The following is a 54,656-nucleotide window of genomic DNA, read 5'->3' on the forward strand; positions in this document are numbered from 1 at the left end:
GGAGGGGCTGGCCGGTGCCCGGTCCCTGGCGGGCGACGGCGCCGCCGCGGCCGGGCTGCTCGCCGAGGCGGGCGGGCTCCGCGCGGCGGCGGGAGCCGCGCTGCCGCCCGGCGAGCGGCGCGACGTCGACCGGATCGCCGGGAGGATCCGGGACGCCTCCGGTGTTGTCGCCAAGACCGGTGGTCCGGCGTCACCGGGACGATCGGCACCGGCGGGCTGATCGGTTCGGGCCCGGGGGAAAGGGAGACATGAGCGAGGATCTCGGCTACGGATGGCAGGGCGAGCTGCTCGACCTGCCCGGCTACCTGAAGCGGGTCGGCCACGACGGCGGCCTGGCCCCCACGGCCGCGACGCTGCGGGCCCTGCACCGCGCGCACGTCACGTCCATCCCGTTCGAGAACCTGGAGATCATGCTCGGGCGGCCGGTCGACCTGTCGCTGGACGCCGTCCAGGCGAAGCTCGTCGAGAGTCCGCGCGGCGGCTACTGCTTCGAGCACAACCGGCTGTTCGCGGCGGTGCTGGAGAGGCTCGGGTACGAGGTCGCGGCGGTGGCGGGGCGGGTCACGATGGGGGCGGCGAAGGTCCTTCCGGCCACGCACGCGCTCCTGCACGTCCGCCCGCCGGACGCGTCGCGGGACGAGCCGGCGTGGCTGTGCGACGTGGGGTTCGGCGCCGGTCCGCTGGAGCCGCTGCGGCTCGTGGACGGCGAGGAGGCCGTCCAGGACGGCTGGGGCTTCCGGCTCCGCCGAGGCCGCACCGTCACCGCCTGGACGCCGGAGACGGCGGAATGGGAGCTGCACCAGCGCGGCCCGGACGGCTGGGTCCGGCGCCACACGTTCGTGCTGAACGAGGTGTTCCGCATCGACTTCGAGGTGGGCAGCCACTACGTCTCGACGAGCCCGCGCTCCCCGTTCACGACCCGCCCCTTCGTGCAGAGGTTCTCGTCCGACTCCCTCCGCGTGCTGGACGGCACGAAGCTGACCACCACCCGTCCGGGCGGGAGCGTCGAGGCCCGCGCGCTCGCCCCCGAGGAGCTGCCGGCGACGCTGGCCGAGGACTTCGGGATCGTCCTGGAGAAGGAGGACGCGGATCGCCTCGTCGACTTCGTCCGCGCCAGGAGCTAGCCCAGGTCGAGGCGGGCCAGGGCCGCTCTCGTGGTGACGCCGAGCTTGGGATAGGCCTTGTAGAGGTGGTAGCCGACGGTCCGGGGGCTCAGGAACAGCTGCGCGCCGATCTCCCGGTTGCTGAGGCCCGTCGCCGCGAGCCGGGCGACCTGGAGTTCCTGCGGGGTGAGCCGGGCGGCGTGGTCGTCCGGGGAGGCCTGGTCGTCCCGACCGCCCGTGAGGCTCTCCCCGGCGGCGCGCAGTTCGGCCCGGGCGCGGTCGGCCCACGGCGTCGCGCCGAGCCGCGCGAACGCCTCCAGCGCCGCGTGCAGCCGCGCCCGGGCGTCGTTCCGGCGGCGTGACCTGCGGAGCCACTCTCCGTACAGCAGCTCGGTGCGCGCCTGCTCGAAGGGGGTGCCGCCCTCGCGGTGCAGGGCGAGGGCCTTGGAGTACAGCGGATCTGGGTCGTCCGGGGTCAGGAGGGCCGCGCAGCGTGCCGCGATGGCCTGCACCCAGGGCTGCTGGGTCTGCGCGGCCCAATCGCCGTACCAGTCGGCGGCGTCCCGCGCGCGCTCAGGGGCACCGGCGCGGACGGCCGCCTCGACAAGGTCGGGCAGGGCGGCGATGGCGCCCTGCCGGGAGGGCCCGGCGACGACGTCGGCAAGACGTTCCAGAGCCGCGTCGTACCGGCCGAGCCCGAGGTCGAGCAGGCTGCGCGCGGCGGCGGCGTGCACGTTGCTCGGCGGGAGTCCGCGTGACAGCGCCTCTTCTGTCAGCTCCAGGCAGCGTTCCTCGTCCCCCTGGATCGCGGCGAGCTGCCCCAGGCCGGTGTCGAGGTAGACGCGGATGCGGTGCTGGCCCGTATCGGCGGCGATCCGCACGCCCTCCGTCGCGCCGGTCAGCGCGTCGCGGTACCTGCCGAGCAGCAGGTCGGTCCGGGTCCGGAGCATCAGCACGGGCGCTAGCAGCCCGATCGCGCCCCGGTCGCGGAAGCGCCGCTCCAGCTCCGCCGCGACCTCGGCCGCGCCCCGCACGTCACCGACCATGAGATGCCACATGCCCGCGCGGATCCGCTCGCGCGGCGCGTAGCAGGCGCTCATCGCGTCCATCAGCTCGCGCAGCGCCGCCACGCCGTCGGCCGGATCCGCGTCCGCGAGCGGGTTCTGCCCGGCGAACACCCGGCTCAGGGCCCGCAGGTGCGGCGCGTTCGGGACGCCGAGGCGCGCGCCCTCGGCGGCGATGCCGTCCATCGCGGCGAAGTCGCCCGCGTTGGCGGCCGCCACCGCGGCCTGGAAGTACAGGTAGCCGGACGTGCGGGGATCGACCCGCGCGACCGTCGCCGCCGTCTCGGCGAACAGGCGGTGGGCGTCCGCCGCCCGGTCCTGCTCGTCGGCGAGGGACGCCCGGATCAGCGTCAGCTCCGCCCGCGCCAGCGGGTCCGGCAGGTCGGGCTCCGCCCGCGCCGCCAGCTCGACGGCGCGCTCGGGCAGCCCCGCGTCGGCCGCCGCCCGCGTCGCCCCCGCCAGCGGCCGGCCGCGCTCGGCCGGGTCCGGGGTGAGACCGGCGGCGGCCTCGTACATGGCGGCGACGGCCGCGTTGCCGCCCGCGTTCCGCTCGGTCTCGGCGGTCCTCTCCAGGACGGCCGCGACGTGCTCGTCCGGTTCCGTCACCGAGCGGGCCAGATGCCAGGCGTGGTGGCACACGTCGCCGCGCTCCAGGTAGGCCTCCGCCAGCGCCCGGTGGGCGGCGAGGCGCTGTCCGAGCGTCGCCTCCCGCACGGCGGCGGTGCGGATCAACGGGTGCCGCACCTCCAACCGCCCGTCGGGCGTGGTGCGCAGCAGGCCCGCGCGCTCGGCGGGCTCCAGGTCGCCGATGGAGGCGGGGGCGCCGAACCGGCCCGCCGCCTTCACCACCACCCCGGCGTCGCCGAGATCGTCCACCCCCACGAGCAGGACGAGCCCGCGCGCCGGCTCGGGCAGCGCGGCGATCCGCTCGGCGAACGACCGCAGGATCCGCTCGTAGGCCGACCCGTGGCCGCCCCGGCCCGGCAGTTCGAGCAGCGCGAGGGGGTTGCCCATCGCGCCCGCGAGGATCTCCCGCCGGACGTGGCCGGGCAGGTCGGGGGCGCGCTCGGCCAGCAGCCCGGCCGCCGCGTCCTCGTCGAGGCCGCGCAGGCGCAGCTCGGGCAGCCCCTGCGCGACGAACTCCGGCGCGGCGCACTCCGGCGCGACGGCGTCGCGGGCCGCGAAGACGACCGCGATGGGCTCGGCGTCGAGGCGGCGGGCGGCGAACAGCAGCGCCTCGGCGGACGAGCCGTCCATCCAGTGCGCGTCGTCGACCAGGCAGAGCAGCGGCCGCTCCTCCGCCAGGTCGGACAGCAGGGTCAGCACCGCGAGACCCACGAGGAACCGGTCGCTCTCGGCCTCCGGGCCGCCCATGTTGAGGGCCGCGCGCAGGGCCTCGGCCTGCGCGTCCGGGAGGCCGCCGATCCGGTCGAGGTGGCGGCCGAGCAGCAGGTGCAGGCCCGCGTACGGCATGGTGCTCTCGGTCTCGACGCCCGTCCCGCGCAGGACGCGCATGCCGTCGGCGGCGCCGGCGGCGTGGTCGAGGAGGGCGGACTTGCCGATCCCGGCCTCGCCGCGCAGGACGAGGGCGCCGCTGCGCCCGGCGCGGGCCCGGTCGAGGAGCCCGTCGATCGCGGCCAGTTCCCGGTCCCGCCCGTACAGCATGCGCTCACCCTACTCAGCCCGCCGCGGCGCCCGGATGGTTGAAGCCCTCACCTCGGGTATCGCCACGAGTCGTACGCCCCCGGCGCCGAACACCGACAGGAGGTTGTCATGGCCGACCAGGCCACCAAGGAGAACGTCGTCGATCTGCTGCTCGCGCAGCACGAGGAGATCCGCCACCTCGCCACGACCGTGGAGAAGAACCACGGCAAGGTGCGCAAGGACGCGTTCGACCGGCTGCGCAGGCTTCTCGCCGTGCACGAGACCGCCGAGGAGGAGGTCGTCCACCCGTTCGCCCGGCGCGGGGACGGCTCCCGCGTGGTGGACGCGCGGCTGGAGGAGGAGAACAAGGCCAAGGGCGTTCTGTCGGACCTGGAGAAGATGGACCCGGAGTCCGCCGACTTCGAGGAGACGTTCGCCAGGTTCCACCGGGACCTGGCGGCGCACGCTTCGCACGAGGAGAAAGAGGAGTTCCCGCGCATCGCCCGCGAGGCCACGCCCGAGCAGATGCGCGGCATGGCCAAGGCCGTCAGGGCCGCGGAGGCGATCGCGCCGACCCATCCCCACCAGGGGACGGAGTCGCCGACCAAGAACCTCGCGGTCGGGCCGGTGGCGGCCGTCGTCGACCGCGTCCGCGACGCCATCGGCAAGGCGCGCGGCTGACCGTCCCGGGGGCGGCCCCGCCGGGCCGTCCCTCCCTTGAGGAGGTGCGATGACCCACCGGAAGAACGACGAGGACAAGCCGCTCGCCGACCGGCGCGCCGAGGCGGGGGCGCCGCAGGAGGACGACGCCGACGTGGGGGGCGAGCACACGCCCGGCCCCACCGACCCGCCGAACGCCGAGGCCGACGCCCCGGGCGGGGAGGACGACGGCTACAGCCCGCAGACCGAGGTCCCCTGATCCGCCCGGGGCGCCGTGTCCCTCACTCGCTGTCGTCGTCGCGGTCGGCCCCGACCGTGACGCCGACGACGTCCTGCAGTTCGCTCAGGACCGCGGCGAGTTCCGGGACCGAGCCCGTCCCCTCCAGCGTGAGCGTCACCACGGCGTTGCCGGGGCGCCGCCGGTCGGGTTCGCGCCGGTCCCGGCGCTCGTCGCGGCCGCGGTCGGAGTCGTCCGGCAGGTGGTCGCGGTCGACGTGGACCTCCAGGATCACGAAGTCGCGCCGCGTGGCCTCCATCAGGACCTGCCGCAGCGCGCCCCGCCCGTCCCCGTAGACGATCCGCAGCCGCGCGACCCCGGCCCGGCGGTAGCGCTCCAGCGGGAGCCTCTTCGTCAACCCGCTGAGCCCGTACACGACGAGGAAGTGGATCGCGGTGACCGCCACCGCGAGGACCGGCAGCCCGCCGCCGGCCGCCATGCCGACGGCCGCCGTCACCCACACGACGGCGGCGGTCGTGAGCCCGCGCACCGCGTCCCGGCGGACGAAGATCAGCCCGCCGCCGATGAACCCGATGCCGGACACGATCTGCGCCGCCACCCGGGAGGGGTCCAGCGAGACGTTCCCGGGGACGTTCTCGAAGCCGTACTTGCTGACCAGCATGAACAGGGCCGCGCCGACGCCGACGAGGGTGTGCGTGCGCAGTCCCGCGCTCTTGTTGCGCAGCCCTCGTTCCAGCCCGATCGCGGCCGACAGCACCATGGCGAGCAGCAGCTCGCCGATCTCCACCCAACCCTGCCCGGGGGACAATTCGAACACCCTCGTACCACCCCTCCCTCTTCCGTTGTCCATCGGCCGGACCGCCCCGGCCGGCGCGCGCGCCGGCCGGGCGGCAGCAGACGGGAGGCCGCCCCGGACTCTCTCCGGGGCGGCCTCCGGCCTGCTGCTAGGCGGGGTGCGGCGGCTTCTGGTCCGGCGGCGTTCCGCCGCCCTTGCCGCCGCCCCTGTCCCCCTTGTCGGTGCCGTGCGCGTGGCCCTTGGCCCTCGTCGACTTCGGGTCGGTGGCCTCGGGCGCCGGTTCGTCCGTCACCGCGGTCCTCCCGGACCGCCGGATCTCGGGCTGCTGCGGGTTCGGCATGTGCTCGACTCCTAAGCGCTGGACGGTTCGGGACGCAGCGGGTCGTGCCCCACGCTCATCAGCGCGTGGCGCCACTGCTCGTCCCGTTCCGCGTTCGGCGGTCGGTGCTCCAGGCGGTCCTCCACGTAGTCGACGACCTCCTGCATCACCTCCCCGTCGCTTTCGGTCAGGTCGACCTTCCGCTTGCGCAGCACGTCCACCACGCGGGCGCCCAGCTCCGACACCCCGGGGCCGGGGCCATCGGCCGGGAACGCCTCCTCGCCGGACGCGTCCGTGAGCAACCAGGTGCGCAGTTCGTCGGAGGTCATGTTCACGAGCCGGTGGAAGTCCTCCCACGCCAGCTCCACCTCGGGCGATACGCGGTTGTTCATAAGCAAAACTCCCTGTACGCGTTCACGCCCGCCGTACCCGGAGACCGCTGCCCCATTCGTCCAAACTTGTATTACTACGGCCGGAACTATCCCCCGGGGCACCGGGAACGCTCCGCGTTACAGCCGGAGACGCCCGGGAACACGACCCGCATGGACCACTCGGAAGCCCCCGTCCTGGACGCCCTCGCCGCCTACCACCGCGAGCAGCAGCTCCCCTACACCCCGCCCGGCCACAAGCAGGGCCGCGGCGCCGACCCGCGCGCCCGCGAGGTGCTGGGCGACGCGGTCTTCCGCTCCGACGTCCTCGCCATCTCCGGCCTCGACGACCGGGAGTCGAACCACAAGGTGCTGGAGCGCGCCCAGGAGCTGATGGCCGACGCCGTCCACGCCGAGCAGGCGTTCTTCTCGACCTGCGGCAGCTCCCTGTCGGTGAAGAGCGCCATGCTGTCGGTCGCGGGCCCGGGCGAGAAGCTCCTGGTCGGGCGGGACGCCCACAAGTCGGTCGTCTCAGGACTCATCCTCTCCGGAGTCCGCCCGATCTGGGTCGAGCCGCAGTGGGACGCGGACCGGCACCTGGCCCACCCGCCCTCGCCCTCGGCGTTCGCGGCGCGGTTCCGGGAGCACCCCGACGCGCGCGGCGCCCTCGTCACCAGCCCGACGCCCTACGGGACGTGCGCCGACCTGTCCGCGATCGCCGCCGTCTGCCACGAGCACGGCAAGCCCCTCATCGTGGACGAGGCGTGGGGCGCGCACCTGCCGTTCCACGAGGACCTGCCGACCTGGGCCATGGACGCCGGCGCCGACGTGTGCGTGACGAGCGTCCACAAGATGGGCGCCGGGCTGGAGCAGGGGTCGGTCTTCCACCAGCAGGGCGACCTGGTCGACCCGGCCGTCCTCAGGGCCCGGGAGGACCTGCTCGGGACGACCAGCCCGTCCGTCCTGATCTACGCGGGCCTGGACGCGTGGCGGCGGCAGATGGTGGAGCACGGGCGCGCCCTGCTGCAGGACGCGCTGGGCCTGGCGGCCGACGCGCGCTCGCAGATCGCGGCCCTCGACGGCTTCGAGGTCCAGGGCCGGGAGGAGTTCACCGGCCCCGGGCTCGCCCACGACTTCGACCCGCTGCCCCTCGTCATCGACATCGCCGGCCTCGGCGTCACCGGCTACCGGGCCGCCGACTGGCTGCGGGAGCACCACCGCGTCAACATGCACCTGTCCGACCACCGGCGGATCAGCGCGCAGTTCACCTTCGCCGACGACAAGGAGACGGCGGGGATGCTGCTCGGCGCGCTGCGCGACCTCCACGACCACCTCGACGACCTGCGCGGGGCGCCGGCGGTCGAGGTGCCGTCCCCCGGGGACCTGCGGCTCGAACTCGTCGTGCTGCCCCGGGACGCGTTCTTCGGCCCGGCCGAGCAGGTGCCCGCCGCCGACGCCGTCGGCCGCGTCAGCGCGGAGATGCTGACCCCGTACCCGCCCGGCATCCCGGCCGTGCTGCCCGGCGAGCGGATCAACGCCCCGGTCATGGAGTACCTGCGTTCCGGCGTCGCCGCCGGGATGGTCGTCCCGGACGCTGCCGACAGCACCCTCGACAGCGTGCGGGTGTTCGTCGAGGACTGACGGAACGGGCCCGGCGAGGCGGAGCCGCCGCAGGTGGCGGGGCGGCGCTGTGGAAGACTCCTACCGGCACGGCGGCTAGATGGGGAGCGTCATGGAGTTGGTCCACTCGGGCAAGGTCAGGGACGTCTACGCGGACGGCGACGAGCTGATCCTCGTCGCGTCGGACCGGGTGAGCGTCTACGACGTCGTCCTTCCGACCCCGGTCCCGGACAAGGGGAAGATCCTCACGCAGCTGTCCCTCTGGTGGTTCGAGCGGCTCGCCGACATCATCCCGAACCACGTCGTCTCGGCCACCGACGTCCCCGAGGAGTGGGCCGGGCGCGCCATCCGCTGCCGCCGCCTCGACATGCTCCCCGTCGAGTGGATCGCGCGCGGGCACCTCGCCGGGCTCGGCCTGAAGGAGTACCAGAAGTCGGGCACGGTGTCGGGCGTCTCCCTGCCCGACGGCCTGGTCGAGGCGGACCGGCTGCCTGAGCCGATCTTCACGCCGACCACCAAGGCCGCCGAGGGCCACGACGAGTTCATCACCTACGACGACGTGGTCCGCGAGATCGGCGACGACACCGCCGCCCGCCTCAAGGACGTCACCCTGGAGATCTACCGGCGCGGCGCGGCCCTCGCCGCCGAGCGCGGCATCATCATCGCCGACACCAAGCTGGAGTTCGGCCGCGCCGCCGACGGCTCCCTCGTCCTCGGCGACGAGGTGCTCACGCCCGACTCGTCCCGCTTCTGGCCCGCCGACCAGTGGGTGCCCGGCCGTCCGCAGCACTCCCTCGACAAGCAGTTCGTGCGCGACTGGAGCAGCACGCTCGACTGGGACCGCACCCCGCCCGGCCCCGCCATCCCCGACGAGGTCGTGGAGGCCACCCGCGCCCGCTACGTCGAGGTCTACGAGCGCCTGACCGGCACCGCCTGGACCTCCTGACCCGGCGCCGGGCGCGCGTCGGCCGGGCCCGGCGCGCAGCCGGGGCAGGCTCGGGCGAGCCGCTCCGCCACCTCGGCGCGGCGCCGGAGGAGCGCGCGGATCTCCGCGTCGATCGCGGCGAGCCCGCGCCGGTAGACGGCGACCGACTCCGGGCAGGCCGCGCCGTCGGCGTGGCCCGCGCGCAGGCAGTCGACGAACGGGCGCGTGTCGTCCAGCGTGAAGCCCGTCTCCAGCAGCGCGCGGATCTGCGCGACGAGCCGCAGGTCGGACTCCTCGTACTCGCGGTAGCCGTTGGCCGCGCGCCGCGCCGGCAGCAGCCCCTGCTGCTCGTAGTAGCGCAGCATGCGGGTGCTCACGCCCGCGCGGGCGGCCAGTTCCCCGATCCGCATCGGCCCTCCTCGCCTTCACGGGCGACGGTACTCCTTGACACCGCCGTCAATGTCAAGGCCGGCGGGCCCGGTGGGACGGGCCCGGCGGACGCCGCCGGGCCCGCCCCGCGGTCACGCCGTCAGCGTCCCTGGAGGCCGCGGACGTTGTCGCCGAACGTCCAGCTCTTCGACCCGTCCCAGTTGATCGACCAGGTCATCAGGCCTTTCAGCTGGCCGTTGAAGTGGTTCCACGACTGGCCGACGAGGCCGGGCGACATGTAGCCGCCGCCCGCGCCCGGCTGCGCCGGAAGGCCCGGGGCCTGCTTGTCGTACGGGACCTTGATGGTGGTGCCCTGGACGGTGAGGCCGTTGTTCAGGCACTCGGTCTGCTTCACGAAGCCTTCGACCGTCCCGGCGGAGTAGGAGTCTCCCGAGCAGCCGTACATGCTGCCGTTGTAGTACTGCATGTTCAGCCACCACAGCCGGCCGTTGTCCGCGTACTTCTTGACGATCGGCAGGTAGGCGCCCCAGATCGAGCCGTAGGTGACGCTTCCGCCGGTCACGTAGGCGGTCTCCGGTGCCATCGTGAGCCCGAAGTTGGACGGCATCTGGCCGAGCACGCCGTCGATGATGCGGATCAGGTTGGACTGCGACGCCGACAGCTGGTTGATGTTCCCGCTGCCCGACAGGCCCGTCTCGATGTCGATGTCGATCCCGTCGAAGTTGTACTTCTTCAGGATCGGCACGACCGTCTGGACGAACCGGTCGGCGACGGCGCTGGAGCTGAGGTCGATGCCCGCGGCGGCGCCGCCGATCGACATCAGGATCGTCGCGCCCGCGGCCTTCGCCGCGCACATCTGGGCGGGGGTGGAGACCTTGACCGTCGAGTCCATGCCGTCCTCCCACAGGACGGTGCCGTCCGAGCGGATGACGGGGAACGCCGCGTTGATCACGTTGTAGCCGTGCTGCCTGATCACCGGGTTGTCGATCGGCGTCCAGCCGAACGGCGGGTGGACGCCGTTGGACGCGCCGTCCCAGTTCTCCCAGTAGCCCTGGAGGATCTTGCCGGCGGGCTTGGACCTCACCGCGCAGGTCTCGTTCCCGCCGGGCGGCGGGGTGGTCGGCGGGTCCGTGGGCGGCGTGGTGGGCGGCGTGGTGGGCGGCGTCGTCGGCGGTCCCGTCGTGTCGCAGGTGCCCAGCTCGCGCCACAGCGTGGGGGTGGAGGCGGGGTTCCAGTTCGCGCCCGGGTAGGCGGTGTGGGCGACGATCGCCTCGTAGCCGCGGCCGGTGTGGACGACCTTGTCGCCGACCTTGTAGGAGGTGCCCTCCGCCCAGGCAGGATACGTGCAGGCGATCGCGGACGCGGGCTGGGCCGACGAGGGCGCGGAGACCGCGACCAGCGTGCCGAAGGACAGGACGGCCGCCGCGGCGGCGGAGGCCAGCGCGGCTCCGGCCGCGCGTCTGGAGGATCTGCGCTCGAAGTGCGCGTGCTTGGGCTTCACGGGGGGACGACTCCTCAGCTGAGCGGGACACAGAGGAGCCGGTGCAAGAGCCGAACAAGTCCCGTGGGGACTCTCCCAGAGCAAGGCACGTACGACCGGCGTGGACGCCAGTTAGAGGGTAACCGTCCCGCCCGGGCCCGTGAAGCCCTCGGAAGGGGGGTCGTTCAGAAGGTCGCGGTGCGGTCCGACGGGACGATCTCCTGGCCCAGCGGGGTGAGCGAGATCGGGATCAGCTTGAAGTTGGCGATGCCGAACGGGATCCCGATGATCGTGATGCAGAGCAGGACGCCGGTGACGAGATGCCCGAGGGCCAGCCACCACCCCGCGAAGACGATCCAGATGATGTTCCCGATGAGCGAGCCCGCGCCCGCGTCCCGCCGGGGGACGGTCGTCCGGCCGAACGGCCACAGGGCGAAGCCCGCGATGCGGAACGAGGCGATGCCGAACGGGATGGTGATGATGAGGATGCAGCAGATCAACCCGGCGACCACGTAGCCCATCGCCATCCAGAAGCCCGCCAGGACCAGCCAGAGGACGTTCAACAGCGTGCGCACGAGTTCCCCCCGAGAGTAATCAAATGCTGTTATTTCACACCGTCCCCCGGCTCAAACCGGCGGGCCGTGTGAAGAAGACCGTAGGGCACCCCGCCCGGTCGTGGACGCGCTTGACCTTGACACGGTGACAGGCTCTTCACTGCGACCAGGGAGGTGGTCACGATGACCATGCCGGATACGGACCGGGCTTTCCGGGCGCTGGAGAACGGCGACGCGTCGGTGCGGCTGCGCGCGGCGATGGCGGTCGGCACGGCCCCAGACCCGGCGTTCGTCGACAAGCTCCTCGAACGGTGCGCGGTCGAACCGGAGTTCTTCGTGCGCGACATGCTCACCTGGGCGCTGACCCGCCACCCGTCGTCGACGACAATTCCGAGGCTCGTCGAGGAACTCGGCTCGGAGCACGCGCAGGCCCGCAGCCAGGCCCTGCACACCCTGTCCAAGGTCGGGGACCCGCGGGCGTGGCCGGCGATCACGCGGGAGCTCCTGACCGGCGCCGACGACGAGGTGGCGCGGAGCGCCTGGCGAGCGGCGGTCGTGCTCGCGCCCGAGGACGAGCGGCCCGAGCTGGCGACGGTGCTGGCGTCCCAGCTCGGGCGCGGTGACCGCGCGATGCGGCAGAGCCTCAGCCGCGCGCTGATCGCCCTCGGCGAGGTGATCCTGCCGGTGCTGCGCGCCGCTCAGGCGAACCCCGACCCGGGGGTGCGCGTGCACGCGATCGCCACGGAACGGCTGCTCCGCGACCCCGACGCGGGGTTCGAGTTCGCGATCGAGGAGGCGAAGCGCATCATGGTCCTCGGCGCGAACGGGCAGGAGGAGTGACGGGCGGTGTTGATCGGTGACGTGGCGCGGCGGTCCGGGGTCAGCGCCCGCATGCTCAGGCACTACGAGTCGCTCGGCCTGCTGCGGCCGACGGGCCGTACCGGCGCGGGCTACCGCGAGTACTCCGCTGACGACATCCGGCGGATCTTCCACATCGAGAGCCTGCGGTCGCTGGGGCTGTCGCTGCGTGAGGTCGGGCGCGCGCTCGACGACCCCGGCTTCGCGCCCGCGGAGCTCGTCGCCGGCCTCGTCCACCGGACGCGGGAACGCATCGCCCGCGAGACCGAGCTGCTCACGCGGCTCCGCCGGATCGACGCCGCGGAACCCGCCGGCTGGGAGGACGTCCTCCAGATCGTCGCGCTCCTCCAGGCGCTGGGGTCGGAAAGCGCCGGGAAGCGCCAGCGCGCGGCCCTGTCCTCGGTCGAAGAGGTGCCGGTGGAGGCACTGGTCGAGGCGGCCCTGAGCGAGACGGACACGAACGTCGCCGGAGCCCTCCGATGGGCTCTGGCGCGATCGGGCGGCAGCGCGTTGGCGCCGCTGGCGGAGGGCCTCGCCTCACCGGCCGCCGAGGTGCGGAGACGGGCCGTCCTGGCGATCGCCGAGATACAGGGCGACGGGGCGGCCGCACTCCTGCGGGACGCCCTCGCGAGCGCGGACGTCGTGGTCCGCAGGCACGCGGCCCTCGCGCTCGGGACACGGGGAGGGGAGGACGCCGTCCCGACGCTGATCGACATGATCGTCGAGGAGGCGAACGACGTCGACGCGGCCGACGCGCTGAGCGCCCTGGCGAGCCGTCCCGCGCTGGCGGAACAGATCGCCGCCGGCCTCGTCGACCACCTCGCCCAGGGCACCGCCGACTCGTCCGCCCGCCGACGGCTGACCCAGGCGCTGGCCGGCATCCCGGGCCCCACGGCATCCCGCGCCCTCGCGGACCTGTCCCAGGACGAAGACCGCGCCGTCGCCCTCACCGCGACCTACATCCTGAGCCTCCGCGACGCACAGGTGTAAGCGAAGCGGCCCTGCCGGACATCTCTGGGCGACACCGACCCGAGAGAAGGGAGCCGGCGTGCCCGATCCAGACGGGGGATTCACCCGGTTGTGGGACGCGCACTACGACGATGTGCTCAGGTACGCGGCGCGGCGGATCGACCACGAGACCGCCCGGGACATCGCCGCGGAGACGTTCCTGGTCGCCTGGCGGCGGCGCGGCGACATCCCGCCGGACCGCACGTTCCCGTGGCTGCTGAACGTCGCCCGCAACGTCCTCGCCAACGAGATGCGGGGCCGCCGGCGCCGCACCCGGCTGTGGGACCGGCTGCGCGGCGACGCCCCGCGCGCCCCCGCCGCCGACGTGGCGTCCGGCCTGGCCGAGGGCGGCCGCATGGCCGCCGCGCTCGGCCGGCTGTCCGACCGCGACCGGGAGGTCCTCCAGCTCGTCGGCTGGGAGGGCCTCGACGCGAAGGCGGCGGCGACCGCGGCGGGCTGCTCGGTCAAGGCGTTCTCCGTGCGCCTGCACCGCGCCCGGCGCCGCCTGACCGCCGCCCTCGCCGAGATCGACGCCGCCGACCGTCCCGCGCCCGCCGCCCCGCTGCAAAGGAGCCCCCAGGTATGAACGACCTCCACGAAGTCCGCCGCATCATGGCCCCGGCCGACCCCTGCCCGCCCGGCGCCTTCGAGGGCGCCGCCCACGACCCGGCCGGACGCGCCGCCTTCGAGCGGATCACCGCGTCCACGGCCCGCCGCACCGGCCCGTCCCGCCGGACGACGTTCCGCCTCGTCGCCGCGGGAGGCGTCGCCGGAGCGCTCATCGCCGGCACCGCCGTCGCCACGAGCGGCGGCGGCACGCACCGCCCGGCGCCCGTGGCGGCGACGGAGGCGCAGCAGGTGCTGAACGTCGCCGCGACGTTCGCGCTGAAGCAGCCGTTCACCGCGCCGCGTCCCGGCCAGTGGGTCTACACCGAGACCCGTTACCGGCGCAGCGGCGTCCCTGGCCGCGGCCAGATCGTCAAGCCCGGTTCGCCGCTGAAGACGCAGGTCGATCGGAATTGGGTCCGGGCGGACGGCAAGCGCATGGCGCTGTACGACCACGGCAAGCTCGTCACCTCCGCCACGGGCGGGGGGACGCCGCCGATCGACTACGCCACCGTCGCCAAGCTGCCCACCGACCCGGACGGGATGCTGGCCTGGGCCCGCAAGCAGAAGACACCGGCCGACCCGAACGGGGGCGCGTTCCAGCTGCTCGGGTCACTGCTGCTGAACAACGGCGTGCTGCCGCCGGCGCAGACCGCCGCCGCCTACCGCGCGATGGCGAAGATCCCCGGCGTCACCGTGGACCGGGCGGCCAAGGACGGGGCGGGGCACACGGCGGTCTCGGTCTCGTTCCTCATCGAGGGCTGGGCGAAGGACGAGATCCTCCTGGACCCGTCCACCTACGCCTACCGGGGCCACCGCACCACCGTCGCCCGGGACCACACCATGCCGGACGGGGGACGCTTCCTGAAGGGCGCCGTCGAAAGCCAGTCCGTCCGCCTGACCGCAGGCGTCGTGGACGAGCCCGGCCAACGCCCCTGACCTCCCGCTCGTAGAAACGAGGGCCGCCCGACCAACGGGCGGCCCTCGCCTCGTCCCGTCCGGCGGACGGAGGGAACCGTTCTGGAGCCGGGATGATCGGATCTGGGTGATCGTGAAAGGGGACGGTATGGAGTCAGGACGTGGAGAGGCCGAGTTCCTGGAGGCGAAGTCGCTCCAGGAGCAGGGGCAGGTGCGGGAGGCCGAGCGGCTGTTCAGGGTGGCTGCTGAGGCGGGGCATGTCGACGCCATGCTGAAGCTCGGCATCCTGGTCGTGGAGCGGGACGAGGCCGAGGCCGAGCGGTGGTGGCGGGCGGCGGCCGACGCGGGCGACCGGGTCGGGCAGCTCAATCTCGGCATCCTCTGCTCGGGCCAGGGACGGGACGAGGAGGCGGAAAGCTGGTACCGCACGTCGGCCGAGGCGGGGGAGGTCGACGCTCGGCACAATCTCGGGCTGCTGCTCATCCGCCGTCGTGACGTGCAGGGAGCCGCCGAGCAGTTCCGCATCGCGGCCGAGGCAGGGCGCGCCGGTTCGATGACCAACCTCGGTCTGGCGCTCGGGGAGATGGGGCAGGCGGAGGAGTCCGAGGAATGGCTGCGGCGCGCCGCCGAGGAGGGCGACGGCCGTGCGCTCAGTGCCCTCGCCAATCACCTGTACTCCCAGGGCCGACGGGAGGAGGCCGACGAGTGGTGGGAGAAGGGCGCGGCTGCGGGTGACCCGGACTCCCTGTTCAACCTCGGGGTCCGTTGCGAGCACAAGGACGACATGGCCGGGGCCGAGCAGTACTTCCGCAGGGCCGGGCAGGCCGGGCATCCGCGGGGTGAGGCGAGGGCGACGGCCGTGGCGCGCGGAGTCCGCGCGAACGGCGCCCCCTACATGCCCGGCCTCTTCTGACCGGTCTCCCTTCAGGAGAGGGCGGCGAGTTTGTGCCGGAGGAGGGCGCGCTCGCGGTCGTTGGCCGCGAGTTCGACGGCTCGTTCCAGTTCCGTGCGGGCTTCGTCGGGGCGGCCCAGGCGGGTGAGGAGTTCGCCGCGGACGCTGGGGAGCAGGTGGGAGTTCGCCAGGGCGCCTGAGGCCGCCAGGTCGTCGACGATCGCGAGCGCGGCGGCAGGGCCGTTCGCCATCGAAACCGCCACGGCCCTGTTGAGGTCGACCACGGGAGACGGGGCCAGGCGGCCCAGCGCCTCGTAGAGGAGGACGATGCGGTCCCAGTCGGTCTCGGCGACCGAGGGGGCGAGGGCGTGGCACTCGGCGATCGCCGCCTGGAGGCCGTAGGGGCCCAGGCCGCGGCCCGCCTTCTCGGCGCGGGACAGGGCGGCGCGCCCCCGGCGGATCGCGGCGCCGTCCCAGCGGGTGCGGTCCTGGTGCTCCAGCAGGACCGGCTCGCCGTCCGGGGCGGTGCGGGCGGGGAAGCGCGCGGCGGTCAGCTCCAGCAGCGCCAGCAGGCCGTGCGCCTCCGGCTCGTCCGGCATCAGCCGGGCCACGACGCGGGCCAGCCGCCGCGCCTCGCCCGCGAGGTCGAACCGGATGAGCTCACCGCCCGAGCTCGCCGTCGAGCCCTCGGTGAAGATCAGGTAGACGACGTTGAGGACGGAGGGGAGGCGCTCGGCCCGCCGCCCGGCCGCCGGCGCCTCGAACGGCACCCGGGCCGCGCCGAGCGTCTTCTTCGCGCGGGTGATCCGGGCCTGGACGGTCGCGGTCGGGACGAGGAAGGCACGGGCGATCTCGTCGCTGGTCAGGCCGCCGACCACGCGCAGCGTCAGCGCGATCCGCGCCTCCCGCGACAGGACGGGGTGGCACGAGACGAACATGAGCGCGAGCACGTCGTCGTCGATCCGGTCGGGGTCCCAGAGCACGTCGTCGTCCTTCTCGGGCGGGCGTCCGGTGGCGGCGCCGCCCTCGTCCAGGTCGTGGGCGAGGGCGGCGTACCGCTCGTCGAGGGCGGAGCGGCGGCGGAACGCGTCGATCGCGCGCCGCCGCCCCACGGTGAGCAGCCACCCCGACGGGTTGCGGGGGACGCCGTCGCGCGGCCAGGTCACGAGCGCCTCGGCCAGCGCCTCCTGCGCGAGGTCCTCGGCCAGCGCGAAGTCGCCGGTGTAGCGGGCGAGGGCGCCGACGATCCGCGCCGACTCGATCCGCCAGACGGCGGCGACGGCCTCGCGGCCGGTGGGGTCGCCCGTCACAGCTGGCCGGTGGCCTCGCGCCAGGCCCGCTCCTTCCGGATCCACTCGTTGTCCTGCGGGAACTCGTCGATGGTGGGGACGCGGCGGATCTCGGTCTTGAAGCCGGGACCGGCCGGCGCCCGCCGGGCCCACTCGACGGCCTCCTCCTTCGAGGCCACGTCGAGGATGTAGAACCCGCCGAACAGCTCCTTCGTCTCGCCGTACGGGCCGTCGGTGACGACGGGCGGCTCGGAGGAGTGGTCGACGACCACGCTCTCGGACGGGTCGTCGAGCCCCTCGGCGGCGAGCAGCACCCCGGCCTGGATCAGCTCCTGGTTGAACCGGCCCACGGTCTCGATCATCTCGGCGGGGTCCGTGTCCGCCATGCCCGCGTACGCCTCGTCCGTCGCCCGCATGATCAGCATGTACTTCATCGCTCTGTCTCCGTGTGCGTCCGGGCCCCTCCGCGGGGCCCTCTCATCCCTAGGTCGAACGGAGGACGGCTTGGATCGACACGTCCCCCCGTATTTCTTCCCAGAGACGTCGCCGCGCACGGAACACCTGGTCAGGGCGCTGCCTCAAGGGCGCCAGTACAGCGCCGGGTCAGGGTGGTCGACGAAGCCGAGGTCGCGGTAGAGGCGCTCGCCGTCGCGGGAGGCGTGCAGGTCCACGCGCGCGACGTCGCGCTCCCGGAACCAGTCGAGCAGGCCGTGCATGATCGCGCGGCTGTGGCCGCGGCGCCGGTGCGCCGGATCGGTGACCACGCCGATCACCTGGCCGAGGCGGCCGCTGGGCAGGTGCGGACCGGGCAGCCGCTGCTCGATGGTCCCGATCCCGCACGCGGCCAGGCCGCCGTCGCCGTCGCCGTCCACGACGAGGATCCGCACCGTGTCCGCCGTCAGCTGCTCCTTCAGCACCGTGGCGAGGGTGTGCCGCCACCCGTCGTCCCCGGCCGGCGGCGCGAAGAACTCCCCGCCGAGATCCTCGAAGAGCAGCGCCCGCAGCCGCACGAGCTCCGCGACGTCGCCTTCCACCGCCTGCCGCACCCCGGTGCGGCGTCCGTCCTGGTCCATGGGACAAGAGTGACGTAATTACTTCACGCACCTCAACCCTTACAGCGGACGCCGTGAACCGCGACGCGGCTGACCACGGCCGCCCTACGCGCCGGAGGCGGCCGTGCCGAAGGGGTTGTCGAGGACGTAGCGCCAGCGGCCGTCCGGGCCCCGGCGGGCGACGTCGGTGGCGGTGCCCTCGATGCGGACCGGGCCCTCGGCCCCCTCGCCTTCGATCACCCAGTCGACGATCAGCAGGGCGAGGTCGCCGGCGGAGTAGACGTGGCGCGGGGCGACCCTGATCGGCAGGCCGAGGGCCATGAAGCGGGCGTTGGCGGCGTGGGCGTCGGCGCCGGTCAGCGGCGTGCCCGGTGCGGGGACGAACACCGCCCCCTCCTCGTACAGCTCGGCGACCGCCGCCGGGTCGCCGCTGTTGAAACGGTCGGCGAAGACGGGCGCGACGTCCTCGGGGCGTTCGGCCAATGGGCGCATCGTCGTCCTTCCGGGTAGACAGGTCCAGGACGCGAAACGCTAGGAGGCGCTCTCGTGACTCACCAAACGGTCAGCCATCCGGGGCTGCCCGACGATCCGCGCGCGGGCGCGGCGGAGCCCACGCCGTCCTGCCCGGTGGAGATCACCCTGCACGCGCTGCGCGGGCGCTGGACGACGCTGGTGGTCCGCGAGCTCCTGCGGGGCGACCGCTCGTACAGCGAGCTGCGGCGGGCCCTCCCGACCCTGTCCGACAAGGTGCTGGCCGACCGGCTGGCGCAGCTCGCCGAGGCGGGCGTGCTCGAACGGGAGAGGCGGGCGGGCTGGCCTCCGCGCACGCGGTACGCGCTCACCGCGCGGGGCCGCCGCCTGGGGCCGGTGCTCCAGGCCATGTGGGACTGGGGCGCCGAAGCGTAGTCAGGCGGTTGGCCCCCTCCATCGGGGGCTCCTCGGGCCGGGTGACGACGAACCCTCCGGCGGAGGATCGCGAGGTCGGGCATCAGGCGGGAGCGAGGGACTCCACCAGGGCGGCGGCGGGGGTTTCGGTCGTCTCCCGGAACGACTCCCCTGCCCAGAGGTTGACGCCCTCGGGGTCGCCTTGGGCCGCCGCCGCGCGGCGCAAGGGCGCCGTCACGTAGTGGACGTCCGGGTAGGCGGCGGGGGCGTCCCCCGAGTGCTCGGTGAGGAACCGGTTGACCAGCCCGCGCGCGGGACGTCCGCTGAACGCCCTGGTCATCGCGGTTGAGGTGTAGCGGGGGTCGGTGAGGGCGGCCTTGTGGACGTCGCTGGCACCGCTCTCCGGACAGCGCAGGAACGCCGTCCCGAGCTGGGCGGCGACAGCGCCGAGGGAGAGGACCTCGGCGACGTCGGCGGCCGTGGCCAGGCCCCCGGCGGCGATGAGCGGCTGCCGGGTCATCCCGCGGACGGCCGGGACCAGCGCGCGCAACGGCAGCGAGTCCTGGAGGGTGTTGGTGAACGAGCCGCGGTGGCCCCCGGCCTCCGGGCCCTGGAGGCAGAGCGCGTCGGCGGCGGACGCGTGGCGGACCTCGTCCACGGAGGTCACGGTGACGACGACGGTCGCGCCCCTGTCCTTGAGGGCGCGGATGACGTCCGGGGCCGGGCAGCCGAACGTGAAGCTGACGACCGCGGGCGGGTCGGACACCAGGTCGGCGATCTTCGCGTCGTAGTCGTCGTCGCGGGCGCCCGGGGTGCCCGGCTCCACGCCGAGGCGGGCGGCCTCGGGGGCGAGGAGGTCGCGGTAGGCGGCGACCTCGGCCGGGTCGATCTCGTCCAGGGACGGCATGAAGACGTTCATCCCGAACGGGCGGGACGTCAGCTCGCGCGTGGCGGCGATGTCGGCGCGCATGGCCTCGGTCGTCTTGTAGCCGGCGGCGAGGAAGCCGAGGCCGCCCGCGTTCGAGACGGCGGCGGCCAGCTCCGGCGTCGACGGCCCGCCCGCCATGGGGGCCTGCACGATCGGCAGGTCCACCGGCAGGGCGCTCGCTTCTGTCCCATTCCTGCTCACCATCCGCACGATAATCGCGGGGGACGCCGGGCGGTGACGCCGGGGTCGCGGCGAGGGAAGGGGGACGGCGTGCGGGTGCTGCTGCACTACGACATGGATCATGAGGAGCCCGGTCTCGACATCGTGAGCTGCTCGGAGCAGGACGACGCGCGGTTCGCGGGGCTGCTGCCGGACACCGAGGTGCTCTGGCACGTGCTGCGCCCGGTGACGGCCGCCGACATGGACCGGGCGCCGAAGCTGCGGCTGATCCAGAAGCTCGGCACGGGCGTGAACACCATCGACCTGGACGCCGCGGCCGAGCGCGGGATCGCGGTCGCGAACATGCCGGGCCGCAACGCGCAGGCCGTCGCGGAGACGTCGCTGCTGCTGATGCTGGCGGCGCTGCGGCGGGTCGTGCCGTTCGACGCGCGGACGCGGCGCGGGGAGGGGTGGCCCGCCGGCCGGTCCCTGGTGGGCGGCGAGCTGGCCGGACGGACGGTCGGGCTCCTCGGCGGAGGCGAGATCGCGACCCTGCTGCGCGGGATGCTGGAGGCGATCGGGGCGACCGTCCTGTACACGACCCGGCGGCCCCGGCGCGACGACCCGGCCTGGCGCGAGCTGGACGATCTGCTGGGCGCCAGCGACGTCGTCTCGGTGCACGTCCCGCTGACGGACGAGACCCGTCACCTGCTCGACGCCGGAAGGCTCGCGCTGCTGCCGGAGGGAGCGATCGTGGTGAACACCGCGCGCGGCGCGGTGATCGACGAGGCGGCGCTGGTGGCGGCGCTCACGTCGGGACGTCTCGGCGGCGCGGGGCTGGACGTCTTCGAGAAGGAGCCCGTAGACGCGGGGAACCCGCTGCTGGCTCTCGACACTGTGGTCGTCATGCCGCACGTGGCGTGGCTGACCCGCGAGACGTGGGACCGCTACTTCGCGGTCGCCGCGGAGAACTGCCGCCGCCTCGCGCGCGGCGACGACCTCCTCCACCGCGTCGTCTGAACGCAGGCCCGACACGAGCAGAACCAAGTGGGCCCGCACGACGTCCACTCGAAGTCGCGGTTGCCGACGAACGGCGCGACGATCTCCCAGAACGGCTTCCACGGGTCGCTGAGGTGCTTGATCTCGCCCCTCAGGTACTCGACGTTGGCCGCCCCGTACTCGAAGAGCGTGATCTTCCGGCAGTACCCCAGCATGCTGAGGGTGGGGTACAGGTTCGTCCCGGACCCGACGTCGATTCCGTGGGAGAACTGTCCCTTTCCCTCGGAGTAGCGCCACAGAGCGATCTGGCTGAACCAGTTGGCCCCGCGCCCGAAAATCTGGGCGTCGTCGCCGCGGAGCTGCTTGTAGTTGGTCTCCCGGTACTTCTCCGGATCGAAGTTGTCGCGCCTGAAGCCGCCCCCGGGTGGATCCGGGGACGGCTTCGGCCGCGAGGTCTACCAGGTCAGACCGCGGCGGGGGCCCACCAGGTGAGGTTGGCGGGCGCCTGGGCCACCGGCTCGATGATCTCCCAGGCTTCGGCGAGCAGCCCGTCGTCGATGCGCCAGACGTCGACGACCGCGATCTCCGGGCCGTCCGGGATCCGCCGCCGCGTGTGCAGCACGACGTGCTCGCCGTCGGCCAGCAGGTGGCCGATCTCGACCTGCATGCCGGCGAGCGGGGTGAGCGCCGCCTCGACGGCGGCGAGCCATTCGTCCCTGGTCGAGGAGGCGTCCGGCCGGTGGTGCACGAAGTCCTCGCTGAGCAGCGGCCGGAGCCCCTCGGTGCTGCCCGTGGCGAGCAGCTCGGAAAGGGCCCGCTGAACGATTTCCTTGTTGGTCATGGCCGCAGTGTTCCGGCGGTGGCCGCGGACTGTCGATGAACTCCCATTTCATGGCGTTCCGTTCCACGATGAGTAATCTCGACGACCGTGGACACGATCGGGGAGCTCCTGCGGCAGTGGCGGCACCATCGGCGGCTCAGCCAGCTCGACCTCGCGATCGCGGCCGACGTCTCGGCCCGGCACGTCAGCCTCGTCGAGACGGGCAAGTCCAACCCGAGCGCCGCGATGGTGCTGCGGCTCGCGGACCAGCTCGACGTGCCGCTGCGCGACCGCAACCGGCTGCTGCTCGCGGCCGGCTTCGCCCCCCGGTACGCCGAACGGCCCCTCGACGACGACGCGCTGTCCGCCGCCCGGAGCGCGGTCGAGCGGGTGCTCCGCGCGCACGAGCCGTATCCGGCGCTGGCGTTCGACCGCCGCTGGAACATCGTCATGACCAACCGCGCCGTCGGGCCGTTCCTCGCGGAGGTCGACCCCGAGCTGCTCCGGCCGCCGGTCAACCTGCTGCGGCTCGGCCTGGACCCGCGCGGGCTCGCCCGCCTGGTCGTCAACCTGGCCGACGTGCGCGCGGTGTTCCGGTCGCGGGTCAGGCGCCAGCTCGCCGCCGCGCCCGACCCCGGCCTCGCGGCCCTCTACCGGGAACTGCTGGAACCCGGGCCCGAGGACGCGCCCTCGGACGCCGACGTCATGATCCAGATGATCGTCCGGTTCGGGGGGCGGGAGCTGCGGCTGTTCTCCACCATCACCACGTTCGGCACTCCCCTGGACATCACCCTGGACGAGGTCGCCGTCGAGTCGTACTACCCGGCGGACGCCGAGAGCGCCTCCTGGTTCGAGAACCCTGGCCCAGGGCTCACGGGACCAGTACCGGCTTGACGACCTTGCCGGACGTCGTGTCGGCCTCCGCCTCGTTGATCTGGGCGAGCGGGTAGGCGGTGACCAGCCGGTCGAACGGGAAGCGGCCCTGCCGCCACATCTCGATCATCCGCGGGATGAACGTGTGCGGGACGGCGTCGCCCTCGATGATGCCCTTGACCGTCCGTCCCATGAGCAGGAGGTTGGCGTCCAGCCGGTACTCGGCGGCGCCGACGCCGACCAGGCCGCAGACGCCGGTGGTGCGCAGCGAGGCGACCGCCGTCGAGACGACCTCCGGGACGGCCGTGGAGTCGAACGAGTACTGCACGCCCTCACCGCCGGAGATCGCCCGGATCTGGCCGGCGATGTCGTCGTCCGCCCCGTGGAGGACGTGGGTGGCGCCGAGCTCGCGGGCCAGGTCGAGCCGGGACTCGTGCAGGTCGACGGCGACGATCGTGGAGGCGCCCGCGATCCGCGCGGCCATCACGGCGGCCAGCCCGACCGCGCCCGCGCCGAAGACCGCGATGCTGTCGCCCGCGCGGACGCCGAGCGACACCAGCACGGAGGCGGCGCCGGTCTGCACGCCGCAGCCGAGCGGCCCGAGCACGTCGAGGGGGACGTCCTTGGTGACCGGGACGACGTTGCGGGCGGTCCCGAGGGCGTGGCTCGCGAACGACGACTGCCCGAACCAGCGCGTGTGGACGGGCTCGCCGCCGGGACCGGTGGCGCGGGGCGTCCCGTCCAGCGGCATCGCGAGCATGTTGAGCGCGGTCATCTGCGGGCAGGCGCCGGGCTTGGCGGCGCGGCAGTTGGCGCACTCCCCGCACGAGTCGAACGACATGACCACGTGGTCGCCGGCGGTGAGGCCGGTGACGCCGGGGCCGACCGCCTCGGCCACGCCGGAGCCCTCGTGCCCGAGGACGACCGGCTTCGCGACGAGGTCGCCGGGGACGCGCCCGAGCAGGTCGGTGTGGCACATCCCCGCGCCCGCGATCTTGACGAGGACCTCGCCGGGCCCGGGGTCGGCGAGGTCGAGCGACTCGATCGTGTAGGGGGCGTCTGCGGCGCGCAGCACCGCGGCTTCGATCTGCACCGGGGGTTCCTTAGGCGAGGGAGTAGCGGACGGGGAGGCGCTTGAGGCCGCCGACGAAGGTCGTGGCGATGCCCTCCGGCGGCCCGGCGAGCTCGATCGAGCCGAGGCGGGGCAGCAGCTCCTCGAAGAAGGCGCGGACCTCGATGCGGGCCAGCGCCGCGCCCAGGCAGTAGTGGACGCCGAACCCGAACGCCAGGTGCCGGTTCGGGTCGCGGCCGACGTCGAAGCGGAACGGGTCGTCGAAGACCTCCTCGTCCCGGTTCGCGGACGGGTAGGACAGCAGCACCGCCTCGCCCTTGCGGATCGTGACGCCGCGCAGGTCGTAGTCCTCGGTGGCGGTGCGCATGAACTCCTTGACCGGCGTGACCCAGCGGATCATCTCGTCCACGGCGAGCGGCATCAGCTCCGGCTTCTCGCGGAGCCGCTCGATCTGGTCGGGGTGCTCGATGAGCGCGTGCAGGCCCCCGGCAATCGTCGCGCTGGTGGTGTCGTGCCCGGCCGTCGCGACGATCACGTAGTAGGACGCGGTGTCGAAGTCGTTGAGCGGCTCGCCGTCGACGCGCGCGTTCGCGATGGCGGAGGCGAGGTCGTCGGTGGGGTGCTTGCGGCGCTCCTCCGTCAGGCCCTGGAAGTAGGCGAAGAAGTCCAGCAGGACCTGGAGCTTCTCCTCGTTCGTCGTGCCCCGCTGGAACTCGGCGTCGTCGCCGCCGAACAGCTCCTGCGTGAGCTTCAGCATGCGGTCGAAGTCGCTCTCCGGCAGGCCGAGCAGCGAGAGGATCACGTACAGCGGGAAGTGGACGGCGACCTCGCGCGCGAAGTCGCACTCGCCGCCGAGCTCCACCATCCGGTCGACGTACCGCCTGGCCAGCTCGCGGACGCGCGGCTCCAGGGCCCGCATCGCGCGCGGCCGGAACCAGTCCGCGCCGATCGCCCGGATCACCCGGTGGTCGGGGTCGTCCATGTGGACGAGCGTGCGCAGCGCGATGCCCTGCTCCGCGCGCTGCCGGTTCAGCGCGTCGAACTCGGCGGTGCCGAGCACCGGGCGCGGGGCGTTGAGGAACAGCCGGTGGTTGCGCTCGATCTCCAGGACGTCCTCGTGCTTGGTGATCCCCCAGAAGGGCGTGTAGCCGGGGGCCTCCACCCGGTGCACCGGGGACTCGCGGCGGAGCAGCGCGAGGGACTCATGGAACCGCCGGTCGTCGGCGTAGGCCTTCGGGTCGGCGAGCGCCAGGCCCGCCTCCTCCACGGTCAGCGTCATCGCTTTCGCTCTCCTCGCTCACGGCGGCCGCCCCTCAGGAACCTACGGTCCCGAATTGCGTTCGGTCAACGACCTTCGGAGCCATGTCGGCGGGCGCGGACGCCAGGACGCCGGGCGCGCCGCGGGGGCTCAGATGTCGCCGAAGTCGCCGTGCCGTCCGCGTCCGCTCGCGAACCGCCCGGCGCCCTCGACGGCATCCTCCATGGAGCGGAGGCCGTGGCGGTACTCGGCGGCGATCGCCTCGTCCTCGGGGAGGCCCTCCGCCTCCAGCGCCGACAGCCGGTCGCCCCGCAGGCAGGTCTGCGGGAACCGCGCCAGCCCGGCCGCCAGCTCCTCGGCCGCCTCCCGCGCCTTGCCCAGCGGGACGAGCCGGTTGGCGAGGCCGATCTCGAACGCCTCCCGCCCGTCCACCGGCCGCCCGGTGAGGATCATGTCCATGGCGCGGCTCGCGCCGATCAGGCGCGGGAGCCGGACCGTCCCGCCGTCGACGAGCGGGACGCCCCAGCGCCGGCAGTAGACGCCGAAGGTGGACGTCTCCTCCGCGACACGCAGATCGCACCACAGCGCCAGCTCCAGGCCCCCGGCGACGGCATGGCCCGCGACCGCCGCGATGACCGGCTTCGACAGGCGCATCCGCGTGCAGCCGAGCGGCCCGTCGGCCGGGGGCGGGTCGAGGCGCGGGCCGCGGCCGGTGCCGACCGAGGTGAGGTCGGCGCCGGAGCAGAACGTCCCGCCCTCGCCCCACAGGACGGCGACGCTCGCGCCGTCGTCCGCGTCGAACTCGCGGAAGGCGGCGGCCAGCTCGCGCGCCGTCGGCCCGTCGACGGCGTTGCGCGTCGCCGGGCGGGACATCACCACCGTGGTCACCGGGCCGTCCCGCTCGATCCGTACCGCCACGCGCGGCCTCCTAGTCGTCGGTGAACGCGCCGTCCGCCAGCTCGTCGAAGCGTTCGAGCTCGTCCGCCGGGTCGTCGATCCCCCGCAGCGGACCGGGGTCGGCGAGGTGGCTCCGAGCGTAGAGCCGCGCGACCAGCGCCTTGCGGTCCTCGCCGGAATCGGCGCGCTCCCACCCGGCCTGCTCCAGCAGCAGCGCCGCCGCGTACACGTCGGCCATGTACTGGGCGAGCGGGTAGAGGCGCGCTTCGGCCACGTTCCTGTCGAGCCCGCGCCATTTCTCGATGGCCTCGCGGAGATGCCCGATGCTCTGCCCGACCAGCGCGGCCGTCTCGTCGTCCCCGCCGGGCGCCCGCCGGACGGCCTGGTCGAGCCGTTCGAGGAACGGCTCGTGCGCGTCCTGCCGCTCGACGGCGCGGCGGACGTCCAGGCACAGGATGTTGTCGCCGCCCTCCCAGATGGGGTTGACCTGCGCGTCCCGCAGGATCCGCGCGACCGGCCACTGCTCGATGTAGCCGTTCCCGCCGTGGATCTCGATGGCGTCGCTCGCGGCCGTCACGCCCAGCCGCGCGGCCCGCAGCTTGATGAGCGCGGCCCCGAGCCGCAGCCGGGGACGTCCCAGGTAGCCGTCGAAGACGAGCGCCTGCACGGCCTCGGTCTCCACGATCAGCTCGGCGAGCTTGCGGCGCATGAGCGGCTGCGCGCCCAGCGGCGCGCCGAACGCCTCGCGCGCCCGCGTGTAGCAGAGCGACTCGACGAGGGCCCGCCGCGCGCAGCCGAGGCCCATCATCGAGATGCCGAGCCGGGCGCCGTTGGTCAGCTCCATCATGCGGGCCAGGCCCCTGCCGTCCCCGCCCTCGCCCGCGCTCGACGCCGGGGCCAGCAGGAACGCCTCCGCGTCGGTGAACTCGATCTCGGCCGACGCCACCGACCGCGTGCCGAGCTTGTCCTTGAGCCGCCGGATCCGGACGCCGTTGCGCGAGCCGTCCCGCCGCTCCCGCAGGACGAGGAACGGCGCGATGCCCCGGACGCCGTCCACGGCCCCTTCCGGCTTGGCCAGCACGACGAAGGCCGAGCCGTTGGCGTTGGAGGCGAACCACTTGAAGCCGTTGAGGCGCCAGGCGTCGCCCTCCCGGGAGGCGGTCGACTCCAGCGCGCCGAGGTCCGAGCCGCCCGACCGCTCGGTGAGCATCTGCGCGGCCTCGCCGGACATCTCCCCGGCCGCGAACAGCTCCCGCACCCGCGCCCTGACGTCGTCCGGCGCGAACATCTCCGTCAGCCCCACGACCATGTCGCCGCCGGTGCCGAGCGCGCACGCCATGCCGATGTCGGCCTGGTCGAGCAGGTAGCTCCAGGCGACGCCCATCGGCGCGGGGTCGGTCCCGGCGCGCTTCGCCTCGGCCACGAAGTCGGGCCGGGTGAAGGACGTCGCCACGATGTCCCGGCGCGCCGCCTCGAACGAGGGCGGCATGACGACCTCGCTGATGTCGCGTCCCCACCGGTCGTACTTCTCCAGGCGCGGCGGGTTGCGGTCCGTCTCCTCGGCCCGCTCGGCGATCGGGCCGCCCATCAGCGCGCCCATCTCCCTGAGCCGGGGCTCGGCCCAGCCGAAACCGTCGCCCAGGTGCCGCCGCATGAGGAACCGCAGCGTGGGGTCGCAGTCGTACCAGTTGCGGCCGGCCGCGCCCCGGTAGCGCTCGGTGGCGTAGCGGCGCGCCTTCTCCGCGCCCCCGAACGGGAGCCGGTCGAACGACTCGATGAGGTAAGACGCCATGGCCCGAACATTACACTTACAGCTCACGCGGCGAAAAGACTGTAATCTGAGGACGGGGCCACCCTCCCTCCCCGGTAGGGTCACCACCAGCCATGGACAGCCTGGAGATTCGCCCGCTCACCGCTCGGTCCGTCGTCCTGAGCACGCTGCTGGGCGTCCACCCGCCCCGCCTCCCGGCCCGCTACCTCGTCCGCGTCGGCGACCTGTTCGGCATCGCGGAGGGGACGATCCGGGTGGCGCTGTCGCGCATGGTCGCCGCCGGTGACCTCGTCCAGTCCGGCGGGACGTACGCCCTCACCGAGCGCCTCCTCGCCCGCCAGGCCCGGCAGGACGAGGCGCGCCTCCCCCCGACCCGCCCGTGGGACGGCGCCTGGGAGATCGCCGTCATCACCGCCGAGCGCCGCCCCGCCGCCGACCGCGCCGCGCTGCGCCAGGCCATGTCGACGCTGCGGCTCGCCGAGCTGCGGGAGGGCACCTGGCTGCGCCCGGCGAACCTGACCCGGCCGCGCCCCGAACCCGTCGTCCGCCAGTGCACCTTCCTCACGGGCCGCCCCGAGGAGGACCCCGCGGCCCTGGCCGCCTCCCTCTGGGACCTGGACGCCTGGACGGCCAAGGCCGACGCCCTGCGCGCCGCTTTGGCCGGGGCGACCGCGATCGCCGAGCGCTTCACCTACGCGGCGGCCGTCCTGCGGCACCTCCTCAACGACCCGCTCCTGCCGCCGTCACTGCTGCCCGCCGACTGGCCGGGCCCCGATCTGCGCGCCCGCTACGAGGCCTTCGAGGCCGACTTCGAGCAGCTCCTCACCACTCACGTCCTCGCCTGAGGCCGTCCTCTCAGGGGAAGGTGACGAGCTGGCGGACGGCCTCGCCGGTGTGGAGGCGGTCGAAGCCCGCGTTGATCTCGTCGAGGGGCAGGCGGCCGCTGAGGAGGGCGTCCACGGGAAGGGCGCCGTCGCGGTACAGGGCGATGAAGCGGGGACGTCCCGCCGGGGAACGCAGGAGCCGAGATAGCTGCCGCGCAGGGTCCGCTCCTCGGCGACGAGGCTGAGGGCGGGCAGGGTGAGGGGCGCGCCGGGGGCCGGGAGGCCGACGGTGACGGTCGTTCCGCCGGGACGGGTGGCCGCGTAGGCCTGTTCGAGGACGGCGACGACGCCCGTCGTGTCGATCACCTTCTCGGCGCCGCCGGACGTCAGGTCGCGGATCGCCTCGACGGCGTCCGGACCGCCCGCGACGGGCCGGGCGCCGAGGCGCCCGGCGAGGTCCCGCTTGGACGCGACGACGTCCACGGCGAGGACGGTGGAGGCTCCGGCGGCCTTCGCGGCGAGGACGGCGGACAGCCCGACGCCCCCGAGGCCGAAGACGGCGACGGTGTCGCCCGGCGACACGGCCGCGCTGTGGAGGGCGGCGCCGGCGCCGGTGAGGACGGCGCAGCCGAACAGCGCGGCGACGTCGAAGGGCAGGTCGCGGTCGATCCTCACGGCGGAGCGGGACGAGACGACGGTGTACTCGGAGAACGCCGAGACGCCGAGGTGGTGGTGGGGGCGCGTGCCGTCCGGGGCGCGGAAGCGCCTGCCGCCGCCGAGCAGGGTCCCGGCGCCGTTGGCCTGGGCGCCCGGCCCGCAGAGGGCGGGACGTCCGGCGACGCAGCGCTCGCAGTGCCCGCACGCCGGGACGAACGCGAGCACGACGTGGTCGCCGGGCGCGAACTCGGTGCCCGGCCCGGTCTCCACCACCTCGCCCGCGGCCTCGTGCCCGAGCGCCATCGGCAGGGGGCGCGGCCGGGACCCGTTGATGACGGACAGGTCGGAGTGGCAGAGGCCGGCGGCGCCGATCCGGACCAGGAGCTCGCCGTGGCCGGGCGGGTCGAGGCGGAGCTCGGCGATCTCCAGGGGGCGGGACGCGGCGTAGGGGGCGGGGCGTCCCGACTCGACGAGGACGGCCGCGCGGGTGGCGGTCATGCGGCCACCAGCTTCTGCATCTCGGTGCGGACGGCTCCGGTGATCTCGACCGGGCGGCGGGTGCCGCGGTCGACGAACACGTGGACGAAGTGGCCCTCGGCGACGAGCGCGCCGTCCGAGCCGCGCAGCATGCCGACCTCCCAGCGGACGCTGGAGCGGCCGAGCTTGCCGACGCGCAGCCCGACACGGATCGTGTCGGGGAACGACGCCTCGGCCTTGTACTCGCAGTGGGACTCGACGCACAGCGCGATCGAGCCGGAGGTCGCGGGGTCGAAGCCGGCGGTCCGGATCATCCACTCGTTGATGACGGTGTCCATCATCGAGTAGTGGACGACGTTGTTGACGTGCCCGTAGACGTCGTTGTCCTTCCACCGCGTGGGGACGTTCTCCCAGTACAGGTACTCGCCGGTCATAAGGAGCAGACTAGGGGCGGGGCCGCGGCGGCGCCGCACCGGCCGGGCACAACGGTGACCGCGCACCGTGTCGCCCGGCTGCGCGAGGGCGCGCGCACAACCCTCGGCGTCCGCGTCCGGCAAGGCGGAAGCGGCGTTCACCGGGCCGCGAGGAAAGGTTCTGAGCACGATCCCGGCCTGGTGAACGCCGCCCCTCAGCGGCGCCGCGCCGACGCCGCCGTCTATCGGGAGGACGCCGCGCTCTCCGGTCGGGCGCGGGCCGCGTCGAAGCGGGCCTGGACGTCCGTCCAGTTCACGAGCGACCAGAGCTTCTCCACGTAGTCCGGCCGGACGTTGCGGTACTGCAGGTAGTAGGCGTGCTCCCAGGCGTCGAACACCAGCAGCGGCGTCGTGTTCATGCCGACGTTGCCGTGGTGGTCGTAGACCTGCTCGACGACGAGGCGCCTGCCGAGGGGCTCCCATGCGAGGACGCCCCAGCCGGAGCCCTGGACGGTGGAGGTCGCCGCCGTGAGCTGCTTCTGGAACGCCTCGAACGTGCCGAAGTGCTCGTCGAGGGCCGCCGCCAGTTCCCCGTCCGGGCGGTCGCCGCCGTCCGGCGACAGGTTGTCCCAGAAGATCGAGTGCAGGACGTGGCCGGAGAGGTTGAACGCGAACGTCTTCTCCAGGCCGACCAGCCCGCCGTACTGCTCCTTCTCGCGCGCCTCGGCGAGCCTCTCCAGCGTGTCGTTGGCGCCCTTGACGTAGGCGGCGTGGTGCCGGGAGTGGTGCAGCTCCAGGATCTCGCCGGTGATCGCCGGCTCCAGGGCGGCGTAGTCGTAGGGCAGGTCGGGAAGCGTGTAGTCGGCCATACGGCCACTATTGCAAACGAGTTGCAGTTACGTCCAATGCGCAACACCGGCGCGTCCGGAGCGCGACACGGAACGGACCCGCCCTCGGGGTGAGGGCGGGTCCGGTTTCTGTTCCTGTTTCGCTCGGTGGGGTCAGTAGCGGCGGCGTCCGCCGCCGCGCCCGCGCGACAGCAGTCCTCGGATCTTCGCCTGGGTGCGCGGGTCCCGGGCGAGCCGTTCCGCGCGGGCGCGCGCCTTGCGGCCCTGCGGGCTCCGGGCGAACCGCTTGATGCGGTCGATGACGGAAGGCATGTTCTTCCTCCTCGGCCTTGTCCTCACGGTTCAACGACTGCCCGTTCCGAAAGGTTCAGAACGCCTCGTCGAGCGCGACCGTCCCCTCCACCCCGATCTGGTAGGCCGAAACGCGCCGCTCGAAGAAGTTGGACAGCTCCTGGACGTCCTGCAACTCCATGAACGCGAACGGGTTCGCGGTGCCGTAGCGGGCGGGCAGGCCGAGCCGGACGAGCCGCTGGTCCGCGACGTATTCGAGGTAGGCGCGCATGTCGTCCGCGCTCATGCCGGGCAGGCCGTCCCCGCACAGGTCGCGGGCGAACGCCAGCTCCGCCTGGACGGCCTCCTCCATCATCGCGGCGACCTCGGCCGTCAGCTCCGCGTCGAACAGCGCGGGCTCCTCCGCCCGGACGGTGTCGACCACGGAGAACGCGAACTCCATGTGCATTGACTCGTCCCGGAAGACCCAGTTCGTCCCGGACGCGAGGCCGTTGAGCAGGCCGCGCGACCGGAGCCAGTACACGTAGGCGAACGCGCCGTAGAAGAACAGCCCCTCGATGCAGGCCGCGAAGCAGATGAGGTTCAGCAGGAACGCCCTGCGGTCGGCGGCGGTGCGGAGCTCGTCCAGGCAGCCGAGCGAGTCGATCCAGCGGAAGCAGAACTCCGCCTTGGCCCGGATGGACGGGATGTGCTCGATCGCCGCGAACGCCTTGACGCGCTCGTCCTGATCGGGCAGGTAGGTGTCCAGGAGGGTCAGGTAGAACTGGACGTGCACGGCCTCCTCGTACAGCTGCCGCGAGAGGTAGAGCCGGGCCTCCGGCGCGTTCACGTGCTTGTAGAGGTTGAGGACGAGGTTGTTCGCCACGATCGAGTCGCCGGTGGCGAAGAACGCGACCAGCCGGTTGACGAGGTGCAGCTCGTCGGGCGTGAGCCGCGCGAGGTCCGCCAGGTCGGAGGCGAGGTCCACCTCCTCGACCGTCCAGGTGTTGCGGATCGCGGCCCGGTACCGCTCGTAGAAGTCCGGGTAGCGCATGGGCCGCAGCGTCAGGTCCATGCCCGGGTCGAGGAGCATGCCCCGCCCCTCCGCTCGCCGCTGTTCTTCCGCTCGCTCGGTCACTGGCACGCCTCGCAGGTCTCGGGGTTCTCCAGGGAGCAGACGGCCGCGGCGACCGTCGTCTGCGCGATCCGCGTCGCCGGGCGGGACCGCAGGTAGTACGTCGTCTTGAGCCCCGCCCGCCAGGCGTAGGCGTACATCGAGGAGAGCTTGCCGATCGTCGGCGTCTCCATGAAGAGGTTCAGCGACTGCGACTGGTCGATGTACGGGGTGCGGGCGGCGGCGAGGTCGATGAGCGCCTTCTGCGGCAGCTCCCAGGCCGTCCGGTAGAGCGACAGCATCTCCTCCGGCAGGTCGACCAGCCCCTGCACGGACCCGTTCGCCTTCTTGACCGCCTCGCGGACGGCCGGCGTCCACAGCCCGAGCGACTTCAGGTCCTCCACCAGGTAGCGGTTGATCTGCAGGAACTCGCCCGACAGCGTCTCGCGCTTGAACAGGTTGGACACCTGCGGCTCGATGCACTCGTAGCAGCCCGCGATGGACGCGATCGTCGCGGTCGGCGCGATCGCGACGAGCAGCGAGTTGCGCAGGCCCACCTCCGCGACCCGGGCGCGCAGGGCGTCCCAGTCGGCGGGACGGGACGGCGCCGCGTCCGGGAAGTGGTCCAGGTGGAGCTCGCCGCGCGCGGTGCGGGTCGCGCCGTAGGCGGGCAGCGGCCCGTGGGCGGCGGCGAGGTCGGCGGACGCGTTGTAGGCGGCGAGGGCGATCTCCTCGGCGATGCGCGTCGACAGCTCGCGCGCCTCGGGCGAGTCGAACGGCAGGCGCAGCGTGAAGAACACGTCCGCGAGGCCCATCACGCCCAGCCCGACCGGCCGCCACTTGCGGTTGGCCTTCTCCGCCTCGGGAGTCGGGTAGAAGCCCCGGTCGATGGTGCGGTCCAGGAACCGGACGGCGGTGCGGACCGTCGACCGGAGCCGCTCCCAGTCGACGCCGGACGGCCCGACGTGCGCGGCCAGGTTCACCGACCCGAGGTTGCAGACGGCGGCCTCGCGGTCGCCCGTCACCTCCAGGATCTCCGTGCAGAGGTTCGACAGGTGGACGACCTTGCCGGGCTCGGCGGTCTGGTTGCAGGCGCGGTTGGCGGCGTCCTTGAACGTCATCCAGCCGTTGCCCGTCTCCGCGAGCGTCCGCATCATGCGCCCGTACAGCTTGCGGGCCGGGACCTGCCGGACGAACCGCCCCTCCCGCTCCGCCGCCCGGTAGGCCGCGTCGAACTCGTCGCCCCACAGGTCGACCAGTTCGGGGACCTCCTTCGGGTCGAACAGCGACCACGTCGCGTCGGCCTCGACGCGGCGCATGAACTCGTCCGGGATCCAGTTGGCCAGGTTGAGGTTGTGGGTGCGGCGGGCGTCCTCGCCGGTGTTGTCGCGCAGCTCCAGGAACTCCTCGACGTCGGCGTGCCACGGCTCCAGGTAGACGCACGCCGCGCCCTTGCGGCGGCCGCCCTGGTTGACGGCGGCGACGGACGAGTCGAGCGTGCGCAGCCACGGGACAATCCCGTTGGAGTGCCCGTTGGTGCCCCGGATCAGCGAGCCCCGCGACCGCACCCGCGTCCAGGAGACGCCGATGCCGCCCGCGTACTTGCTGAGCCGCGCGACCTGCCCGTACCGGTCGTAGATGGACTCCAGCTCGTCGCGCGGCGAGTCGAGCAGGAAGCACGACGAGAGCTGCGGGCGGCGGGCCCCGGAGTTGAACAGCGTGGGCGAGCTGGGCAGGTACGACAGGGTGCTGAGCAGCGCGTACAGCTCGGCGGCCTCCTCGACCGCCGCCATGTCACCGGTGGGGGGCCGGCCCCCCACACCCCCCGGCCCGACTTCGCCGGGAACGACGAGCCCGCACGCCACCCGGAGGAGAAAGTGCTGCGGGCGCTCCAGGACGAGCCGCGACCTCGGGTGCCTGAGCAGGTACCGGTCGTAGACCGTCCGGAGCCCGAAGTACTCGAAGCGGTCGTCGGCGCCGTCGTCGACGAGGGCGTCCAGCGCGGCGGACCCGGCGGCGACGAAGGCGGCCAGGTCGTCCGCCAGGAGTCCCTCGCGGTGCGCGGCGGCGACCGACTCGGCGAACGTCCGGACGCCGGCGGCCGCGGCCTCCTCCCGGATCCGGACGCCGAGCAGCCGCGCGGCCACCCTGGAGTACCCGGGCTCGGCGGGGATGAGCGCGGCGGCCTCCCCGATCGCGAGGTCCCGCAGGGCCGCCGCGTCCAGCCCGTCCGCGGACCGGACCGCGGCCAGCACCCGCGCGGCCTCGGCGCCCGGCACCCCCTCGCAGGCCGCCTCGACCTCGACGGCGATCTCCGCGGGCGGCGCGGCCAGAACCTGTGTCACGTGCATCTCCCCTCGCATGCCGCCTCGCGGAGGCATGCGAACGGCGCGCGGCGGCAGGCCGCGCTCCGTCCCCGGCCCACCCGCGAGGCCTGGACGTGTGTCGATCCGGGACGGACCCGGACCCCCGATGAGGCCGGTCTCCCGGCCTCGCGTGCGGGCAGGTCTTCGGACTCGCGGGCGCCGCCTCTGCCGAGGCGTCCTACTGGCCGTCGCTTCCCGGGCCGCCGGGCCCAGTGCTCGATGACGGCGGTCGTTCCCGCTCACCGCTGCGGGGCAGTCCCGGATTCCCACCGGGTTCCCTCTCACGCCGCCCCCGCCGCGAACGGCGGGGGCGGACCAGCACGGGACTGAACCCTACATCTAGTCGACGATCAACGCACAACCCCAAGATGTTGGGCGTGGCGGCGGATGTCCGGGGGCGGCTGGGCAGAGCGCGCGGGGGATGGGACGATGGGGGCCGTCATGAGCCCCCATGCGCCGCAGCCGCTGTTCCGGCCCGCACGCGCGGTGGTGTTCGCCACCGTGTGCGCGACGCTGGCGACCCTCGGGCACGCCCTGGCGGGCGGCGCGGCGGTGCCGGCCTGGGCCGCGCTCACGGGCTTCGGCGCCGTCCTCGGCGTGACGCTGGTGCTGGCGGGCCACGAGCGCTCGCTCGCGACGATCCTGGGCGGGCTCCTCGGCGGCCAGTTCGCCCTGCACACGCTGTTCACGGCCGCCACCGCGCCCCACCACGCGCCCGCGGCGCACGCCGCCATGACGGGCGCCGCGGAACCCGTCGCGGTCCCCGCCGCCCACGGCGGGAACGGCCTGGCGATGACGCTCGCGCACTGCACGGCCGCGCTGGTGGCCGCGTGGTGGCTGCGGCGCGGCGAGCGGGCCGCGTGGTCGCTCGCCCGGCGGGTCGCCGCCCTCGCCGACCGCCCGATCCGGCTGCTGCTGGCCCTGCTCGCCGTGGAGCCGGCCGAGCCTCCGGCCCGCCCCCTCCGGACGGCGCCCGCGGCGGCCGCCGTCACGGCCACCGGGCGCGCCCTGCGGCACCAGGTCGTCCGCCGGGGTCCCCCTCCGCGTTCGAGGGCGCTCGCTCACTCCTGAGCCGGAGCGCCGTACGTCACCGGACGCCGGCTCGCGGCGCCCGGACATTCCCGTACGTCTCGAACGGAGTTCCGCAATGCCCTTCCTTCCGCACGCCCGGCGCGCCGGCGCCGTCGCGTCCCTCGCCGTCCTGTCCGTGATCGGCCTGGCCGCGGCGGCGTCCGCGCACGTCAGCGTCAACCCCAGGACCGCCGAGCAGGGCTCGTACACCAAGGTCTCGTTCCGGGTGCCGAACGAGCGCGACGACGCCTCGACCACCAAGCTCGTGGTGAGCCTGCCGGCCGACCACCCGCTGTCGTCGGTGTCGGTCCGGCCGCTGCCCGGCTGGACGGTGAAGGTCGAGAAGTCCAAGCTGCCGGCGCCGGTGAAGACCGAGGGCGGCGAGCTGACCGAGGCCGTCACGAAGATCACCTGGAGCGGCGGCAGGATCGAGCCCGGCCGGTTCGAGGAGTTCGACGTCTCGATGGGGCCGCTGCCCACCGACACCGACCAGCTCGTGTTCAAGGCCGACCAGACCTACTCCGGCGGAGAGGTCGTCAAGTGGGAGGAGCCCCCCGCCGAGGGGGCGAACGAGCCGGAGCACCCCTCGCCGGTGCTGAAGCTCCTCCCCAAGGGCTCGGCGGCCACGGCCGGCCTGACCGCGCAGGTGAAGCCCGCCGCCGCCTCGTCCGCGTCGTCCGGCGACGGGACGGCCCGGCTGCTCGGCGGCATCGGCATCGCCGTCGGCGTGGCCGGCGTCGCGGTCGGCGCCTACGGCGTGACCCGGGCGCGGAGCCGGGCATGACCCGGGCGGCGCTGCGCGGGGCCGCCGGGGCGGCGGCGCTCGCGGCGATCCTGACGGCGCTCACGGCGATCCTGGCGGCGATCGCGGTCCCGGCGTCGGCGCACACCGCGCTGACGTCGGCGAGTCCCGAGAAGGACGCGACGGTCGCGGCCCCGTCCCAGATCGTCCTGACGTACGGCGATCCGGTACGGCTGCCGCGCGTGGTCGTGACCGACGGGTCGGGCAGGCAGTACCAGACCGGGCCCGCGCGGGCGGTCGACAACAAGGTCACCCAGGCCGTCGGCGGCACGCCGCCCGACGGGAAGTACACCGTGGGCTGGCGCGTCGTCGCCTCGGACGGCCATCCGGTCGAGGGCGCCTACACGTTCACCGTGCGGGGCTCCTCCGGGGCCGCCCAGCCCGCCCCCTCGCCGACCCGGACGACCGTCGTCTCCACGAACGATTCGGGGGGCTCGTCGGGCTGGCTCTGGATCGGTCTGGCCGCCCTGGTCCTCGCGGCGGCGGCGGGCGCCGCCGCCTGGTTCCGCCGCTCGCCCCGCCAGGATTGATCGTTGAGCTTCCGGTCGGATGATTACAGGATTACAGTGATAATCCGACCGGAAGCAGCCTGGGGGCACCATGATCGTCGAGTACATCCGCTACCGCATCGACCCGCAGGACGCGGAGGACTTCGAGGCCGCCTACGCGCGGGCCTCCGTCCCCCTCGCCGCAGCCCCCGAGTGCGTGGACTACGAGCTGTCCAGGTGCGTCGACGCGCCGTCGTCCTACATCCTGCGCATCGGCTGGACGTCGGCCGACGGCCACATGCGAGGCTTCCGGGGCGGCGAGCACTTCCCCGCGTTCTTCGCCGAGATCAAGCCGTACGTCCAGCAAATCGAGGAGATGCGGCACTACGAGCGGACGGCGGTGCGCGGCGCCGGCTCGTCCGTCCCGACCATGTACGACTGGGCGGGCGGGAGCGCGGCGCTGGAGCGGCTCACCGAGCACTTCTACACGAACGTCCTCAAGGACGACCTGCTGCGCCCGCTCTTCGAGCACATGGCGCCCGACCACCCGAAGTGGGTCGCGGCGTGGCTCGGCGAGGTCTTCCGCGGGCCGGAGCGCTACAGCCGCGAGCGCGGCGGCTACGCCGCCATGGTGCGCCATCACCTCGGCAAGTCCATCACCGAGGCGCAGCGGCGCCGCTGGGTCTCGCTCCTCATGGACGCGGCGGACGAGGTCGGCCTCCCGGACGACCCGGAGTTCCGCGCCGCGTTCGCGTCCTACATCGAGTGGGGCACGCGCATCGCCTTCGCCAACTCCCAGCCGGACGCGAAGCCGCCCCTCGAAGCCCCCATGCCGCACTGGGGCTGGGGCGTCGCACCGCCCTACGTCCCCGCCGACTAGCATCCAGGGCGCCGAATCCCCCGCACGGCCTGGAGAGGTGCTGCACCATGGCGGACCGCGACGACGCCGCGCTCGACGATCCCGTGCGCGAGTCGCTCCGCGGTCACCACGCGCACCTCGCCCGCTGGCTCGGCCGGACCGCCACCTACCAGCCGGAGGTCTCGACCTTCTCCACGGTGTCCGCCGACCCGGACGCCGCGGAATGGGCCGACCTCGCCCGGCTTCTCGGGCACGGCGAACTCGCCGACATGTTCAGCAGCCCCGCGACCCCGCCGCCGGACTGGGAGCCGGTCTTCGTCCTGGAAGGCCTCCAGATGGTCTGGTCCGGAGGCGGGGAGACCGGCCCCGGCGCGGAGGACCCCGGCATCGTCGAACTCGACGCGGACAGCGTGCCCGAGATGCTCGACCTCGTCGCGCGGACCCGGCCCGGACCGTTCTGGCCGCGCACCCGCGAACTCGGCTCCTATCTCGGCGTCCGCGACAACGGCGTGCTGGTGGCCATGGCGGGCGAACGGCTCCGGCCCCGGGGATGGACGGAGATCAGCACCGTCAGCACCGCCCCCGAGGCGCGCGGGCGCGGCCACGCCGCCCGCCTGATACACGCGCTCGCGACGCGCGTCATGGCCCGGAACGACCATCCGTTCCTGCACGTGGCCGAGGCGAACACCCGGGCGATCGCCCTATACGAACGACTCGGCTTCGAGACACGGAGGCACGTGACCTTCCGCGGCTTCCGGGTCCCCTGACCGCCGCGGGTAGTACGCTTTGCGGCGTTCCTGCGACAGGGGAGGTTGATGAATATGGCCCGCGTGGCGCTTCTTCAGCATGCCCTTGTCCGGGCCGCCCGCGACTGAGCGCGGCCCGGTCGTCCAGAACGACCAGGAGCCACACGTGTCCTCTTCCGACCTGACCGCTTCAGGCCTGCCCGACTCCGACCCGGCCCGGCCGGGCCCGGCCGGCGCGGATCTCACCACCGGCCGTCTCGTCCTGCGGCCGTGGACGTCCGGCGAGATCGCCGCCGTCCTGTCCGGCGACAGGCTCGCCCACTGGGCGGACGACTTCCCCGCCGAAGGCGACCGGGCCATCGCCGGCTTCGTCGCCGGGAACCCGTCCGCGCTGGGCGAGCACGGCCAGCGCCTGATCATCGAACGCTCCACCGGCCTGGTGGTCGGCGCCGTCGGCCTGTTCTGGCCGCCCGCGGACGGGGCCGTCGAGTTCGGTTACGGCGTCGTCCCGTCCCGGCGGGGCCGCGGGTACGCCACCGAGGCCGCCCGCGCCATCGTGGCGTTCGCCCTGACCGCGCCCGGCGTGGACAGGGTCGTCGCGACCGTGGAGCCGTCCAACCCGGCGTCGGTCCGCGTCCTGGAGAAGGCGGGCCTCCGCCTTGCCGGCACCGGCGAGACCCTCGCCACCTACAGCACCGCCTGACGGCGGACCGCGCGTGCCGCCCCTCCCTCGCGGGACGGGCGGCACGTCCGCGCCCGGGGCGGTCAGCCGAACTGGCCGGGCTCGTAGGAACCGGCGGGCTGCCGGGTGATGACGTTCAACCGGTTCCAGGTGTTGATGAGGGCGATGAGCGACACCAGGGTGGCGAGCTCCTCCTCGTCGTAGTGCTTGGCCGCGTTCTCCCAGACCTCGTCGGAGACGCCGGCGCCGTCCGCGAGGCGGGTGCCCTGCTCGGCCAGCTCCAGGGCGGCGCGCTCTGCGTCGGTGAAGACGGTGGCCTCACGCCAGGCCGCGACCAGGTTGAGGCGCACCGAGGACTCGCCCTCGTGGACGAGGTCCTTGCTGTGCATGTCGACGCAGAACCCGCAGCCGTTGATCTGACTGGCGCGCAGCTCCACCAGGTGCAGCGTCGTGGAGGGCACCGTCGAGCCCGAGACGACCTTGGCCGCGGACAGCAGGTGCTTCATGAACTTTCCGCCGGAGGCGGTGCCGTAGTAGTCGAAACGGGGGTTCATAGTGATCTCCTTGCCGTGTGGAGGGTGACGTCAGGTTGACGGGGCGGTGCCCCGGGTTGTGACGGCCTCCCGGGAGTGACTCCGCTCACCTTGGCGGTCCGGGCCGGAATCGGGCGCGCGGCTGGGAACATGGGGGCCATGACGAGGGCGATCGAGGAGCCGCGGAACGCGCGCAGCCGGCGTTCCCGGACGGCGCTGCTGCGGGCGGCGCGCGAGCTCGTCGAGGACCACGGGATGGCGGCCACGACGATGGCGGCCGTCGCCGAGCGCGCCGGTGTCTCGCGGCGGGCCGTCTACCTGCACTTCGCGTCGCGCGCCGACCTGATCAGCGAGCTGTTCGACCACGTCAACGAGGTCGAGGACCTGCGAGGGCGGTTCGCCGCCGTCGGCGAGGCGCCCGACGCGGTGACCGCGCTGGAGATGTTCGCGCGCCGGCACGCCGAGTTCATGGCGCGCGTCCTCGCCGTGGCGCGGGCGGTGGAGCGCGAGGCGGGCAGCGACCCGGACGCGGCCCGGCACTGGGAGGCCGCCATGCGCCGGCGGTACGACAGGAACCGCGCGCTGATCCTGCGGCTCGACGAGGAGGGCGTGCTCGCCCCCGGCTGGACGGTGGACACCGCCACCGACATGCTCCTCGCGCTGGTCGCCAACGGGGTGGTCGGGACGCTGCTCGACGACCGCGGCTGGAGCCCCGGCCAAATCGGCGACCACATGGCGCTGTTGCTGCGCTCAACCTTCGTAACGGGCGGGTAAGACCACCCCACTACCCCCGTTCGGGGGTGGCGTGGGTCACCCGGATGGCCAACCATCCTTCTGACCGGGGTGTCCGTGCGGCTACGAGGGAGAAGACAATGCCCGCAGTCGAGTTCCGCGCGGCGCGCGACTTCCTGCTCGCGCATCGCGACGACTACGCGACGGCGTACGAGAAGTTCCGCTGGCCGGTGCTGACCGGTTTCAACTGGGCGCTGGACTGGTTCGACAAGATCGCCGAAGGGAACGACTCGCCCGCGCTGTGGATCGTCGAGGAGGACGGCGCCGAGGCCCGGTACTCCTTCTCGCAGATGGCGCGGCGGTCGAACCAGGTCGCGAACATGCTGCGGCGGGCGGGGGTGCGGCGCGGCGACCGGATCATCCTGATGCTCGGCAACCAGGTGGAGCTGTGGGAGACCGTGCTCGCGGCGATGAAGCTCGGCGCGATCATGATCCCGTGCACGCCGCTGCTCGGCACGGCCGACCTCCAGGACCGGCTGACGCGCGGGAAGGCCCGGCACGTGGTGACCGCCTCGTCCGAGACCGGGAAGTTCGACGGCGTCGAGGGCGAGTACACGCGGATCGCCGTGGGCGAGCCGGTGGAGGGCTGGCTGCGGTACGCCGACGCCTACGAGGAGGGCGAGTCCTTCACCCCCTACGGGCTGACGATGTCGCGGGACACGCTGCTGCTGTACTTCACGTCGGGGACGACGGCGAAGCCGAAGCTGGTCGAGCACACCCACGCGTCCTACCCGGCCGGGCACCTGTCGACGATGTACTGGATCGGGCTGCGGCCGGGGGACGTCCACCTGAACATCTCGTCGCCGGGGTGGGCGAAGCACGCGTGGAGCAACATCTTCGCGCCGTGGAACGCCGAGGCGTGCGTGTTCATCTTCAACTACACCCGGTTCGACCCCGACCGGCTCCTCGACACCCTCGAACGCTGCGGCGTGACGAGCTTCTGCGCGCCGCCGACCGTGTGGCGGATGCTGATCCAGTCCGACCTCGGACGGCTCGGCCGGCCGCCGCGCGAGGTCGTCGCGGCCGGGGAGCCGCTGAACCCCGAGGTCATCGAGCGGGTGAAGCAGGCGTGGGGCCGGACGATCCGGGACGGCTTCGGGCAGACCGAGACGACCGTCCAGATCGCCAACACGCCCGGCCAGCCGGTCAAGCCCGGCTCGATGGGGCGTCCCGTGCCCGGCTACGAGGTGGTGCTGATCGACCCGCTGACCGGGGAGCCGGGCGACGAGGGCGAGATCTGCCTCGACCTGGAGGACCGCCCGCTCGGGCTGATGACCGGCTACCACGGCGACGAGGAGCGCACCGAGGAGGCGATGGCCGGCGGCTACTACCACACCGGCGACATCGGCTCCCGCGACGAGGACGGGTACATCACCTACGTCGGGCGCGCCGACGACGTGTTCAAGGCGTCCGACTACAAGATCTCGCCGTTCGAGCTGGAGAGCGTGCTGATCGAGCACGAGGCGGTGGCGGAGGCCGCGGTCGTGCCGTCGCCCGACCCCGTGCGCCTGGCCGTCCCGAAGGCCTACGTCACGCTCGCGAGCGGCTGGGCGCCGGACGCCGAGACCGCCAAGGCGATCTTCGCGCACTGCCGGGAGCAGCTGTCGCCCTACAAGCGGATCCGGCTGCTGGAGTTCGCCGAGCTGCCGAAGACGATCTCCGGGAAGATCCGCCGGGTCGAGCTGCGGGCCAGCGAGATCGACAAGCATCCCGGCCGGGACGACCGGCCGGCGGGCGAGTTCAGGGAGGAGGACCTGCGATGAGCCTCTCCTACGCGTCGGGCGTCTCGGCCACGCCGCTGCTCGGCGACACGATCGGCGCGAACCTGGACAGGACGGTCGCGGCGCACGCGGAGCGCGACGCGCTCGTCGAGCGGGCGTCCGGCCGCCGATGGACCTACGAGCAGTTCTCCGACGACGTGGAGGCGGTCGCGCTCGGCCTCCGCGACCTCGGCGTCGTCAAGGGCGACCGGGTCGGCATCTGGGCGCCGAACTGCGCCGAGTGGATGCTCGTCCAGTACGCGACGGCCAAGCTCGGCGCCATCCTCGTCAACATCAACCCCGCCTACCGGGTGCACGAGCTGGAGTTCGTCCTCAACCAGGCCGGCGTCCGGACGCTGATCGCGGTGCCGGTGTTCAGGACGTCCGACTACGCGGCGATGATCGAGCAGGTCAGGCCCGGGTGCGCGGCCCTGCGCGACGTCGTGCTCATCGGCACGCCCGGGTGGGACGCGCTGATGGAGGCCGGCCGCACCGGCGAACCGGGCGTCCTCGACGAGATCGGGCGGATGCTCACCGCCGACGACCCGATCAACATCCAGTACACGTCCGGGACGACGGGGTTCCCCAAGGGCGCGACGCTGTCGCACCACAACATCCTGAACAACGGCTACTTCGTCGGCGAGCTGTGCGGCTACGACGAGGAGGACCGCGTCTGCGTGCCGGTGCCCTTCTACCACTGCTTCGGCATGGTCATGGGGAACCTGGCGGCGACGAGCCACGGCGCGTGCGTCGTGATCCCCGCGCCGGCGTTCGACCCGAAGGCGACGCTGGAGGCGGTCGCGGCGGAGCGCTGCACGTCGCTGTACGGGGTGCCGACGATGTTCATCGCCGTCCTGAACGAGCCGTCGCTCGCCGGGCTCGACCTGTCCGGCCTGCGCACCGGGATCATGGCCGGGTCGCCGTGCCCGGTCGAGGTGATGAAGCAGGTCATCGAGCGGCTCGGGATGAGCGAGGTCGCGATCTGCTACGGCATGACCGAGACGTCGCCGGTGTCCACGCAGACCCGCGCGGGCGACTCGCTGGAGCGCCGCGTGTCCACGGTCGGCACCGTCCTGCCGCACCTGGAGATCAAGGTGGTCGACCCGGAGACGGGCGTGACCGTCCCGCGCGGCGTCCCCGGCGAGTTCTGCACGCGCGGCTACTCGGTGATGCTCGGCTACTGGGACGAGCCGGACAAGACGGCCGAGGCCGTCGACACGGCCCGCTGGATGCACACCGGCGACCTCGCGGTGATGGACGAGGAGGGCTACGTCACCATCACCGGCCGGATCAAGGACATGGTGATCCGGGGCGGGGAGAACATCTACCCGCGCGAGATCGAGGAGTTCCTCTACACCCACCCCGACATCGTCGACGCGCAGGTCATCGGCGTCCCGGACGAGAAGTACGGCGAGGAGCTGATGGCCTGGGTGCGGCTGCGCGAGGGCGTGCCGGGCCTGACCGCCGGGGAGCTGCGCGCGTTCTGCGAGGGCAGGCTCGCCCACTACAAGATCCCCCGCTACGTGCACGTGGTGGAGGAGTTCCCGATGACGGTCACCGGCAAGATCCGCAAGGTGCAGATGCGCGCGGAAGCCGTGGACATCCTCGGCCTTGAGGACACCGCCTCCCGGCACGCCTAGGCGTCTCGCCTCGCCGCACGACCAGGTTCGCCCGTTCCGCCACTTTCGTCGCGGGGGTCGCGCAGGGCATTCTCAAGGCATGGGCGATGACGTGGGGGCCGTCCGGTCGGCGGTGCTGACGCTGCAGCGCACGACCGGCCTGCCCATGGTGTTCGGGGGCGCACTCGGCGGCCAGGACCGGCTGGTGATCACCGAGCTGGTCGGTAACAGGACCGAGTCGCTGAACGGCCTCGTCGTGCGGCAGGGCAACGGGCTCGGCGGCAAGGCGATGGCCATGGGACGTCCCGCGTGGGTCAGCAACTACCCGTGCTCGGCGTCGATCAGCCACGACTACGACCGGCCCGTCGGGCGCGAGGGGCTGCTGTCGATCGTCGCGGTCCCGATCGTCGTGCGGCGGCGCGTCCGCGGCGTCCTCTACGGCGCGCTGAGGGAGCCGCTCTCGCTGGCCGACCGCGTCGTGGGCGCGGCCGTGGAGGCGGCCCGCGACCTCGAACAGGACCTCGCCGTCCAGGACCGCGCGGACGAGGCGCTGGCGCGCACGCCGCCCGGCACGTCGGCGGCGCGCTGGGAGGAGGTCCGGGCCGTGCACGCGGAGCTGCGCGCCCTGGCCGAGCAGGTCCGCGACCTGCCCACCCGCGACCGCCTGCGGGAGGCGTCGCTGCGCCTGGCGGCGGCCGGGCTGGACGAGCCGGCCGGCCCGGCGCGCCCCGTCCTGTCCCCCCGCGAGCTGGACGTCCTGTCGTACGTCGCGATCGGCTGCACCAACGCCGAGGCCGCCGAGCGCCTCGGCCTGCTGCCGGAGACGGTGAAGAGCTACCTGCGGTCGGCGATGCGCAAGCTCGACAGTCACACCCGGCTGGAGGCAGTGACCGCCGCCCGCCGCGCCGGGCTGCTCCCCTGATCCTCGCGCCTCGCCGCCCGGCGCCCCGCGAACGAGGCGGCGGCCGCGGCGAGCGCCGTCCCGCCGAAGCCGAGCATCACGGCGGTGAACGCCGGGCCGTGCCCGCCGGGGAAGCCGAGGTACAGGGTCCCGAAGACGGCGACACCCGCGACGCCCGCGAGCTGGAAGTTCATGTTGACCAGGCCGCTGAGGTCGGCCGCGTACCGGTCCGGGACGTGCGCCGTCAGCCGTCCGAGCTGCGGCGCGAACCCGAGGCCGAGGCCGAGCCCACCGAACCCGAGAAGAACGGCCAGCGCCGCCCCGTCCGGGCGGGTCAGCCCCGCCACCGCGTACGCCGACGCGAGCAGCAGGTACCCGGCGACTGGCGCGCGGGCGGCCACGCGGGCGGGGAGGCGCGGCACGAGCGCCCCGGCGATCCCGAACGCGGCGACCCAGGGCACGAGCGCCAGGCCGGAGAACAGGGCGCTGCGGCCCAGACCGTCCTGCAGGTACAGGGCGAGGACGAACATCATCGCGTAGAAGGTGCCGGTGGCCATGCCGAGGGCGCCGAGCGTCCACGCCACCACCGGGCGGCCGAGCACGCCGAGGGCGAGCAGCGGGGACGCGGCGCGCCGCTGCCGCCTGACGAACAGGGCGGCCACCGGCACGCAGGCCGCGAGCGACGCCCACGTCCACGGCGGCCAGCCCGCCTCGCGCCCGAACAGCAGCGGGACGACCGCCAGCAGTGCCGCCGTGGACAGCAGGGCGGCCCCGGCCAGGTCGAGGCGCGCACCGCGTCCGCCCGCGTCCGCCGGCAGCAGCCGCGCGCCGACCGCGAGCAGCACGACCCCGGCCGGCACGTTGACCAGGAAGACCGGGCGCCAGCCGAGCCCGCCCACGTCGGCCGAGACCAGCACGCCGCCGAGCACCTGGCCCGCGACCGCGCCGCCGGACAGCGCCACCGCGAGCAGCCCCTGCGCCCGCGCCCGCGCCGGGCCGGTGAAGTGGAGCTGGATGCCCGAGAGGACCTGCGGCACCATCAGCGCCCCGGCCGCCCCCTGCGCCAGGCGCGCGGCGACCAGCACGCCGGTGGAGGGGGCCAGCCCGCACGCGAGCGAGGCCGCCGTGAACGCGCCGAGCCCGAGCAGGAACATCCGCCGGTGGCCGCGCGCCTGCCCGAGCCGCGCGCCGGTCACCAGCAGGACGGCGTAGGCGAGCGTGTAGCCGGAGACGACCAGTCCGAGGGCGCCGCCGGAGGGCCGCAGATCCGCCCTGATGGACGGGCCCGCGACGTTCACGACCGCGGTGTCGACATTGACCATGAACTGCCCGGCGAGCAGCACCGCGAGCATGAGCGCGGGCCGCCGGGGACCGGTGCGGGAGGTCTCGCCCGTCGTGGGCGGGGGTGTCGAGGGCATGCGAGCACAACCCCGGCCGCCGCCACCGGGTTGCGGTGCGGCGGGCCGGCGGGGCCTTCACGGGGGGCCGGTGAACACCGCGGGGCCGCGCGGTCTTCGTCGGATCGGGCCCGGCGACGGGGTCAGCGGCGTGGGCGTCGTCCAGTACAGATCGGCCCCCGCGGCGCACTGCCTGGTAAAACGGTCACCGCACGCCGGCTGCGCCGGGCCGTGATCGCTCGGCCGTCCCGCCTCGTTTCCGGGCGGGGACGTCCGGCCCCCGATTCGCACTGACGACGGTAACACCTCCGCCGACACGATCGTCGCCGCCGGCCACCGGGCCGCCGTCAGTGGCCCGACCTGCGGCGCAGCGCTCACGCCCGAAATCGGACCACTCAGGTGAGTCGATTGTGATCCCATAGCGGCCTCCTACCCGCCCAAAACCCCGATAGCGTGGGACTTGTGGAGGTTGAGGACTCAGGTTGGACATCCCGCCGCAAAGCACTCTGGCTGATGGGGGCGGCCGCGGGTCTCGCCGCGCTCGGCGCGGACGGCGCGGGTCCTCCGCACGGGTCGGGGGAGCCCGGGTGGGCCGTGCCCGCCCCCCGCGCGAGACCGGTCATCCATCCGACCCCGACGCCCACCCCGACGCCGACGCCGACCCCCCGGCCCGCGCCGTGGACGCCCGCGAAGCTCACCGCGCTGGAGACCCCCGTCCGCGAGCTGTCGCAGCTGTCGCCACCGCCGCCCGCCCAGTCGATCGCCCTCACCATCGACGACGGCCCGAGCCCCCTGTGGACGCCCCGTGTGCTCGACCTGCTGGCCGAGCACCGGATCCACGCGACGTTCTTCGTCATCGGCGAGCAGGTGAAGGAGTTCGCCAAGCTCACCCGCCGCATCGCCGACGCCGGCCACCAGATCTGCAACCACACCGAGACGCACCCGATCTACATCGCGAACATGTCGAAGAAGCGGGTCCGCAAGGAGATCGTCGAGGCGCACGAGCGGATCGCCGACGTGACCGGCGTCGTGCCCCAGTTCTTCCGCTCCCCCGGCGGCGCGTGGACGAAGACGATCCTGGAGACGGTGGCCGAGCACGACATGCTGCCGATCGACTGGGCCGTCGACCCGCGCGACTGGGCCCGTCCCGGAGTGGGCCACATCCGCCGCACCCTCATGAAGGGCAAGGCCGGCAACATCATGCTGTGCCATGACGGGGGCGGCGACCGCTCCCAGACCCTCAAGGCCCTGGAGACCGTCATCCCGAAGATGAAGAAGCGCGGCCTGACCTTCGTGGCGCTCTGACCTTCGGTCTCCGGGTGTACTCAGGTACACCCCACGCTCGGGGTGCGGGCACACTGTGCTGCAAGGGCGCCGCCAGAAGACTGGACTCCAGACGGCAAGCGACCTGCGGAGGATCCGGTGAACGGTGGACTGGTGGAAGAGACACGGCTGCAACGGCATGTGAGGGCGCCCTGGCGGGGGCTGGCCCTCTGGCTGCTCGGCATCCCCGCGACGCTCGCCGGCCTGTGGTTCATCACGGTGGTCTCGATGATCACGAGTTTCGTCGGGGTGCTGCTCTTCCCGTCCTCGACGATGCTGCTCCGCGAGCGGCTCGACGCCTACCGGGTCCGCATCAACCGGTGGACCGAGGTCCGGATCGCGCGGCCGTACCTGCCCGAGCCGGAGCGCGAGCCCGGAGTCCACGGCATGTTCAAGCGGTTCGTCGCGCTGGTCAGCGATCCGGCCACCTGGCGCGACTACCTGTGGACCCTCACCGACCCGATCGTCTCGGTGTTCACCGCGGCGCTGCCCGGCCTGCTGATCCTGTACGGGGTGTGGGGGTACGTGCTCGCCGCCTTCGCCGGCGAGATGATCGGGCACTACGGCGGCAGCGACTGGTACGCCTACGTCCACGTCACCGAGGGGTACGGCCGCGACACCGGCCGGGTCCTGTCCACGGTGGCCGTCGCCACCGCGTGCATCGCCCTCGGCTACGCCATCGGCCCGAAGATGCTGAGCGCCTACGGGCACTGGGGCCGCGCCATCCTCGGCCCGACGCGCAAGTCGGAGCTGGCGCTGCGCGTCCAGCACCTCACCGAGACCCGGTCGGAGGCCGTGGACGCCTCCGCCGCCGAGCTGCGCCGCATCGAGCGCGACCTGCACGACGGCGCGCAGGCCCGGCTCGTGGCGATGGGGATGAGCCTCGGCGCGATCGAGCACCTGCTCGACCGGGACCCGGAGAAGGCCCGCATCCTGCTCGCCGAGACCCGCGCGTCCTCGGCCAAGGCGCTGCACGAGCTGCGCGACCTCGTCCGCGGCATCCACCCGCCGGTGCTCGCCGACCGCGGCGTCGCCGACGCGGTCCGGGCCCTCGCGCTCGACCACCCGCTGGACGTCGAGGTGTCCGCCGACCTGCCGGCGCGGCCCGAGCCGCCGGTCGAGTCCGCCGCCTACTTCGCGGTGTCGGAGATCCTCACCAACGCGGCCAAGCACTCCGGCGCCTCCCGCGTCTGGATCGACATGCGGCACGAGAACGGCATGCTGCGGATCACCGTCACCGACGACGGCCGCGGCGGCGCGACCCTGGAGGGCGGCTCCGGGCTGCGCGGGATCGAGCGGCGGATCGGTACATTCGACGGCGTCCTCGCCCTCAGCTCGCCCGTGGGCGGCCCGACGATCGTGACCATGGAGCTGCCGTGCGCGTTGTCCTCGCCGAAGATCTCGCCCTCCTGAGGGAGGGCCTCGTCAGCCTCCTGGAGTCGCACGACTTCGAGATCGCGGCGGCCGTCGACAACGGCCCGTCCCTGCTGAAGGCACTGCTCGACCACCGCCCGGACGTGGCGGTGGTCGACGTGCGCCTGCCCCCGTCCTTCACCGACGAGGGCCTCCAGGCGGCGCTGGAGGCGCGGCGGCAGATCCCGGGGCTGCCCGTCCTCGTGCTGTCGCAGTACGTCGAGCAGCTCTACGCCCGCGAGCTGCTCGCCGACGGCACCGGCGCGATCGGCTACCTGCTCAAGGACCGGGTGTTCGACGCGGCGCAGTTCGTCGACGCGGTCCGCCGGGTCGCCGCGGGCGGCACCGCCATGGACCCCGAGGTCATCTCCCGGCTCGTGGCCCGGGGGACCCGCGACACCCCGCTCGGCCGTCTCACCCCGCGCGAGACCGAGGTCCTGGAGCTGATGGCGCAGGGACGCTCCAACGCGGCGATCGCGGAGCGGCTCGTCGTCACCGAGCGCGCGGTGACCAAGCACACCGCGAACATCTTCGCCAAGCTCGACCTGCCCGTGACCGGCGACGACAACCGCCGCGTGCTCGCCGTCCTGGCCTACCTCAACCGCTGAGCCGCCCGCCGCCGGGCGCGGCGGTGGCGTAGTCTGCCCCGCGAGCAGGCCCGGGGAGGGCGCGATGACCGTGATTCTCGTTCTGCTGTGCCTGGCGATCGCCGGGCGGGAGCTGTGGCTGGCGTTCGAGCGCGGGCGGACGCCGGGCGCGCCCGAGATCGCCGACATCCGCACGCAGCTGCGCGACGCCGACGCCCGGATCAGGTCGCTGGTCGCCCAGATCAACGACCGGCTGGTGCCGGACGTGAGCGGCCGGCTGAAGGAGCAGCGGGAGGCCGCCGAGGAGCAGCGCGCGGCCGTGGAGCGGCTGGCCGCCGAGATGGCCGAGCTGCGCGGGCACCTCGCCCGGCGCCTCGACCAGGCCGCCGCCGCGTCCCTCGGCGCCGACCCCGCCGACCTGGTCACCGGGTCCCTCGCCGTCGCGCCGGCCGAGGCGCGCCCGGCGTCGTCCGGTCCCTTCGAGCGGTTCGCCGAGCACCACGGGCTGCGCGTCGAGCTGACCGACGGGGACCGCTACTACCTGTCCGGACGCAGCCCGCGCGGCCTGGAACGCGACTTCATCGATCTCGTGGCGGCGCTGCGCGAGCACCGCGTGGACTCCGCCGACCCGGCTCGGGCCCTGCTGGGCGCGCTGCGCGACGCCGACCGGGGCGGCGCGCGGATCGGGCCGCTCCTCATGGCCCGGACGCCGGAGTCGCTGGTGTGCGGGGTGCTGCCGCTCGCCGAGCTGCGCCGCCCCGACGCCGCCGGCCTGCTCGACGACCCGGACGCCGCCGCCCGGCGCCTCCACCGCCTCCCCGAAGGCCGGTTCTGCGACGTGTCCGCCTGGCCCGCGCTCAACGCCTGACCGCCGCCGCGCGGCCGCTACCGCAGGGGAGCCTTCCAGGGGAATTCGGGCGCCCGGCGTTCGAGGAACGCGGCGATGCCCTCCTCGACCTCCCCGCTCGCGGCGACCTCGGCGAGCCACCGCCGCGCCTTCTCCTCGACCGGGCCCGCGGCGACGATGGCGTCCACGATGTCCTTGGTCGCCCGCTGCGTGAGCAGGGAACGGGACGCGAGCGTCTCGGTGAACGCGGCGACGCGGTCGTGCAGGCCGCCCGCGGGGACCACCTCGTCCAGCAGCCCGATGCGCAGCGCGTGCGCGGCGCCGACCAGGTCGGCGGAGAAGAGCAGGTACTTCGCCGCCGACGGCCCCACCAGCCCGACCAGCCGCGCCGTCGCGGCGGCCGGGTAGACGATGCCGAGCCGGGCCGGCGTGATCCCGAAGCGCGCGTCGTCCGCCGCGAACCGCAGGTCGCAGGCGGCCGCGAGCTGGCAGCCGCCGCCGACGCAGTACCCCTCGATCGCGGCGAGCGTCGGCTTGCCGAACGCGGCCAGGGCCCGCTCGGCGACCGTCGACAGGTGCGAGTCGTCGTCGCGGTGGATGTCGTCCAGCTCGGAGATGTCGGCGCCCGCGCAGAAGTTCCCGCCCGCCCCCGTCAGCACCACGACCCGGACGTCCGGGTCGGCGGCGAGACCGTCCAGGATGCCGGGCAGCGCCCGCCACATCTCCGCCGACATGGCGTTCCGCTTGGCCGGCCGGTCGATCGTGATCGTCCCGACGCCTCCGGCCGCCTCGAACCGCAGCCCCTCGCCCATCGTCCTCCCTCGCCCGCGCAGCGCGGCTCATCGTATTCGCCCAGAACCCGGCGCCCGCCGCGGGAGGGCCGTCGGGCCGTCGGAACCTGGAGGCCCCTCCGGTAGTCATAACCATCGTCAGCATGAGCACCGGGGCCGCGGCCGGGGGACGCCGCGGCGCCGGACGGACGCAGGGGGACCTCCGCGTGAAAGCCGCCACCGAAATCGGGGAATGCGAAAACGCCCTCGATTGCTGTACTGTCGAGGCAACGTCCTTGGATTCACACGACTCACGTCGAGGACGTCTCTTCCCCGCCCGGGCCATCTGAGCGCCCGGTGAGTTTCGGCCCGGCGCGCACACGGCGTGCGGGGCCACCGCACAAGGGAGCCGACGTCAGCCCGGTGGACCGAGCTGCATCCTTCGCATTCCTCTCGCGTACGCGCCGCGGGTTCCGCCGCCGTACGCGGACTTCGACTCCGGGCGGCGCCGCCCGCCGCGCGCCCGCCTGAGAAGGGACTTGTATGTCCGCCCCCACACTCGAATCAGAACCCGCGGCAGGCCGCAAGGCCCCCGCACGCGGCGCGCACGCCGTGTCCGCGCAGAGCGCCCGCAAGGACGGCCGGCAGCCCCGGCGCCCGGCCGACGACGGCCCGACCGTCCCCTTCCACGGCCTGCTGTCCCTCCAGGACAAGCACGCGTTCGTCCGCACGTCCGGCTACCTCGCCGGCCCGGAGGACGTGCACGTCTCCCTCGCCCAGGTCAGGGCCCACCACCTGCGTCCCGGCGACGTGGTCGCCGGTTTCGCCAAGGCGCCCAAGCAGGGCCGGGGCGACTCCCCCACCCTCGTCCGCGTCGAGACGGTGAACGGCCTTCCGGTCGCGGAGGCGGCGAACCGGCCCGAGTTCGGCGCCCTCACCCCGCTGTTCCCCGAGGAGCGGCTGCGCCTCGACACCGGCCCCCTCGCGACCCGCGTCATCGACCTGGTCGCGCCGATCGGCAAGGGGCAGCGCGGGCTCATCGTGTCGCCGCCGAAGGTCGGCAAGACGATGGTGCTGCAGTCCGTCGCGAACGCCATCGCGGAGAACAACCCCGAGGTCCACCTCATGGTCGTGCTCATCGACGAGCGGCCCGAGGAGGTCACCGACCTGCAGCGGACCGTGCGCGGCGAGGTGATCCACTCGACCTTCGACCGTCCCGCGCGCGACCACACCGCGCTCGCCGAGCTCGCCGTGGAGCGGGCCAAGCGCCTCGTCGAGCAGGGCCACGACGTCGTGATGCTGCTCGACTCGATCACCCGGCTCGGCCGCGCCTACAACCTCGCGGCGCCCTCCAGCAGCCGCATCCTCGCCGGCGGCGTCGCGACGACCGCGATCTACCCGCCGAAGAAGTTCTTCGGCGCCGCCCGCAACATCGAGAACGGCGGCTCGCTCACCATCCTCGCCACCGCCCTGGTGGAGACGGGGTCCCGCATGGACGACGTCTTCTTCGAGGAGTACAAGGGCACCGGCAACATGGAGCTGAAGCTCGACCGGGGCCTCGCCGACCGCCGCGTGTTCCCCGCCGTCGACATCGAGGCGTCCGGGACGCGCCGCGACGAGCTGCTCATGTCCCCCGAGGAGCTCGCCCTCTCCTGGCGCCTGCGCCGCGCCCTCCAGGGCCTGGACAAGCAGTCGGCCATCGAGCAGCTCCTGGAGAAGATGAAGGGCACCTCCTCCAACGCCGAGTTCCTCCTGCGCCTCCAGCACACGACCTGACCGGCCCCGCGATCCGGCCGGGGCTCAGCCGCCGCTCTCCGGCCTGAACGAACTGAGGATCCTGTCGTAGAGGCGCTGGCCCGGCGTCCACTCCGGGTCGGGCGCATGGAAGCAGAACTCGTACCCGGCCGCGCGACCGCACAGCACGTGCCGGACGGCGTCGTGCACACCGTCCCGCCAGGTGAACTCCCATTCGGCGGCGCCGTCGATGACCTCGGGCACCGGTTCCAGCCGCAGCCGCTGGTAGCCGGGATAGCGGTGCCCCGCCACGGCGCCGCGCTCCTCGGAGCGCAGCCCGGTCAGCGGGTCGCCGGGCGCCGGGGCGATGCGCAGCCCCCGTCCCGTGCCGACGTCCTTCCAGGTCATCACGCTGCCGCGCCGCTCCGCCTGCCAGCCCGCGGGCACCCGCACCGAGTAGGCGCCCGCCTCGTGATACTTCGCCGTCTTCACCGACACGCCCGCCGCCGGGCGCAGCGCGACCGCGTCGCCCTTGCCGATCGACGTCCACCGGGCCGTCCAGGTCCCCGCCCCGGCCGCGAGCGCCGCGAGCAGCGCCACGCTGACGACCGTCCCGGGCCGCGGCCGCCGCGACGGCAGCGCCGGGACCCGCCACCCCGCCTGCCGCGAACCGCACGGCGGCTTGCCGGACGGGTCGCCCGGCGGCCTCCCGCCGCGCAGCGTCCACGGGACCCGCGGCCCGCGCGGTACCGGCGCCCTCGGCGCGTCCCGCGACACCCAGGCGCCGCTGAGCGCCCACGGCACCCGGCGCCCCAGAACGGTGCGGTGCGCGGAGAAACGGCGGGGATGCGGCACCGGCGCGCGGGTGAAACCGGGTTCCGGAACCGTTCCGATGACCCTTTGCAGCATTTCCGCGGTGGCCTCGGCCGTCAATCTGTCCTCCGGCCGCTGCCGCAGCAGCCCTTCGATGACCGAACCCAGCGGACCGGCCCGGACGGGGCGCGCATAGTCGCCCAGGAGAACCGCCACCATCGACGCGAGCGCATGGCAGCGCAGGAAAGGCGAAAAGCCCTCGACCGCCGTGTAGAGCGTCGCGCCGAGCGACCACAGGTCGGACGCCTCCACGCTCGGCAGGCCGTTCACCCGCTCCGGCGGGAGGTACGCGGGAGAGCCCTCGATCCCGGCGAGCAGGGTGTCGGCCGGCTGCGGGCCCTTGCCGGTGTGGACGGCGAGGCCGAAGTCGCTGAGCAGGACCCTTCCGTCGTCGCACAGCAGGACGTTGCTGGGCTTGACGTCGCGGTGCAGGATGCCCGCCGAGTGCGACGCGCGGAGCACCGACAGGACGGCCGCGCCGATCTCCGCCGTCCGGCGCACGCCGAGCGGGCCGTCCTCCGTGACCAGCCTGTGCAGGGAGCACGACTCCAGGAACTCCATGACGATCCAGGGGCGGCCGTCCTCGATGATGAGGTCGTGCACGGCGACCACGCCGGGATGGCGCAGGGCGGCGGTCGCGCGGGCCTCGGAGAACAGGCGCCTGCACATCACCCTGCGCTCGCTCTCGGTGATGCGCGGGGGGAGGTGGACCTCCTTGACCGCGACGTCCCGGTCGAGCATCTCGTCGTACGCCCGCCAGACGGTGCCCATGCCGCCTCTGCCGACGACAGAGAGCAGGCGATACCGGCGCGCGAGCGGTATCAGCCGATCCCCACTCATGGGGCGGTTATTCGCCGGAACGCGCCCAAGGCACGCTCCCTCGGCATCAATTGATTCTTGACTGGCGTTCGCCGGGGAAAGTGCGGCCGCGCGTGGTATAACCCACACACGGTGGCTTTACCAAGACTCTACGCGAGCACGCTCTTGGCCCACTTGTAATCGGACTTCCCGACGGCGGTTCGCTGTACCTCGTCGACCAGGGTC

At 73.6% G+C, this 54,656-nt stretch carries 57 protein-coding genes, 2 pseudogenes and 1 riboswitch (1 of these 60 running past the window's edge); of the genes and pseudogenes, 30 read left to right on the plus strand and 29 right to left on the minus strand.

The features are described 5' to 3' along the window. Both ABD944_RS24785 and ABD944_RS24790 read left to right on the plus strand, forming a co-directional pair. The coding region (locus tag ABD944_RS24785) for a hypothetical protein (protein WP_345180243.1) at positions 1-220 on the plus strand (220 nt) is incomplete at its 5' end. A 28-nt stretch (positions 221-248) separates the two neighbouring features. Next, the gene (locus ABD944_RS24790; RefSeq protein ID WP_345180245.1) at positions 249-1,124 is read left to right on the plus strand and encodes an arylamine N-acetyltransferase family protein; all 876 of its coding nucleotides are present in this window, start codon (positions 249-251) and stop codon (positions 1,122-1,124) included. Here the strand turns inward: ABD944_RS24790 and ABD944_RS24795 are convergent. Beyond that, positions 1,121-3,832, minus strand: a complete 2,712-nt coding sequence (locus ABD944_RS24795; RefSeq protein WP_345180247.1) for a helix-turn-helix transcriptional regulator — start codon at positions 3,830-3,832, stop codon at positions 1,121-1,123. The genes ABD944_RS24790 and ABD944_RS24795 overlap by 4 nt on opposite strands. 108 nt (positions 3,833-3,940) lie before the next feature. Between ABD944_RS24795 and ABD944_RS24800 the strand changes: the two genes are divergently transcribed. Together ABD944_RS24800 and ABD944_RS24805 are read left to right on the plus strand one after the other, a co-directional pair. Next, positions 3,941-4,492, plus strand: coding sequence for a hemerythrin domain-containing protein (locus ABD944_RS24800; RefSeq protein WP_345180248.1), 552 nt, complete (start codon positions 3,941-3,943; stop codon positions 4,490-4,492). A gap of 49 nt (positions 4,493-4,541) precedes the next feature. Continuing rightward, positions 4,542-4,730, plus strand: a complete 189-nt coding sequence (locus ABD944_RS24805; protein WP_345180249.1) for a hypothetical protein — start codon at positions 4,542-4,544, stop codon at positions 4,728-4,730. Positions 4,731-4,752: 22 nt separating this feature from the next. On the opposite strand, the gene ABD944_RS24810 is transcribed toward ABD944_RS24805, so the two are convergent. The 3 genes from ABD944_RS24810 to ABD944_RS24820 form a co-directional block, all read right to left on the minus strand. Further along, positions 4,753-5,559 (minus strand): MgtC/SapB family protein, encoded by an 807-nt coding sequence (locus ABD944_RS24810; RefSeq protein ID WP_378189736.1) that lies wholly within the window; start codon positions 5,557-5,559, stop codon positions 4,753-4,755. Between the two features lie 94 nt (positions 5,560-5,653). Further along, positions 5,654-5,845 carry a hypothetical protein gene (locus ABD944_RS24815; RefSeq protein ID WP_345180253.1) on the minus strand — a complete coding sequence of 64 codons (192 nt, stop codon included), beginning with the start codon at positions 5,843-5,845 and terminating at the stop codon, positions 5,654-5,656. An 11-nt stretch (positions 5,846-5,856) separates the two neighbouring features. Next, entirely contained in the window at positions 5,857-6,216 is a 360-nt protein-coding gene (locus ABD944_RS24820) for a DUF3140 domain-containing protein (RefSeq protein ID WP_345180254.1), read from the minus strand. A 150-nt stretch (positions 6,217-6,366) separates the two neighbouring features. On the opposite strand from ABD944_RS24820, the gene ABD944_RS24825 reads away from it, so the two are divergent. After that, positions 6,367-7,833 carry an aminotransferase class I/II-fold pyridoxal phosphate-dependent enzyme gene (locus ABD944_RS24825; protein ID WP_345180255.1) on the plus strand — a complete coding sequence of 489 codons (1,467 nt, stop codon included), beginning with the start codon at positions 6,367-6,369 and terminating at the stop codon, positions 7,831-7,833. Positions 7,834-7,924: 91 nt separating this feature from the next. Continuing rightward, on the plus strand, positions 7,925-8,758 hold the full coding sequence (locus tag ABD944_RS24830) for a phosphoribosylaminoimidazolesuccinocarboxamide synthase (protein WP_345180257.1): 834 nt from the start codon (positions 7,925-7,927) through the stop codon (positions 8,756-8,758). Here the strand turns inward: ABD944_RS24830 and ABD944_RS24835 are convergent. The 3 genes from ABD944_RS24835 to ABD944_RS24845 all read right to left on the minus strand — a co-directional run bounded on the left by ABD944_RS24835 (position 8,722) and on the right by ABD944_RS24845 (position 11,182). After that, complete coding sequence (locus tag ABD944_RS24835) at positions 8,722-9,147, minus strand: MerR family transcriptional regulator (protein WP_345180259.1); 426 nt, start codon at positions 9,145-9,147, stop codon at positions 8,722-8,724. The genes ABD944_RS24830 and ABD944_RS24835 overlap by 37 nt on opposite strands. 119 nt (positions 9,148-9,266) lie before the next feature. Next, entirely contained in the window at positions 9,267-10,628 is a 1,362-nt protein-coding gene (locus ABD944_RS24840) for a carbohydrate-binding protein (RefSeq protein ID WP_345180261.1), read from the minus strand. Between the two features lie 164 nt (positions 10,629-10,792). Continuing rightward, complete coding sequence (locus ABD944_RS24845; protein WP_345180262.1) at positions 10,793-11,182, minus strand: YccF domain-containing protein; 390 nt, start codon at positions 11,180-11,182, stop codon at positions 10,793-10,795. 162 nt (positions 11,183-11,344) lie between these two features. Here ABD944_RS24845 and ABD944_RS24850 point away from each other — a divergent pair, with 162 nt between their 5' ends. The 5 genes from ABD944_RS24850 (at position 11,345) to ABD944_RS24870 (ending at position 15,464) form a co-directional block, all read left to right on the plus strand. Beyond that, entirely contained in the window at positions 11,345-12,001 is a 657-nt protein-coding gene (locus tag ABD944_RS24850; RefSeq protein WP_345180263.1) for a HEAT repeat domain-containing protein, read from the plus strand. Positions 12,002-12,007: 6 nt separating this feature from the next. Continuing rightward, complete coding sequence (locus ABD944_RS24855; RefSeq protein WP_345180265.1) at positions 12,008-13,009, plus strand: HEAT repeat domain-containing protein; 1,002 nt, start codon at positions 12,008-12,010, stop codon at positions 13,007-13,009. Positions 13,010-13,067: 58 nt separating this feature from the next. Then, a complete protein-coding gene (locus ABD944_RS24860; protein ID WP_345180267.1) occupies positions 13,068-13,613 on the plus strand; it encodes an RNA polymerase sigma factor in 546 nt (181 codons plus the stop codon). After that, complete coding sequence (locus ABD944_RS24865) at positions 13,610-14,572, plus strand: CU044_5270 family protein (RefSeq protein ID WP_345180269.1); 963 nt, start codon at positions 13,610-13,612, stop codon at positions 14,570-14,572. The genes ABD944_RS24860 and ABD944_RS24865 overlap by 4 nt, the downstream gene beginning before the upstream one ends. 127 nt (positions 14,573-14,699) lie before the next feature. Then, positions 14,700-15,464: a tetratricopeptide repeat protein gene (locus tag ABD944_RS24870; protein ID WP_345180271.1), complete on the plus strand. Its 765-nt coding sequence runs from the start codon at positions 14,700-14,702 to the stop codon at positions 15,462-15,464. An 11-nt stretch (positions 15,465-15,475) separates the two neighbouring features. Here the strand turns inward: ABD944_RS24870 and ABD944_RS24875 are convergent, their stop codons facing one another. From ABD944_RS24875 to ABD944_RS24890, 4 genes are all read right to left on the minus strand, one after another. Beyond that, entirely contained in the window at positions 15,476-16,753 is a 1,278-nt protein-coding gene (locus ABD944_RS24875; protein WP_345180274.1) for an RNA polymerase sigma factor, read from the minus strand. Next, the gene (locus ABD944_RS24880) at positions 16,750-17,166 is read right to left on the minus strand and encodes a YciI family protein (protein ID WP_345180276.1); all 417 of its coding nucleotides are present in this window, start codon (positions 17,164-17,166) and stop codon (positions 16,750-16,752) included. The genes ABD944_RS24875 and ABD944_RS24880 overlap by 4 nt, the downstream gene beginning before the upstream one ends. A gap of 144 nt (positions 17,167-17,310) precedes the next feature. Further along, positions 17,311-17,805, minus strand: a complete 495-nt coding sequence (locus tag ABD944_RS24885) for a GNAT family N-acetyltransferase (protein ID WP_345180278.1) — start codon at positions 17,803-17,805, stop codon at positions 17,311-17,313. 84 nt (positions 17,806-17,889) lie between these two features. After that, a complete protein-coding gene (locus ABD944_RS24890; protein WP_345180281.1) occupies positions 17,890-18,276 on the minus strand; it encodes a YybH family protein in 387 nt (128 codons plus the stop codon). Positions 18,277-18,330: 54 nt separating this feature from the next. Here ABD944_RS24890 and ABD944_RS24895 point away from each other — a divergent pair, with 54 nt between their 5' ends. Further along, a complete protein-coding gene (locus tag ABD944_RS24895) occupies positions 18,331-18,690 on the plus strand; it encodes a winged helix-turn-helix transcriptional regulator (RefSeq protein WP_345180285.1) in 360 nt (119 codons plus the stop codon). 82 nt (positions 18,691-18,772) lie between these two features. Here the strand turns inward: ABD944_RS24895 and ABD944_RS24900 are convergent, their stop codons facing one another. Continuing rightward, positions 18,773-19,801, minus strand: a complete 1,029-nt coding sequence (locus ABD944_RS24900; protein WP_345180287.1) for a nitronate monooxygenase — start codon at positions 19,799-19,801, stop codon at positions 18,773-18,775. Between the two features lie 66 nt (positions 19,802-19,867). On the opposite strand from ABD944_RS24900, the gene ABD944_RS24905 reads away from it, so the two are divergent. After that, positions 19,868-20,776, plus strand: a complete 909-nt coding sequence (locus ABD944_RS24905) for an NAD(P)-dependent oxidoreductase (RefSeq protein WP_345180290.1) — start codon at positions 19,868-19,870, stop codon at positions 20,774-20,776. Here ABD944_RS24905 and ABD944_RS42510 read toward each other — a convergent pair. Together ABD944_RS42510 and ABD944_RS24910 are read right to left on the minus strand one after the other, a co-directional pair. After that, a pseudogene (locus ABD944_RS42510) lies at positions 20,704-21,147 on the minus strand (hypothetical protein); the annotation flags it as partial. The gene ABD944_RS24905 and the pseudogene ABD944_RS42510 sit on opposite strands and share 73 nt — an antisense overlap. 71 nt (positions 21,148-21,218) lie before the next feature. Next, positions 21,219-21,596, minus strand: coding sequence for a nuclear transport factor 2 family protein (locus ABD944_RS24910; RefSeq protein WP_345180294.1), 378 nt, complete (start codon positions 21,594-21,596; stop codon positions 21,219-21,221). An 87-nt stretch (positions 21,597-21,683) separates the two neighbouring features. Between ABD944_RS24910 and ABD944_RS24915 the strand changes: the two genes are divergently transcribed. Next, positions 21,684-22,469, plus strand: coding sequence for a helix-turn-helix domain-containing protein (locus ABD944_RS24915; RefSeq protein WP_345180297.1), 786 nt, complete (start codon positions 21,684-21,686; stop codon positions 22,467-22,469). Here the strand turns inward: ABD944_RS24915 and ABD944_RS24920 are convergent. The 4 genes from ABD944_RS24920 to ABD944_RS24935 all read right to left on the minus strand — a co-directional run bounded on the left by ABD944_RS24920 (position 22,447) and on the right by ABD944_RS24935 (position 27,467). Further along, positions 22,447-23,541: an NAD(P)-dependent alcohol dehydrogenase gene (locus ABD944_RS24920; RefSeq protein ID WP_345180301.1), complete on the minus strand. Its 1,095-nt coding sequence runs from the start codon at positions 23,539-23,541 to the stop codon at positions 22,447-22,449. The two genes, ABD944_RS24915 and ABD944_RS24920, sit on opposite strands and share 23 nt — an antisense overlap. A gap of 10 nt (positions 23,542-23,551) precedes the next feature. Next, entirely contained in the window at positions 23,552-24,799 is a 1,248-nt protein-coding gene (locus tag ABD944_RS24925; protein WP_345180303.1) for a cytochrome P450, read from the minus strand. 129 nt (positions 24,800-24,928) lie between these two features. Continuing rightward, a complete protein-coding gene (locus ABD944_RS24930) occupies positions 24,929-25,696 on the minus strand; it encodes a crotonase/enoyl-CoA hydratase family protein (RefSeq protein WP_345180306.1) in 768 nt (255 codons plus the stop codon). Between the two features lie 10 nt (positions 25,697-25,706). After that, positions 25,707-27,467: an acyl-CoA dehydrogenase family protein gene (locus ABD944_RS24935; protein ID WP_345180309.1), complete on the minus strand. Its 1,761-nt coding sequence runs from the start codon at positions 27,465-27,467 to the stop codon at positions 25,707-25,709. Positions 27,468-27,559: 92 nt separating this feature from the next. Between ABD944_RS24935 and ABD944_RS24940 the strand changes: the two genes are divergently transcribed. Further along, a complete protein-coding gene (locus tag ABD944_RS24940) occupies positions 27,560-28,291 on the plus strand; it encodes a PaaX family transcriptional regulator C-terminal domain-containing protein (protein WP_345180311.1) in 732 nt (243 codons plus the stop codon). Here ABD944_RS24940 and ABD944_RS24945 read toward each other — a convergent pair. From ABD944_RS24945 to ABD944_RS24970, 6 genes are all read right to left on the minus strand, one after another. Further along, on the minus strand, positions 28,190-29,425 hold the full coding sequence (locus ABD944_RS24945; RefSeq protein WP_345180314.1) for a zinc-binding dehydrogenase: 1,236 nt from the start codon (positions 29,423-29,425) through the stop codon (positions 28,190-28,192). The genes ABD944_RS24940 and ABD944_RS24945 overlap by 102 nt on opposite strands. Next, positions 29,422-29,838, minus strand: coding sequence for an acyl-CoA thioesterase (locus tag ABD944_RS24950; RefSeq protein WP_345180317.1), 417 nt, complete (start codon positions 29,836-29,838; stop codon positions 29,422-29,424). The genes ABD944_RS24945 and ABD944_RS24950 overlap by 4 nt, the downstream gene beginning before the upstream one ends. A 221-nt stretch (positions 29,839-30,059) precedes the next feature. After that, entirely contained in the window at positions 30,060-30,686 is a 627-nt protein-coding gene (locus ABD944_RS24955) for a superoxide dismutase (protein WP_345180319.1), read from the minus strand. Positions 30,687-30,818: 132 nt separating this feature from the next. Then, positions 30,819-30,977: a hypothetical protein gene (locus tag ABD944_RS24960; protein ID WP_345180322.1), complete on the minus strand. Its 159-nt coding sequence runs from the start codon at positions 30,975-30,977 to the stop codon at positions 30,819-30,821. Positions 30,978-31,032: 55 nt separating this feature from the next. Next, positions 31,033-32,028: a ribonucleotide-diphosphate reductase subunit beta gene (locus tag ABD944_RS24965; protein ID WP_345180326.1), complete on the minus strand. Its 996-nt coding sequence runs from the start codon at positions 32,026-32,028 to the stop codon at positions 31,033-31,035. Between the two features lie 41 nt (positions 32,029-32,069). Further along, entirely contained in the window at positions 32,070-34,394 is a 2,325-nt protein-coding gene (locus tag ABD944_RS24970) for a ribonucleoside-diphosphate reductase subunit alpha (protein WP_345180328.1), read from the minus strand. Between the two features lie 139 nt (positions 34,395-34,533). After that, positions 34,534-34,750, minus strand: a riboswitch (cobalamin riboswitch). A gap of 106 nt (positions 34,751-34,856) precedes the next feature. Between ABD944_RS24970 and ABD944_RS24975 the strand changes: the two genes are divergently transcribed. The 6 genes from ABD944_RS24975 to ABD944_RS25000 all read left to right on the plus strand — a co-directional run bounded on the left by ABD944_RS24975 (position 34,857) and on the right by ABD944_RS25000 (position 39,084). Continuing rightward, a complete protein-coding gene (locus tag ABD944_RS24975) occupies positions 34,857-35,486 on the plus strand; it encodes an MFS transporter (protein WP_345180332.1) in 630 nt (209 codons plus the stop codon). A 76-nt stretch (positions 35,487-35,562) separates the two neighbouring features. Then, on the plus strand, positions 35,563-36,270 hold the full coding sequence (locus ABD944_RS24980) for a YcnI family copper-binding membrane protein (RefSeq protein ID WP_345180335.1): 708 nt from the start codon (positions 35,563-35,565) through the stop codon (positions 36,268-36,270). Beyond that, on the plus strand, positions 36,267-36,818 hold the full coding sequence (locus ABD944_RS24985; RefSeq protein ID WP_345180337.1) for a copper resistance CopC family protein: 552 nt from the start codon (positions 36,267-36,269) through the stop codon (positions 36,816-36,818). The genes ABD944_RS24980 and ABD944_RS24985 overlap by 4 nt, the downstream gene beginning before the upstream one ends. A 70-nt stretch (positions 36,819-36,888) precedes the next feature. Then, on the plus strand, positions 36,889-37,656 hold the full coding sequence (locus ABD944_RS24990) for a group II truncated hemoglobin (RefSeq protein ID WP_345180341.1): 768 nt from the start codon (positions 36,889-36,891) through the stop codon (positions 37,654-37,656). A gap of 47 nt (positions 37,657-37,703) precedes the next feature. Then, on the plus strand, positions 37,704-38,402 hold the full coding sequence (locus ABD944_RS24995; RefSeq protein ID WP_345180345.1) for a GNAT family N-acetyltransferase: 699 nt from the start codon (positions 37,704-37,706) through the stop codon (positions 38,400-38,402). 145 nt (positions 38,403-38,547) lie between these two features. Then, positions 38,548-39,084 (plus strand): GNAT family N-acetyltransferase, encoded by a 537-nt coding sequence (locus ABD944_RS25000; RefSeq protein WP_345180350.1) that lies wholly within the window; start codon positions 38,548-38,550, stop codon positions 39,082-39,084. Positions 39,085-39,146: 62 nt separating this feature from the next. Here the strand turns inward: ABD944_RS25000 and ABD944_RS25005 are convergent, their stop codons facing one another. Next, positions 39,147-39,617 carry a carboxymuconolactone decarboxylase family protein gene (locus ABD944_RS25005; protein ID WP_345180354.1) on the minus strand — a complete coding sequence of 157 codons (471 nt, stop codon included), beginning with the start codon at positions 39,615-39,617 and terminating at the stop codon, positions 39,147-39,149. A gap of 138 nt (positions 39,618-39,755) precedes the next feature. Between ABD944_RS25005 and ABD944_RS25010 the strand changes: the two genes are divergently transcribed. The 4 genes from ABD944_RS25010 to ABD944_RS25025 all read left to right on the plus strand — a co-directional run bounded on the left by ABD944_RS25010 (position 39,756) and on the right by ABD944_RS25025 (position 44,689). Beyond that, positions 39,756-40,370, plus strand: coding sequence for a TetR/AcrR family transcriptional regulator (locus ABD944_RS25010; protein ID WP_345180357.1), 615 nt, complete (start codon positions 39,756-39,758; stop codon positions 40,368-40,370). 98 nt (positions 40,371-40,468) lie between these two features. Next, positions 40,469-42,151: an AMP-binding protein gene (locus ABD944_RS25015; RefSeq protein WP_345180359.1), complete on the plus strand. Its 1,683-nt coding sequence runs from the start codon at positions 40,469-40,471 to the stop codon at positions 42,149-42,151. After that, a complete protein-coding gene (locus ABD944_RS25020) occupies positions 42,148-43,788 on the plus strand; it encodes an AMP-binding protein (protein ID WP_345180361.1) in 1,641 nt (546 codons plus the stop codon). The genes ABD944_RS25015 and ABD944_RS25020 overlap by 4 nt, the downstream gene beginning before the upstream one ends. A 79-nt stretch (positions 43,789-43,867) precedes the next feature. Continuing rightward, positions 43,868-44,689 (plus strand): helix-turn-helix transcriptional regulator, encoded by an 822-nt coding sequence (locus ABD944_RS25025; RefSeq protein ID WP_345180363.1) that lies wholly within the window; start codon positions 43,868-43,870, stop codon positions 44,687-44,689. Here the strand turns inward: ABD944_RS25025 and ABD944_RS25030 are convergent. Beyond that, on the minus strand, positions 44,635-46,086 hold the full coding sequence (locus ABD944_RS25030) for an MFS transporter (protein WP_345180366.1): 1,452 nt from the start codon (positions 46,084-46,086) through the stop codon (positions 44,635-44,637). The two genes, ABD944_RS25025 and ABD944_RS25030, sit on opposite strands and share 55 nt — an antisense overlap. A gap of 441 nt (positions 46,087-46,527) precedes the next feature. On the opposite strand from ABD944_RS25030, the gene ABD944_RS25035 reads away from it, so the two are divergent. From ABD944_RS25035 to ABD944_RS25050, 4 genes are all read left to right on the plus strand, one after another. Then, positions 46,528-47,370, plus strand: a complete 843-nt coding sequence (locus tag ABD944_RS25035; protein WP_345180369.1) for a polysaccharide deacetylase family protein — start codon at positions 46,528-46,530, stop codon at positions 47,368-47,370. Positions 47,371-47,502: 132 nt separating this feature from the next. Next, positions 47,503-48,801: a sensor histidine kinase gene (locus ABD944_RS25040; RefSeq protein ID WP_345180371.1), complete on the plus strand. Its 1,299-nt coding sequence runs from the start codon at positions 47,503-47,505 to the stop codon at positions 48,799-48,801. Next, positions 48,765-49,409, plus strand: a complete 645-nt coding sequence (locus tag ABD944_RS25045) for a response regulator (protein WP_345180374.1) — start codon at positions 48,765-48,767, stop codon at positions 49,407-49,409. Before ABD944_RS25040 ends, ABD944_RS25045 begins: the two co-directional genes overlap by 37 nt. Before the next feature lie 64 nt (positions 49,410-49,473). After that, the gene (locus tag ABD944_RS25050) at positions 49,474-50,256 is read left to right on the plus strand and encodes a hypothetical protein (RefSeq protein ID WP_345180376.1); all 783 of its coding nucleotides are present in this window, start codon (positions 49,474-49,476) and stop codon (positions 50,254-50,256) included. Between the two features lie 17 nt (positions 50,257-50,273). Here ABD944_RS25050 and ABD944_RS25055 read toward each other — a convergent pair whose 3' ends face one another. Further along, a complete protein-coding gene (locus tag ABD944_RS25055) occupies positions 50,274-51,047 on the minus strand; it encodes an enoyl-CoA hydratase/isomerase family protein (protein ID WP_345180377.1) in 774 nt (257 codons plus the stop codon). A gap of 666 nt (positions 51,048-51,713) precedes the next feature. Between ABD944_RS25055 and rho the strand changes: the two are divergent. After that, positions 51,714-52,781, plus strand: a pseudogene (gene rho, locus ABD944_RS25060) (transcription termination factor Rho); the annotation flags it as partial. A 24-nt stretch (positions 52,782-52,805) separates the two neighbouring features. Here the strand turns inward: rho and ABD944_RS25065 are convergent. Then, positions 52,806-54,452, minus strand: coding sequence for a serine/threonine-protein kinase (locus ABD944_RS25065; RefSeq protein WP_345180378.1), 1,647 nt, complete (start codon positions 54,450-54,452; stop codon positions 52,806-52,808). A 128-nt stretch (positions 54,453-54,580) separates the two neighbouring features. Then, on the minus strand, positions 54,581-54,656 hold the final stretch of the coding sequence (locus tag ABD944_RS25070) for an acyl-CoA synthetase (protein WP_345180379.1). Its footprint extends 1,499 nt past the window's final position; the window shows 76 of its 1,575 coding nt (coding positions 1,500-1,575); the start codon falls outside the window, past its right edge; it ends in the stop codon at positions 54,581-54,583.

It is taken from the genome of Actinomadura verrucosospora, assembly GCF_039540335.1.
GTDB lineage: Bacteria > Actinomycetota > Actinomycetes > Streptosporangiales > Streptosporangiaceae > Spirillospora > Spirillospora verrucosospora.

Excerpts from the sequence above, each read along its gene's own strand:
- ABD944_RS24790 (WP_345180245.1), top strand. The coding sequence starts at position 249 with ATGAGCGAGGATCTCGGCTACGGATGGCAGGGCGAGCTGCTCGACCTG.
- ABD944_RS24795 (WP_345180247.1), bottom strand. The coding sequence starts at position 3,832 with ATGCTGTACGGGCGGGACCGGGAACTGGCCGCGATCGACGGGCTCCTC.
- ABD944_RS24800 (WP_345180248.1), top strand. The coding sequence starts at position 3,941 with ATGGCCGACCAGGCCACCAAGGAGAACGTCGTCGATCTGCTGCTCGCG.
- ABD944_RS24805 (WP_345180249.1), top strand. The coding sequence starts at position 4,542 with ATGACCCACCGGAAGAACGACGAGGACAAGCCGCTCGCCGACCGGCGC.
- ABD944_RS24810 (WP_378189736.1), bottom strand. The coding sequence starts at position 5,559 with ATGGACAACGGAAGAGGGAGGGGTGGTACGAGGGTGTTCGAATTGTCC.
- ABD944_RS24815 (WP_345180253.1), bottom strand. The coding sequence starts at position 5,845 with ATGCCGAACCCGCAGCAGCCCGAGATCCGGCGGTCCGGGAGGACCGCG.
- ABD944_RS24820 (WP_345180254.1), bottom strand. The coding sequence starts at position 6,216 with ATGAACAACCGCGTATCGCCCGAGGTGGAGCTGGCGTGGGAGGACTTC.
- ABD944_RS24825 (WP_345180255.1), top strand. The coding sequence starts at position 6,367 with ATGGACCACTCGGAAGCCCCCGTCCTGGACGCCCTCGCCGCCTACCAC.
- ABD944_RS24830 (WP_345180257.1), top strand. The coding sequence starts at position 7,925 with ATGGAGTTGGTCCACTCGGGCAAGGTCAGGGACGTCTACGCGGACGGC.
- ABD944_RS24835 (WP_345180259.1), bottom strand. The coding sequence starts at position 9,147 with ATGCGGATCGGGGAACTGGCCGCCCGCGCGGGCGTGAGCACCCGCATG.
- ABD944_RS24850 (WP_345180263.1), top strand. The coding sequence starts at position 11,345 with ATGACCATGCCGGATACGGACCGGGCTTTCCGGGCGCTGGAGAACGGC.
- ABD944_RS24865 (WP_345180269.1), top strand. The coding sequence starts at position 13,610 with ATGAACGACCTCCACGAAGTCCGCCGCATCATGGCCCCGGCCGACCCC.
- ABD944_RS24870 (WP_345180271.1), top strand. The coding sequence starts at position 14,700 with ATGGAGTCAGGACGTGGAGAGGCCGAGTTCCTGGAGGCGAAGTCGCTC.
- ABD944_RS24880 (WP_345180276.1), bottom strand. The coding sequence starts at position 17,166 with ATGAAGTACATGCTGATCATGCGGGCGACGGACGAGGCGTACGCGGGC.
- ABD944_RS24885 (WP_345180278.1), bottom strand. The coding sequence starts at position 17,805 with ATGGACCAGGACGGACGCCGCACCGGGGTGCGGCAGGCGGTGGAAGGC.
- ABD944_RS24890 (WP_345180281.1), bottom strand. The coding sequence starts at position 18,276 with ATGCGCCCATTGGCCGAACGCCCCGAGGACGTCGCGCCCGTCTTCGCC.
- ABD944_RS24900 (WP_345180287.1), bottom strand. The coding sequence starts at position 19,801 with ATGGTGAGCAGGAATGGGACAGAAGCGAGCGCCCTGCCGGTGGACCTG.
- ABD944_RS24910 (WP_345180294.1), bottom strand. The coding sequence starts at position 21,596 with ATGACCAACAAGGAAATCGTTCAGCGGGCCCTTTCCGAGCTGCTCGCC.
- ABD944_RS24925 (WP_345180303.1), bottom strand. The coding sequence starts at position 24,799 with ATGACGCTGACCGTGGAGGAGGCGGGCCTGGCGCTCGCCGACCCGAAG.
- ABD944_RS24935 (WP_345180309.1), bottom strand. The coding sequence starts at position 27,467 with ATGGCGTCTTACCTCATCGAGTCGTTCGACCGGCTCCCGTTCGGGGGC.
- ABD944_RS24940 (WP_345180311.1), top strand. The coding sequence starts at position 27,560 with ATGGACAGCCTGGAGATTCGCCCGCTCACCGCTCGGTCCGTCGTCCTG.
- ABD944_RS24945 (WP_345180314.1), bottom strand. The coding sequence starts at position 29,425 with ATGACCGCCACCCGCGCGGCCGTCCTCGTCGAGTCGGGACGCCCCGCC.
- ABD944_RS24950 (WP_345180317.1), bottom strand. The coding sequence starts at position 29,838 with ATGACCGGCGAGTACCTGTACTGGGAGAACGTCCCCACGCGGTGGAAG.
- ABD944_RS24955 (WP_345180319.1), bottom strand. The coding sequence starts at position 30,686 with ATGGCCGACTACACGCTTCCCGACCTGCCCTACGACTACGCCGCCCTG.
- ABD944_RS24960 (WP_345180322.1), bottom strand. The coding sequence starts at position 30,977 with ATGCCTTCCGTCATCGACCGCATCAAGCGGTTCGCCCGGAGCCCGCAG.
- ABD944_RS24965 (WP_345180326.1), bottom strand. The coding sequence starts at position 32,028 with ATGCTCCTCGACCCGGGCATGGACCTGACGCTGCGGCCCATGCGCTAC.
- ABD944_RS24975 (WP_345180332.1), top strand. The coding sequence starts at position 34,857 with ATGAGCCCCCATGCGCCGCAGCCGCTGTTCCGGCCCGCACGCGCGGTG.
- ABD944_RS24980 (WP_345180335.1), top strand. The coding sequence starts at position 35,563 with ATGCCCTTCCTTCCGCACGCCCGGCGCGCCGGCGCCGTCGCGTCCCTC.
- ABD944_RS24985 (WP_345180337.1), top strand. The coding sequence starts at position 36,267 with ATGACCCGGGCGGCGCTGCGCGGGGCCGCCGGGGCGGCGGCGCTCGCG.
- ABD944_RS24990 (WP_345180341.1), top strand. The coding sequence starts at position 36,889 with ATGATCGTCGAGTACATCCGCTACCGCATCGACCCGCAGGACGCGGAG.
- ABD944_RS24995 (WP_345180345.1), top strand. The coding sequence starts at position 37,704 with ATGGCGGACCGCGACGACGCCGCGCTCGACGATCCCGTGCGCGAGTCG.
- ABD944_RS25005 (WP_345180354.1), bottom strand. The coding sequence starts at position 39,617 with ATGAACCCCCGTTTCGACTACTACGGCACCGCCTCCGGCGGAAAGTTC.
- ABD944_RS25010 (WP_345180357.1), top strand. The coding sequence starts at position 39,756 with ATGACGAGGGCGATCGAGGAGCCGCGGAACGCGCGCAGCCGGCGTTCC.
- ABD944_RS25015 (WP_345180359.1), top strand. The coding sequence starts at position 40,469 with ATGCCCGCAGTCGAGTTCCGCGCGGCGCGCGACTTCCTGCTCGCGCAT.
- ABD944_RS25020 (WP_345180361.1), top strand. The coding sequence starts at position 42,148 with ATGAGCCTCTCCTACGCGTCGGGCGTCTCGGCCACGCCGCTGCTCGGC.
- ABD944_RS25025 (WP_345180363.1), top strand. The coding sequence starts at position 43,868 with ATGGGCGATGACGTGGGGGCCGTCCGGTCGGCGGTGCTGACGCTGCAG.
- ABD944_RS25030 (WP_345180366.1), bottom strand. The coding sequence starts at position 46,086 with ATGCCCTCGACACCCCCGCCCACGACGGGCGAGACCTCCCGCACCGGT.
- ABD944_RS25050 (WP_345180376.1), top strand. The coding sequence starts at position 49,474 with ATGACCGTGATTCTCGTTCTGCTGTGCCTGGCGATCGCCGGGCGGGAG.
- ABD944_RS25055 (WP_345180377.1), bottom strand. The coding sequence starts at position 51,047 with ATGGGCGAGGGGCTGCGGTTCGAGGCGGCCGGAGGCGTCGGGACGATC.
- ABD944_RS25065 (WP_345180378.1), bottom strand. The coding sequence starts at position 54,452 with ATGAGTGGGGATCGGCTGATACCGCTCGCGCGCCGGTATCGCCTGCTC.